The sequence below is a fragment of the Pseudotabrizicola sp. 4114 genome, assembly GCF_031457365.1.
Classification (GTDB): Bacteria; Pseudomonadota; Alphaproteobacteria; order Rhodobacterales; family Rhodobacteraceae; genus Pseudotabrizicola.
Map to the genome: position 1 here is coordinate 387,934 of NZ_JAVDWP010000001.1, position 54,375 is coordinate 442,308.

At 63.7% G+C, this 54,375-nt stretch carries 60 protein-coding genes, 1 pseudogene and 1 riboswitch (2 of these 62 cut by a window edge); of the genes and pseudogenes, 45 read left to right on the forward strand and 16 right to left on the reverse strand.

The annotated features are described in order from the left end of the window. The 11 genes from ffh to J2X53_RS01980 all read left to right on the forward strand — a co-directional run. Positions 1-1,033 carry the 3' portion of a signal recognition particle protein gene (ffh, locus tag J2X53_RS01930; protein WP_349035794.1) on the forward strand. 461 nt of this gene lie to the left of the window's left edge, so only the last 1,033 of its 1,494 coding nucleotides appear in the window; the start codon falls outside the window, past its left edge; the stop codon is at positions 1,031-1,033. Beyond that, positions 1,030-1,536: a GNAT family N-acetyltransferase gene (locus J2X53_RS01935; protein WP_349035795.1), complete on the forward strand. Its 507-nt coding sequence runs from the start codon at positions 1,030-1,032 to the stop codon at positions 1,534-1,536. The genes ffh and J2X53_RS01935 overlap by 4 nt, the downstream gene beginning before the upstream one ends. Next, on the forward strand, positions 1,536-2,084 hold the full coding sequence (locus J2X53_RS01940) for a GNAT family N-acetyltransferase (RefSeq protein WP_349035796.1): 549 nt from the start codon (positions 1,536-1,538) through the stop codon (positions 2,082-2,084). The genes J2X53_RS01935 and J2X53_RS01940 overlap by 1 nt, the downstream gene beginning before the upstream one ends. After that, positions 2,081-2,377, forward strand: a complete 297-nt coding sequence (locus tag J2X53_RS01945; protein ID WP_118150453.1) for a chorismate mutase — start codon at positions 2,081-2,083, stop codon at positions 2,375-2,377. The genes J2X53_RS01940 and J2X53_RS01945 overlap by 4 nt, the downstream gene beginning before the upstream one ends. A gap of 59 nt (positions 2,378-2,436) precedes the next feature. Further along, positions 2,437-2,790, forward strand: coding sequence for a 30S ribosomal protein S16 (gene rpsP, locus J2X53_RS01950; protein ID WP_349035797.1), 354 nt, complete (start codon positions 2,437-2,439; stop codon positions 2,788-2,790). A 51-nt stretch (positions 2,791-2,841) separates the two neighbouring features. Beyond that, positions 2,842-3,354, forward strand: coding sequence for a ribosome maturation factor RimM (gene rimM / locus J2X53_RS01955; RefSeq protein ID WP_349035798.1), 513 nt, complete (start codon positions 2,842-2,844; stop codon positions 3,352-3,354). A gap of 86 nt (positions 3,355-3,440) precedes the next feature. Further along, positions 3,441-4,283: a tRNA (guanosine(37)-N1)-methyltransferase TrmD gene (gene trmD, locus J2X53_RS01960; protein WP_349035799.1), complete on the forward strand. Its 843-nt coding sequence runs from the start codon at positions 3,441-3,443 to the stop codon at positions 4,281-4,283. A 21-nt stretch (positions 4,284-4,304) separates the two neighbouring features. Beyond that, positions 4,305-5,330: a hypothetical protein gene (locus tag J2X53_RS01965; protein WP_349035800.1), complete on the forward strand. Its 1,026-nt coding sequence runs from the start codon at positions 4,305-4,307 to the stop codon at positions 5,328-5,330. A 270-nt stretch (positions 5,331-5,600) separates the two neighbouring features. After that, positions 5,601-5,975, forward strand: a complete 375-nt coding sequence (gene rplS / locus J2X53_RS01970) for a 50S ribosomal protein L19 (RefSeq protein ID WP_118150592.1) — start codon at positions 5,601-5,603, stop codon at positions 5,973-5,975. Between the two features lie 11 nt (positions 5,976-5,986). Then, positions 5,987-6,208, forward strand: coding sequence for a 50S ribosomal protein L31 (gene rpmE / locus J2X53_RS01975; RefSeq protein ID WP_103332505.1), 222 nt, complete (start codon positions 5,987-5,989; stop codon positions 6,206-6,208). 193 nt (positions 6,209-6,401) lie between these two features. Beyond that, positions 6,402-7,211: a division plane positioning ATPase MipZ gene (locus J2X53_RS01980; protein ID WP_349035801.1), complete on the forward strand. Its 810-nt coding sequence runs from the start codon at positions 6,402-6,404 to the stop codon at positions 7,209-7,211. Here J2X53_RS01980 and J2X53_RS01985 read toward each other — a convergent pair. Further along, positions 7,195-7,347, reverse strand: coding sequence for a hypothetical protein (locus J2X53_RS01985; protein ID WP_349035802.1), 153 nt, complete (start codon positions 7,345-7,347; stop codon positions 7,195-7,197). The genes J2X53_RS01980 and J2X53_RS01985 overlap by 17 nt on opposite strands. Positions 7,348-7,504: 157 nt before the next feature. Continuing rightward, on the reverse strand, positions 7,505-7,900 hold the full coding sequence (locus J2X53_RS01990) for a metalloregulator ArsR/SmtB family transcription factor (RefSeq protein WP_349035803.1): 396 nt from the start codon (positions 7,898-7,900) through the stop codon (positions 7,505-7,507). Between the two features lie 261 nt (positions 7,901-8,161). Here J2X53_RS01990 and J2X53_RS01995 point away from each other — a divergent pair, with 261 nt between their 5' ends. From J2X53_RS01995 to J2X53_RS02015, 5 genes are all read left to right on the forward strand, one after another. Continuing rightward, positions 8,162-8,500: an AtpZ/AtpI family protein gene (locus tag J2X53_RS01995; protein WP_349035804.1), complete on the forward strand. Its 339-nt coding sequence runs from the start codon at positions 8,162-8,164 to the stop codon at positions 8,498-8,500. Then, a complete protein-coding gene (locus tag J2X53_RS02000; RefSeq protein ID WP_349035805.1) occupies positions 8,493-9,257 on the forward strand; it encodes a F0F1 ATP synthase subunit A in 765 nt (254 codons plus the stop codon). The genes J2X53_RS01995 and J2X53_RS02000 overlap by 8 nt, the downstream gene beginning before the upstream one ends. 48 nt (positions 9,258-9,305) lie before the next feature. Beyond that, positions 9,306-9,545, forward strand: coding sequence for a F0F1 ATP synthase subunit C (locus J2X53_RS02005; protein WP_118150462.1), 240 nt, complete (start codon positions 9,306-9,308; stop codon positions 9,543-9,545). An 83-nt stretch (positions 9,546-9,628) separates the two neighbouring features. Beyond that, positions 9,629-10,198 carry a F0F1 ATP synthase subunit B' gene (locus J2X53_RS02010; RefSeq protein ID WP_349035806.1) on the forward strand — a complete coding sequence of 190 codons (570 nt, stop codon included), beginning with the start codon at positions 9,629-9,631 and terminating at the stop codon, positions 10,196-10,198. Between the two features lie 4 nt (positions 10,199-10,202). Then, a complete protein-coding gene (locus J2X53_RS02015; protein ID WP_349035807.1) occupies positions 10,203-10,760 on the forward strand; it encodes a F0F1 ATP synthase subunit B in 558 nt (185 codons plus the stop codon). A gap of 51 nt (positions 10,761-10,811) precedes the next feature. Here J2X53_RS02015 and J2X53_RS02020 read toward each other — a convergent pair whose 3' ends face one another. The 3 genes from J2X53_RS02020 to J2X53_RS02030 all read right to left on the reverse strand — a co-directional run bounded on the left by J2X53_RS02020 (position 10,812) and on the right by J2X53_RS02030 (position 13,352). After that, positions 10,812-11,582 (reverse strand): FCD domain-containing protein, encoded by a 771-nt coding sequence (locus J2X53_RS02020; RefSeq protein WP_349035808.1) that lies wholly within the window; start codon positions 11,580-11,582, stop codon positions 10,812-10,814. Between the two features lie 135 nt (positions 11,583-11,717). Beyond that, positions 11,718-12,374 (reverse strand): OmpA family protein, encoded by a 657-nt coding sequence (locus tag J2X53_RS02025; RefSeq protein WP_349035809.1) that lies wholly within the window; start codon positions 12,372-12,374, stop codon positions 11,718-11,720. A 117-nt stretch (positions 12,375-12,491) separates the two neighbouring features. Next, positions 12,492-13,352 (reverse strand): bifunctional helix-turn-helix domain-containing protein/methylated-DNA--[protein]-cysteine S-methyltransferase, encoded by an 861-nt coding sequence (locus tag J2X53_RS02030; RefSeq protein ID WP_349035810.1) that lies wholly within the window; start codon positions 13,350-13,352, stop codon positions 12,492-12,494. Between the two features lie 108 nt (positions 13,353-13,460). Here J2X53_RS02030 and nth point away from each other — a divergent pair, with 108 nt between their 5' ends. After that, positions 13,461-14,105 (forward strand): endonuclease III, encoded by a 645-nt coding sequence (gene nth / locus J2X53_RS02035; protein WP_349035811.1) that lies wholly within the window; start codon positions 13,461-13,463, stop codon positions 14,103-14,105. Continuing rightward, positions 14,102-15,085 (forward strand): adenosine kinase, encoded by a 984-nt coding sequence (locus tag J2X53_RS02040; RefSeq protein ID WP_349035812.1) that lies wholly within the window; start codon positions 14,102-14,104, stop codon positions 15,083-15,085. The genes nth and J2X53_RS02040 overlap by 4 nt, the downstream gene beginning before the upstream one ends. Here J2X53_RS02040 and J2X53_RS02045 read toward each other — a convergent pair. Further along, positions 15,063-15,785 carry a hypothetical protein gene (locus J2X53_RS02045; RefSeq protein WP_349035813.1) on the reverse strand — a complete coding sequence of 241 codons (723 nt, stop codon included), beginning with the start codon at positions 15,783-15,785 and terminating at the stop codon, positions 15,063-15,065. The two genes, J2X53_RS02040 and J2X53_RS02045, sit on opposite strands and share 23 nt — an antisense overlap. A 63-nt stretch (positions 15,786-15,848) precedes the next feature. Further along, the gene (locus J2X53_RS02050) at positions 15,849-16,667 is read right to left on the reverse strand and encodes a sulfotransferase family protein (RefSeq protein ID WP_349036279.1); all 819 of its coding nucleotides are present in this window, start codon (positions 16,665-16,667) and stop codon (positions 15,849-15,851) included. 141 nt (positions 16,668-16,808) lie between these two features. Between J2X53_RS02050 and J2X53_RS02055 the strand changes: the two genes are divergently transcribed. Beyond that, a complete protein-coding gene (locus tag J2X53_RS02055; protein WP_349035814.1) occupies positions 16,809-18,386 on the forward strand; it encodes a DUF5928 domain-containing protein in 1,578 nt (525 codons plus the stop codon). A 21-nt stretch (positions 18,387-18,407) separates the two neighbouring features. Further along, positions 18,408-18,779, forward strand: coding sequence for an HIT domain-containing protein (locus tag J2X53_RS02060; RefSeq protein ID WP_349035815.1), 372 nt, complete (start codon positions 18,408-18,410; stop codon positions 18,777-18,779). A 17-nt stretch (positions 18,780-18,796) separates the two neighbouring features. Here J2X53_RS02060 and J2X53_RS02065 read toward each other — a convergent pair whose 3' ends face one another. After that, complete coding sequence (locus tag J2X53_RS02065) at positions 18,797-19,666, reverse strand: hypothetical protein (protein ID WP_349035816.1); 870 nt, start codon at positions 19,664-19,666, stop codon at positions 18,797-18,799. Positions 19,667-19,840: 174 nt separating this feature from the next. Between J2X53_RS02065 and miaB the strand changes: the two genes are divergently transcribed. The 10 genes from miaB to trmB all read left to right on the forward strand — a co-directional run bounded on the left by miaB (position 19,841) and on the right by trmB (position 29,628). Next, positions 19,841-21,151: a tRNA (N6-isopentenyl adenosine(37)-C2)-methylthiotransferase MiaB gene (gene miaB, locus J2X53_RS02070; RefSeq protein WP_349035817.1), complete on the forward strand. Its 1,311-nt coding sequence runs from the start codon at positions 19,841-19,843 to the stop codon at positions 21,149-21,151. 209 nt (positions 21,152-21,360) lie between these two features. Next, the gene (locus J2X53_RS02075) at positions 21,361-21,930 is read left to right on the forward strand and encodes an OmpA family protein (RefSeq protein WP_349035818.1); all 570 of its coding nucleotides are present in this window, start codon (positions 21,361-21,363) and stop codon (positions 21,928-21,930) included. 5 nt (positions 21,931-21,935) lie between these two features. Further along, on the forward strand, positions 21,936-22,313 hold the full coding sequence (locus J2X53_RS02080; RefSeq protein ID WP_349035819.1) for a hypothetical protein: 378 nt from the start codon (positions 21,936-21,938) through the stop codon (positions 22,311-22,313). Between the two features lie 243 nt (positions 22,314-22,556). After that, complete coding sequence (locus J2X53_RS02085) at positions 22,557-23,522, forward strand: PhoH family protein (RefSeq protein ID WP_349036280.1); 966 nt, start codon at positions 22,557-22,559, stop codon at positions 23,520-23,522. A 135-nt stretch (positions 23,523-23,657) separates the two neighbouring features. Then, positions 23,658-24,161, forward strand: coding sequence for an rRNA maturation RNase YbeY (ybeY, locus tag J2X53_RS02090; RefSeq protein WP_349035820.1), 504 nt, complete (start codon positions 23,658-23,660; stop codon positions 24,159-24,161). A gap of 40 nt (positions 24,162-24,201) precedes the next feature. Further along, positions 24,202-25,152, forward strand: coding sequence for a transporter associated domain-containing protein (locus J2X53_RS02095; protein WP_349036281.1), 951 nt, complete (start codon positions 24,202-24,204; stop codon positions 25,150-25,152). Positions 25,153-25,154: 2 nt separating this feature from the next. Next, positions 25,155-26,645 (forward strand): apolipoprotein N-acyltransferase, encoded by a 1,491-nt coding sequence (gene lnt / locus J2X53_RS02100; RefSeq protein ID WP_349035821.1) that lies wholly within the window; start codon positions 25,155-25,157, stop codon positions 26,643-26,645. Between the two features lie 32 nt (positions 26,646-26,677). Continuing rightward, positions 26,678-26,727, forward strand: a riboswitch (SAM-SAH riboswitch). Between the two features lie 7 nt (positions 26,728-26,734). After that, positions 26,735-27,901: a methionine adenosyltransferase gene (gene metK / locus J2X53_RS02105; protein WP_349035822.1), complete on the forward strand. Its 1,167-nt coding sequence runs from the start codon at positions 26,735-26,737 to the stop codon at positions 27,899-27,901. Positions 27,902-27,979: 78 nt separating this feature from the next. Continuing rightward, positions 27,980-28,828 (forward strand): DUF1353 domain-containing protein, encoded by an 849-nt coding sequence (locus J2X53_RS02110; RefSeq protein WP_349035823.1) that lies wholly within the window; start codon positions 27,980-27,982, stop codon positions 28,826-28,828. 101 nt (positions 28,829-28,929) lie between these two features. Further along, positions 28,930-29,628, forward strand: a complete 699-nt coding sequence (trmB, locus tag J2X53_RS02115; protein WP_349035824.1) for a tRNA (guanosine(46)-N7)-methyltransferase TrmB — start codon at positions 28,930-28,932, stop codon at positions 29,626-29,628. 181 nt (positions 29,629-29,809) lie between these two features. Here the strand turns inward: trmB and J2X53_RS02120 are convergent, their stop codons facing one another. Beyond that, positions 29,810-30,874: an MBL fold metallo-hydrolase gene (locus J2X53_RS02120; RefSeq protein WP_349035825.1), complete on the reverse strand. Its 1,065-nt coding sequence runs from the start codon at positions 30,872-30,874 to the stop codon at positions 29,810-29,812. 99 nt (positions 30,875-30,973) lie between these two features. Here J2X53_RS02120 and aroA point away from each other — a divergent pair, with 99 nt between their 5' ends. From aroA to J2X53_RS02155, 7 genes and pseudogenes are all read left to right on the forward strand, one after another. Continuing rightward, on the forward strand, positions 30,974-32,320 hold the full coding sequence (gene aroA, locus J2X53_RS02125; RefSeq protein ID WP_349035826.1) for a 3-phosphoshikimate 1-carboxyvinyltransferase: 1,347 nt from the start codon (positions 30,974-30,976) through the stop codon (positions 32,318-32,320). Between the two features lie 171 nt (positions 32,321-32,491). Then, positions 32,492-33,103 (forward strand): d(CMP) kinase, encoded by a 612-nt coding sequence (locus J2X53_RS02130; protein WP_349035827.1) that lies wholly within the window; start codon positions 32,492-32,494, stop codon positions 33,101-33,103. Between the two features lie 123 nt (positions 33,104-33,226). Then, positions 33,227-33,859 (forward strand): NAD(P)H-dependent oxidoreductase, encoded by a 633-nt coding sequence (locus J2X53_RS02135; RefSeq protein ID WP_349035828.1) that lies wholly within the window; start codon positions 33,227-33,229, stop codon positions 33,857-33,859. A 266-nt stretch (positions 33,860-34,125) separates the two neighbouring features. Beyond that, a pseudogene (gene rpsA, locus J2X53_RS02140) lies at positions 34,126-35,817 on the forward strand (30S ribosomal protein S1); the annotation flags it as partial. A gap of 187 nt (positions 35,818-36,004) precedes the next feature. Next, positions 36,005-36,289, forward strand: a complete 285-nt coding sequence (ihfB, locus tag J2X53_RS02145; RefSeq protein ID WP_135429377.1) for an integration host factor subunit beta — start codon at positions 36,005-36,007, stop codon at positions 36,287-36,289. Positions 36,290-36,400: 111 nt separating this feature from the next. Beyond that, entirely contained in the window at positions 36,401-36,760 is a 360-nt protein-coding gene (locus J2X53_RS02150) for a LapA family protein (protein WP_349035829.1), read from the forward strand. A gap of 6 nt (positions 36,761-36,766) precedes the next feature. Then, a complete protein-coding gene (locus tag J2X53_RS02155) occupies positions 36,767-37,429 on the forward strand; it encodes a phosphoribosylanthranilate isomerase (RefSeq protein ID WP_349035830.1) in 663 nt (220 codons plus the stop codon). 138 nt (positions 37,430-37,567) lie between these two features. Here the strand turns inward: J2X53_RS02155 and J2X53_RS02160 are convergent, their stop codons facing one another. Further along, a complete protein-coding gene (locus tag J2X53_RS02160) occupies positions 37,568-38,347 on the reverse strand; it encodes a DUF4394 domain-containing protein (protein ID WP_349035831.1) in 780 nt (259 codons plus the stop codon). A gap of 177 nt (positions 38,348-38,524) precedes the next feature. On the opposite strand from J2X53_RS02160, the gene trpB reads away from it, so the two are divergent. Then, positions 38,525-39,757 (forward strand): tryptophan synthase subunit beta, encoded by a 1,233-nt coding sequence (gene trpB / locus J2X53_RS02165; protein WP_349035832.1) that lies wholly within the window; start codon positions 38,525-38,527, stop codon positions 39,755-39,757. A gap of 65 nt (positions 39,758-39,822) precedes the next feature. Here the strand turns inward: trpB and J2X53_RS02170 are convergent, their stop codons facing one another. Genes J2X53_RS02170 through J2X53_RS02180 form a run of 3 tightly spaced genes read right to left on the reverse strand, consistent with a single transcriptional unit; the run spans position 39,823 to position 41,894 of the window. Then, positions 39,823-40,218 (reverse strand): group III truncated hemoglobin, encoded by a 396-nt coding sequence (locus J2X53_RS02170; protein WP_349035833.1) that lies wholly within the window; start codon positions 40,216-40,218, stop codon positions 39,823-39,825. 55 nt (positions 40,219-40,273) lie between these two features. Further along, positions 40,274-40,651, reverse strand: coding sequence for a DUF2237 domain-containing protein (locus tag J2X53_RS02175; protein ID WP_349035834.1), 378 nt, complete (start codon positions 40,649-40,651; stop codon positions 40,274-40,276). 52 nt (positions 40,652-40,703) lie between these two features. Beyond that, the gene (locus J2X53_RS02180; protein WP_349035835.1) at positions 40,704-41,894 is read right to left on the reverse strand and encodes an NAD(P)/FAD-dependent oxidoreductase; all 1,191 of its coding nucleotides are present in this window, start codon (positions 41,892-41,894) and stop codon (positions 40,704-40,706) included. A 218-nt stretch (positions 41,895-42,112) separates the two neighbouring features. Here J2X53_RS02180 and ileS point away from each other — a divergent pair, with 218 nt between their 5' ends. Next, positions 42,113-45,049, forward strand: a complete 2,937-nt coding sequence (ileS, locus tag J2X53_RS02185; RefSeq protein WP_349035836.1) for an isoleucine--tRNA ligase — start codon at positions 42,113-42,115, stop codon at positions 45,047-45,049. A gap of 153 nt (positions 45,050-45,202) precedes the next feature. Here the strand turns inward: ileS and J2X53_RS02190 are convergent, their stop codons facing one another. Then, positions 45,203-47,428 carry a primosomal protein N' gene (locus J2X53_RS02190; protein WP_349035837.1) on the reverse strand — a complete coding sequence of 742 codons (2,226 nt, stop codon included), beginning with the start codon at positions 47,426-47,428 and terminating at the stop codon, positions 45,203-45,205. Between the two features lie 100 nt (positions 47,429-47,528). On the opposite strand from J2X53_RS02190, the gene fsa reads away from it, so the two are divergent. Continuing rightward, positions 47,529-48,182: a fructose-6-phosphate aldolase gene (fsa, locus tag J2X53_RS02195; protein WP_349035838.1), complete on the forward strand. Its 654-nt coding sequence runs from the start codon at positions 47,529-47,531 to the stop codon at positions 48,180-48,182. Between the two features lie 116 nt (positions 48,183-48,298). On the opposite strand, the gene J2X53_RS02200 is transcribed toward fsa, so the two are convergent. Next, positions 48,299-49,150, reverse strand: coding sequence for an asparaginase domain-containing protein (locus J2X53_RS02200; RefSeq protein ID WP_349035839.1), 852 nt, complete (start codon positions 49,148-49,150; stop codon positions 48,299-48,301). Positions 49,151-49,310: 160 nt separating this feature from the next. On the opposite strand from J2X53_RS02200, the gene J2X53_RS02205 reads away from it, so the two are divergent. From J2X53_RS02205 to J2X53_RS02215, 3 genes are all read left to right on the forward strand, one after another. Then, on the forward strand, positions 49,311-50,003 hold the full coding sequence (locus tag J2X53_RS02205) for a DUF484 family protein (protein WP_349035840.1): 693 nt from the start codon (positions 49,311-49,313) through the stop codon (positions 50,001-50,003). A 10-nt stretch (positions 50,004-50,013) separates the two neighbouring features. Beyond that, positions 50,014-50,934: a tyrosine recombinase XerC gene (locus J2X53_RS02210; RefSeq protein WP_349035841.1), complete on the forward strand. Its 921-nt coding sequence runs from the start codon at positions 50,014-50,016 to the stop codon at positions 50,932-50,934. Between the two features lie 61 nt (positions 50,935-50,995). After that, positions 50,996-51,697, forward strand: a complete 702-nt coding sequence (locus J2X53_RS02215) for a CDP-alcohol phosphatidyltransferase family protein (protein WP_349035842.1) — start codon at positions 50,996-50,998, stop codon at positions 51,695-51,697. On the opposite strand, the gene J2X53_RS02220 is transcribed toward J2X53_RS02215, so the two are convergent. Beyond that, on the reverse strand, positions 51,694-52,530 hold the full coding sequence (locus J2X53_RS02220) for a DMT family transporter (RefSeq protein ID WP_349035843.1): 837 nt from the start codon (positions 52,528-52,530) through the stop codon (positions 51,694-51,696). The genes J2X53_RS02215 and J2X53_RS02220 overlap by 4 nt on opposite strands. A gap of 120 nt (positions 52,531-52,650) precedes the next feature. Here J2X53_RS02220 and J2X53_RS02225 point away from each other — a divergent pair, with 120 nt between their 5' ends. Both J2X53_RS02225 and msrA read left to right on the forward strand, forming a co-directional pair. Beyond that, entirely contained in the window at positions 52,651-53,895 is a 1,245-nt protein-coding gene (locus J2X53_RS02225) for an MFS transporter (RefSeq protein ID WP_349035844.1), read from the forward strand. Between the two features lie 57 nt (positions 53,896-53,952). Further along, positions 53,953-54,375, forward strand: partial view of a peptide-methionine (S)-S-oxide reductase MsrA gene (msrA, locus tag J2X53_RS02230; RefSeq protein ID WP_349035845.1) — the 5' portion only. The gene runs 234 nt beyond the window's last position; only the first 423 of its 657 coding nucleotides appear in the window; it begins with the start codon at positions 53,953-53,955; its stop codon lies beyond the right edge, outside the window.

The window sequence follows — 54,375 nt, forward strand, 5'->3', positions numbered from 1 at the left end:
TCAGGTCGGCGTGGACAGCTTGCCGATCGTCAAGGGTGAGTCGGCGGTGCAGATTGCGCGGCGCGCGAAGACTCAGGCTGCGATGGGCGGCTATGATGTGCTGTTCCTCGATACCGCAGGCCGGTTGCACATCGACGAAGTGCTGATGGATGAAGTGCAGGCTGTACGCGACATCGCCCAGCCGCGCGAGACGCTGCTGGTGGTCGATGGTCTGACCGGGCAGGATGCGGTGAACGTCGCGGCCGAGTTTGACGGCAAGGTCGGCATTTCCGGTGTGGTCCTGACGCGGATGGACGGCGATGGGCGCGGCGGTGCGGCGCTGTCGATGCGGGCGGTGACCGGCAAGCCGATCCGCTTCGTCGGCCTTGGCGAAAAGATGGATGCGCTGGAGACGTTCGAGGCCGAGCGGGTCGCGGGCCGTATCCTTGGCATGGGCGACATTGTCGCGCTGGTCGAGCGCGCGCAGGAGACGTTCGAGGCCGAACAGGCCGAGCGCATGGCGCGTCGGTTCTCCAAAGGCTTGTTCAACATGAACGACCTCAAGGGCCAGCTGGAGCAGATGCAGAAAATGGGCGGCATGCAGGGCCTGATGGGCATGCTGCCGGGCATGGGCAAGATGGCAAAGCAGGCGGAAGAGGCCGGCTTTGACGACCGCATGATGCGGCGTCAGGTCGCGCTGATCAATTCGATGACCAAAAAGGAACGGGCCAACCCCGATCTGCTGGCCGCCAGCCGCAAGAAGCGGATCGCGGCGGGTGCGGGGCTTGAGGTGTCGGAACTGAACCGTCTGCTGAAACAGCACAAGCAGATGGCCGAAATGATGAAGAAGATGGGCAAGGGTGGCGGCATGAAGCAGGCCATCAAGCAGATGATGGGCAAGGGCGGCATGCCTGATCCGTCCAAGATGTCGCCTGCCGAGCTGGAAGCGGCGGCAAAGGGCATGAAAGAGTCGATGGGGCAGGGCGGATTTCCCGGCATGCCACGCGGTATGAGCCTGCCATCGGGCCTGTCGGGGCTGATGAAAAAGAAATGACCGCGCCGGTTCTGCATACCCAGCGGCTGACGCTGCGCGCCCCCGTCATGGCCGATTTCCCGGCCTATGCGGCGTTCTGGGCGTCAGATCGCGTTGCCTATATGGGCGGGCCGCGGGATGCTGCGGGCGCGTGGTTCTGGTTTTGCCATGATGTCGCGCAATGGGCACTGCTGGGGCATGGCGCGCTGATGGTGGACCACACCGCCAGCGGGCAAACCGTGGGGCAGGTCGGCCTGAACGGCGGGCCGAAATTCCCCGAGGTTGAGCTGGGCTGGCTGGTGTATCAGGGCCATGCCGGTCAGGGTTATGCCGCCGAGGCTGCAGGCGCTTTGCGCGACTGGGCCTTTGCCAGCCTGCCGGTGCCATCGCTGGTAAGCTATATCGACGCTGACAACGCCGCCTCGATCCGGGTGGCGCAGCGGCTGGGGGCGGTGCTGGATACAAAGGCGCCACGACCGGACCCGGAAGATCTGGTCTGGCGGCATGCGAGGGGTGGCGCCTGATGCCGTGGTCCGCCCCTTTGACGCCGCAGATGCAGGCCGAAGCTGCCCGGCATGGCGCAGTGCTGCCGGTGCTGCACACCGCGCGGCTGACGTTGCGCGCGCCGCGTCTGTCGGATTTCGACGCATATCGGGCGATTGCCTGCTCCGATCGCGGCCAGTACTTCGGCGGGCCGATGCCGGTGGCTGATGCCTGGGATGATTTTGCCCGGATGACTGCCATCTGGCTGCTGCGAGGGCATGGGGTCTGGACGGTCGAGGCGAAACCTGCCGTGGTCGCGGGTTTTGTGCTGATCGGCTTTGAACCCGGTGATCTGGAGCCAGAGCTTGGATTCATGTTCCTGCCTGGCTTTGAGGGCAAGGGGTTGGCTTTTGAAGCGGCCTCGGCGGCGCGTGACCATGCGTTTGCCGCTTTGGGCCTGACCACGTTGGTCAGCTATATTGATCCGGCCAATCTGCGGGCGCAATCGCTGGCCGCACGTATGGGGGCCGTATCGGAGGGCGAGATTGATGGCTCGCAGGTATGGCGACATGTCAGGAGATCTGAATGACCGATACTGCCACACGCGCGGCCGAGGTGCTGAAAGAGCATCGCCAGTCGATTGACCGGCTGGATGCGATCCTTGTGTATACGCTGGCCGAGCGGTTCAAGCATACGCAGGCGGTGGGGCGGCTGAAGGCCGAACACGACCTGCCCCCCAGCGACCCCTCGCGTGAGGCGCGGCAGATCGCACGGCTGGAACAGCTGTCGCAGGACGCCGACCTCGACCCCGGATTTGCCAAGAAATTCCTGACCTTCATCATCTCTGAAGTCATCAGGCATCACGAGAAACTGCAAAAGTGACCCTATCGGCGGGGTGAACCCCGCCCTACCCAAGTCAAGAAACCTCAAGGAGACTACCCATGGCTGTTAAAATTCGTCTTGCCCGTGGCGGCTCGAAAAAGCGCCCGCACTATTCGATCGTTCTGACCGACTCGCGCAACCCGCGCGATGGCCGTTTTCTGGAAAAGCTGGGCGTATATGACCCGATGCTGAACAAGGACGACGAAAAGCGCGTTGTGATGAACCTTGACCGGATCAAGGAACTGCTGGCAACCGGCGCACAACCGACTGACCGTGTGGCCCGGTTCCTGGAATCGGCTGGCGTGCTGGACAAGAAAGCCCGCAACAACCCGAAATCGGCAGTTCCCGGCAAGCAGATGGCAGAACGCGCTGCGAAAAAAGCCGCTCGCGCTGAAGCGCCTGCTGAAGAGTGATCAGTGTTTGCGTGGCCCCTTTTGGGGGCCACGACCCCTATGGGATCAGTCATGACCACACATCCTGAACGTATCTGTGTCGGCTCCATCGCGGGCGCTTTTGGCGTGCAGGGCGAGGTGCGGCTGAAATCCTTTTGCGCGGACCCGGAGGCGATTGCCGACTATGGCCCGCTGTATACGGCTGATGGCAGCCGCTCATTCAGCATCAAGCTGACCCGCCCGGTGGCGGGGGGGCTTGGCGCGCGCATTGCCGGGGTGGCGACCAAGGATCAGGCCGATGCCTTGCGCGGGACCGATCTGTATGTCGACCGCGCGCGTCTGCCGTCGTTGCCCGACGATGAATTCTATCACTCCGACCTGATCGGGCTGGAGATTTATGACACTGGCGGTGTGCTTTTGGGCACCCTGCGCGCGGTACACAATCACGGCGCGGGCGATCTGCTGGAGGTCTATGCGCCGACCCGCAAGCAGCCCTTGCTGATCCCGTTTACCAAAGCGGCGGTGCCGACCGTAGATCTGGCAGCGCGGCGCATTGTGGCGGACCTGCCCGAGGGGCTGGAGTAGCCCCAGCGCTTTGCGCGCTGTCCTGCCTTGGCTGTTCTGACCGGATTTTCTTTGCACGCCTGCGGGCCGTTGGGTAAGAGCAGCTTATGTCTGATGAAATTCCCGATGATGCGTCGCTGGCCAAAGCTCCCTCCCGTTCGCACGGGCGGCTGTCGGCCAGGCCGGTGTTGCGCCCGCGTGATTTGTTCGACGATGCGCGCGCCGTGCGCGGGGCATGGGCGGCGCGGGTGATCACGCTGTTTCCGCAGGCCTTTCCGGGCGTGCTGGAGCAGTCGCTGACCGGCAAGGCGATGGATCTGGGGCTGTGGCGGCTGGAAAGCTATGACCTGCGCCAGTTCGGCATCGGCAAGCACCGCAATGTCGACGACACGCCCGCCGGCGGCGGCGCGGGCATGGTGCTGCGTGCCGATGTGGTGGATGCGGCGTTTAACGCAGCCAGTGTCGGGGCCAACCCCGACCGGGCGCGCTGGCCGGTGGTGTACCTGTCGCCGCGCGGCAAACCGTTTGATCAGGCGATGGCCCGGCGCTTTGCGGCATGCGAGGGGCTGACGCTGCTGTGTGGCCGGTTTGAAGGCGTGGACCAGCGGGTGCTGGATCACCACGCGGTCGAAGAGGTCTCGCTGGGGGATTTCGTGCTGACCGGCGGCGAGATCGCGGCGCAGGCGATTCTGGATGCGACGGTGCGGCTGTTGCCCGGCGTGCTGGGCAATGCCGAGAGCATCGAAGAGGAAAGCCATTCCAACGGCTTGCTGGAACATCCGCACTATACCCGCCCGCCCGAATGGGAAGGGCGGGAGATTCCGCCGGTACTGCTGTCGGGGGATCATGGCAAGATCGCCAAATGGCGGCGCACGCAGGCCGAGGCGCTGACGGCAGAGCGGCGGCCCGATCTGTGGGCGCGGCTTTACCCGAATGACGACGACATGTGACGCAATCAAAACGGAGCTGAGATGGTTTTTCTGGGACAAGTCGTTTCGAATGTTCTGACCCTTTGCCTTTTCGCTCTCGCCCTGTTTGTTGTGCTGCGGCACATGTTTCATTCCGCCATGGCCATCGCGGATGTCGCCACCCTTGGTGGCTGGGGCCATACGCCGCCAGAGTGGCTGGTACAGCGTGCAGCGGCCTCGACGGGTGTTGTGCTGGCGATGACAAGCAGCTTTGGATTGCACTGGTGGCTGACCATGGGCGCAGTGCCGGGCACCTTGCCCCGCGTGCCGCATCTGGGCGAGTTTTTCGGCCATTTCCTGCCCGGGTTCGCAACGGGCCTGTTCGGCGAGTGGCCGTGGATATGGTATCGCGGCACCCTTGGCACGCCGGTCTGGGGGATGCGGATTTTCTTGCTTGTCGGGTCAGTGATTTTTGTCGGGCTGATGCTGCGGGCGGCATTGCGCGGACAGATCACGGTGCGGGACCGTTGGCCAGCGGTCTGGGCGGTCGTGCGGAACTTTGCTGAAGGGTTTCTGGGGGTCGCAACGGTGGTGTACTGGTGGCCCGCAGGAATGGGCGACCGGCCTTTCTTTACCGTTGTCATGGTTGTGCTGAGCTTTGCGCTGATCGGCATGTTTTCCGGCGCGGCTTCCGGCGGGTCCGGGTCGTCAGGCGCTTCGTCCGGGGCATCTGGCGGTGGCTGGTCAGGGGCCGGATCTGATCGACCCGGGCGTGACACGGGCGAAGAAGATGTCATCGCCAAGATTTACGAGCGCAACACCAAGGCCGCCAAGGAGGCCGAGGAAAAGTGGCGCAAGGGGGAGCGCGAGATCTGGGAAAAGCGCGACAAGGACGAGCAAAAGCGCCGCGCCGATGAGGAAGAACGCCGCCGCAAGCAGCAAGAGCAGGAAAGGTCTGCGCAACGCGCCGCCCAGAAGGCGGCAGAAGACCTGGCCTATGAACTTCGCGAAGCTGCAAAGAAAGCGGAGTTCGATGCGCGGGAACAGCTCAAGGCAGAAGAGCATCGCCGCAAGAACCCCCCTTGGTAACCTGACCGCAGCTTTGCCCCCTTGACCACTCGCCCGGCTTGCCCTTATACGCGCCTGTCCGGGATCAACATGATCCGTCGGACCCGATTCCTGTTGGCTCTTTCGCCGGGTTTCTTCCCCGGTGCGCAGGCTGGCAGGGCGGCTGTTATGGAAAAGCTGGCCTGATCTCTGGCGGGCTCATCGCGTGCGATGGGGACCCGGTGAAGACCGAGAGCTCTGAGGCATGGCATCACCTCTGCGGACCCACCGCAGGTTGCGAAAGGACCAGGCATGAACCTGATCGCCCAACTCGAAGCCGAGCAGATTGCTGCGCTCGGCAAGACCATCCCGGATTTCAAGGCCGGGGATACCGTCCGCGTCGGTTACAAAGTGACCGAAGGCACCCGGTCGCGTATTCAGAACTACGAAGGCGTCTGCATTGCCCGTCAGGGTGGCATGACGATCTCTGCGTCGTTCACCGTGCGCAAGATCTCGTTCGGCGAAGGCGTGGAACGTGTGTTCCCGCTGTATTCGACCAACATCGACTCGATTGATGTGGTGCGTCGCGGCAAAGTCCGTCGCGCCAAGCTGTATTACCTGCGCACCCGTCGCGGGAAATCGGCACGTATCTCGGAAGATACGACCTATAAACCGAAATCTGAATAAGGATCGGACCGATGAAAGAAGGCATTCACCCCGACTATCACTTCATCACCGTGAAGATGACCGACGGTTCGACCTATCAGACCCGTTCGACCTATGGCAAAGACGGCGACAGCCTCGCGCTGGACATCGATCCGCTGGCACACCCGGCATGGACCGGCGGCAATGCCAAGCTGATGGACACCGGCGGCCGTGTGTCGAAGTTCAAGAACAAATACGCCGGTCTGGGTTTCTGATCCAAACGATCTGGTGTTATGGAACAGCCCCGCTTTTGCGGGGCTTTTTCTTGGCCCGCACCGGTCTGGCAGAACTGGCTGACGCGTGGCTGACACAATGGCCCTGTCGTGCGGGGCCAAGCGCGCCTTCGCGCTTTCCCTTGCGCGGGAACCTGCCTAAAAGGGCGCACAGACCGGAATAAAGGGGCAGGGCGTGGCGCATATCATCGTCGTGGGCAATGAAAAGGGCGGGTCGGGCAAATCGACCACCTGCATGCATGTGGCCACAGCGCTGGTGCGGCAAGGGCACCGGGTCGGCGGGCTGGACCTTGACCTGCGGCAGAAATCCTTTGGCCGCTATGTGGAAAACCGCCGCGCGTACCTCGCACGTACCGGGTTGGACCTGGCCACGCCCGATTATCGTGACCTGCCCGATGTGGATGAGGCAAGCCTTGCGCCGGGGGAAAACCCGTTTGACGCGCGGCTGTCGGCGGCAGTGGCGGCGCTGGACCCGGTGTCGGATTTCATCATCATCGACTGCCCCGGCAGCCATACCCGGCTATCACAGGTGGCGCATTCTCTGGCCGACACGCTGATTACGCCGCTGAATGACAGTTTTGTGGATTTCGACCTGCTGGCGCGGACCGATCCGGAAACCGGCAAGGTCAAAGGCCCGTCGATCTATTCGGAAATGGTCTGGAATGCGCGGCAGTTGCGGGCGCAGGCGGGCCTCAAGCCGATCGACTGGATCGTGCTGCGCAACCGTCTGGGTGCGCAACAGATGCACAACAAGAAAAAGGTCGGCGCCGCGCTGGAGGAGTTGTCGAAACGCATCGGCTTTCGCGTCTCGCCCGGGTTTTCCGAGCGTGTGATTTTTCGCGAGCTGTTCCCGCGCGGCATCACGCTGCTGGATCTGAAAGATACCGGTGTCGATCAGCTGAACATCTCGAACATCGCGGCGCGACAGGAAGTGCGCGACCTGATGCGCGAGCTGCGCCTGCCGGGTGTTACGCCGGAGTTCTGAAGAACACGGCGGCCCGCACCTCACGCCGTGCGTCGCGGGAGCCGATCCGGGCCAGCCGGTTGCCAAAGGCCTCGGTCGTGTCAACTTTCGGGGCAAACAGCCCGAGTTTCTGAAGCAGTGTGCGTACAAAGGTCATGTCCGCCTCCCGTGGCTGTCGTTTCCGGTGCGTTCAGGATCACCGGCGGTTACGGCGAAATCGCGGCAGGCTGTGGCCGGAGACATGGCATTTTGAGACGGTGCAACGCTGCGCCAGATCCGGACCGCCACCCTTTTATGCCTCCAGCTATGCCGGGTCAGCCATCGGTTCGGGAAACCGATGGGCTTGGGGGCAGGGCGCCGTCTGCTTCTTCGCCCTCATCCGTCAGATCCTCCGCCAATTCCCCCACCAGAAACCGCTCGAACGCATCCAGATCGACGGGTTCGAACTGGCCGAAGCCCTGCATCCAGACACTGGCGGCGCGCAGGGCGTCGGGTTCCAGTTTGCACCAGATCACCCGCCCGCGTTTCTCGCGGCTGATCAGGCCGGCATCGGTCAGCACGGTCAGGTGTTTGGAGATTGCGGCGAGGCTCATCTGAAACGGTTCGGCCACGTCGGTCACCGCCATGTCGTCTTCAAGCAACATCGCCAGGATCGCCCGGCGCGTCGGGTCGGCGAGAGCGGCAAAGACGGGGGACAAGCGATCGGTCATGGCGCAAACCATGGGCATTGTTTGGCAAAAAGGTCAACCACGCGGTTAAGGGTTTGGTGGGGTGGCCGGGCCCGGATGGTAAATCAACTGATAGGTTGAATATGAAAATGCGGCCTGTCCGGGGTTCCTGAGCTGAAAAGTGTGTTGAGGGTAAGGGTCAAATCATTGATTATAAACAGCAATTATAAAAACCACGCCTGCTTGACTCGGAGCCGCTGTGCCATTAGCACCGCCTCAACCATCTTTATGGGGGCAAGACTGGTGTCCGACCCGCACGATCCGTCCGATGACGCCCGGTTAAAGGTGTTGGAGGCCCGGATCGCAGCGGCAAAGGCAGCCACCGAACCGGTGCCCCATATGAAGAAAGACTATTCTCAGGCTCAGGTGGCCTGGCGGATGGTCATCGAGCTTGTGGCCGGTCTGGTGATCGGCTTTGGCATCGGGTACGGGCTGGATACCCTGCTGGGGACCATGCCGATATTCCTGGTGCTGTTTATCGGGTTCGGTCTGGCCGCGGGGGTGAAAACCATGCTGCGGTCGGCGAACGAGTTGCAGGAACGCCGGCTGGCCAAAGACGCAGCCGATCAGAGGGATGACTGAGGTGGAAGAAGACATACACACCAAGGATGGTGATCTGGTGTTCCATCCGATGGACCAGTTCATCGTAAAGCCGCTGTTCGGCGACGGTCCGGTGATGTGGTACACGCCGACCAACGCGACCCTGTGGATGATGCTGGCTGTGCTGTGCGTCGTGGCGCTGTTCGTGCTGGGCACCCGTGGCCGCGCGGTCATCCCGACCCGGCTGCAGTCGGTCGCCGAAGTGTTTTACGGCTTTATCTACAAGATGGTCGAAGATGTGACCGGCCATGACGGGGTGAAATACTTCCCCTGGGTCATGACGCTGTTCCTGTTCATCTTTTTCTCGAACATGCTGGCGCTGATCCCGATGTCGTTCTCGCCCACGTCGCAGATTGCGGTGACGGCGGTTCTGGGCTTTGGCGTGTTCTTTGCGGTGACCATCATCGGTTTCGTCAAGAACGGCGCGCATTTCCTCGGGCTGTTCTGGATGAAGGACGCGCCGCTGTTCCTGCGCCCGATCATCGCGGTGATCGAAGTGATCTCGTACTTTGTGCGCCCGGTCAGCCATTCCATTCGTCTTGCAGGCAACATCACTGCCGGTCACGCCGTGATCAAGGTGTTTGCCGCTTTTGCCGGGATCGCGCTGATCGCGCCGGCCTCTATCCTCGCGATTACCGCCATCTATGCGCTTGAAGTGCTGGTGGCTGTGATTCAGGCCTACGTCTTTACCATCCTGACCTGTGTTTACCTCAAGGATGCACTGCATCCGGGGCACTGATCCGGTTCCCTCTCTCAGAAATCCAAATTCCATCGTAAGGAGCATCACATGGAACTCGCAGCAGCAGCCGCACTTGGCAAATTCATCGGCGCCGGCATTGCAGCCATCGGTGCGGGCATCGCCGCCGTCGGCGTGGGCAATGTGGCCGCCAACTACCTGGCAGGCGCACTGCGCAACCCGTCGGCAGCCGCCGGTCAGACCGCGACCCTGTTCATCGGTCTGGCGTTCGCCGAAGCTCTGGGCATCTTTGCCTTCCTCGTCGCCCTCCTGCTGATGTTCGCAGCCTGATCACCCTTTGACGTCTTGCGAAACAGGGGTGCAGCGCGCATGCGTTGCCCCCTTGAGTTTCAAAGGGTCCGATGGAGGACATGATGGCTACTGAAACACTCGCAGAAGGTGTTGCGCATGGCGGGGCTGCTGTCAGCTCTTGCCTTGGGCTGAACGGCAGTGCCATCGGCATGCCGCAGCTGTGCACCGACTGGATGCCGAACCAGATCTTCTGGCTTCTGGTTGCACTGATCGCGATTTACTTCTTTCTGTCGCGGATCGGTCTGCCGCGCATTGGCGCGGTTCTGGCCGAACGTCAGGGCACGATCAGCAATGACATTGCTGCCGCCGAAGAGATGAAGCTGCAGGCGGTTGCCGCTGAACGCGCCTATACCGACGCGCTGGCGCAGGCGCGGACCGATGCCAACAAGATCGTGGCAGAGGCCAAGGCCGAGATCCAGAAAGATCTGGATGTTGCTCTGGCCCGAGCCGATGCCGAGATTTCGGCAAAATCTGCCGAGTCCGAAGGCCGGATCGCGGAAATCCGCGCCGGTGCAATGGCGGCTGTGTCCGAGGTTGCCAAGGATACTGCGCAGGAACTGGTTGCGGCTCTGGGCGGATCGCGCGATGCCCGTGCTGTCACTGCGGCGGTTTCCGCCCGCATGAAGGGGTGATGCGATGACCAGACTGACCACCATGTTCCTGGCACTGGCGGCAAGCCCTGCGTTTGCGGCAACCGGCCCGTTCTTCAGCCTGCGCAACTCTGATTTCGTGGTGACGATCGCCTTTATCGTCTTCATCGGAATTCTGGTCTACTTCAAGGTTCCGTCCAAGATCACCGGCATGCTTGATGCACGCGCGGTTCAGATCAAGGCCGATCTGGAAGAGGCCCGCGCCCTGCGCGAAGAGGCCAAGGCCCTGCTGGCGTCGTATGAGCGCAAGCAGAAAGAGGTCAAGGAACAGTCGGAGCGGATCGTTGCAGCGGCGAAGGCCGAAGCAGAGGGCGCTGCGGCGCAGGCCAAGGCGGATATGCATCAGGCGATCGCCCGCCGGATGGCAGCGGCAGAAGAGCAGATTCAGGCCGCCGAAAATTCGGCTGTGCGGGCTGTGCGCGAAGAGGCGATTTCGGTCGCCGTTGCTGCGGCCGGTGCGGTGTTGGCCAAGCAGATGACGGCCGAGGCGGCACAAGCCTCGATCGACGCGGCGATCCAGCAGGTTGACGCCAAACTGCACTGATCTGATCCTGAGCGTGTAACAAATCAAAAACCGGCCCTTGGGCCGGTTTTTTCATGTGCGGGACTGCTCGTGCTGAAAGCGTTGCTGGGCAATCGCCTCATTCCGGTCGGCCCTGAGCTGATCGGAGAGCGATTGTTCCACATAGGTCAGATGCGCCTCGACCGCTGCGCGGGCGGCGGCAGGGTCGCGCGCCTGCAATCCGGTGTTGATGGCGCGGTGCTGGTCCAGCAGCAACTCGCGCGTGGTGCGGTTGCGGAACATCATTTGCCGGTTGTAGAACACCCCCTGCCGCAACAGGTCATACATCGACCGCATCATGTGCAGCATGACCACGTTATGGCTGGATTCGATGATGGCCAGATGGAACTGGGCGTCGAGGGCGGCCTCGTCCGTCGGGTCACGCTTGAGGTGGGCGGCTTCCATCTTCTGAAAAATCACATCGACGACCTTGAGGTCGGTGTCGGACCCAAGCCGCGCGGCGCGCTCGGCAGCCAGCCCCTCCATGTCGCGACGAAAGGCGATGTAATCGAACACCGCCTCGTCATGGGTGGCGAACAGCTGGACCAGCGCACCGGAAAAGGCAGAGCCGAGGACTTCGGCGACATAAATGCCGGCGCCGGCGCGGCTGGACAACAGGCCGCGCGCTTGCAGATCGGCCACCGCGTCACGCAAGGAGGGGCGGGAAACGCCCAGCCGGTCAGAAAGCTCGCGCTCGGACGGCAGCCGTTCACCGGGGCGCAGGATGCCGCGCAGGATCAGCTGCTCAATCTGGCGCACCACGGACTGCGAAAGCTTTTCGGTCTGGATCTTGGTAAAAGGCATGGGCGCGGGCACCTGATTGGATTGGTCAGAATCTATGACCGCAGCGCGCGGCACTCAAGGCCAATCTCTGCCGCTGAAATCCAATAAAAAAGGCCGCCCCGGTCAGGGGCGGCCCGGTCGGTGATCGCCGAGACCTTACGAGGTCGGGCGGATGAGGATTTCCACGCGGCGGTTTTGGGCGCGGCCCTGCGGCGTGGCGTTGGATGCGATCGGCTGGTCAAAGCCGCGACCGACATTGGTGATCCGGTTGAACGGAACGCCATTCTGGGTCAGCACGGATGACACAGCAGATGCACGGCGCTGCGACAGATCGTAGTTATAGGCGGCCGAGCCGGTGTTGTCGGTGTGGCCGATCACTTCGATCCGGCTGTTGGGATAGCGGATCAGGCTTTGTGCCACCGATCCCAGATCCGAGCGCAGGTCAGGCCGCAGCGACGTGCTGTCGACGGCGAAGAGCAGATCCTGAGGCAGGTTCACGGTCAGGTAGTCGCCGTTGTTGGTCACGGTCACGTTCGGATTGTTGATCGAGCTGCGCAGCTCTGACGCCTGACGGTCGAGCGTGGCGCCGATGGCACCGCCCGCCGCTGCGCCGATCACACCGCCGACGACCGCCTTGCGAAAGCTGTCGCTGCCGCCGCCACTGGCGCCGGCTGCGGCGCCGACGAGGCCGCCCATGATCGCGCCTTGCTGGGTGCGGGCGTTCGGATTGTCGGGATAGGCGTTCGGGTCAACACAAGCGGTCAGCGCCAGAAGCGAAGCCGCGGACAAAAGAAGGGGGGTCTTGAAGATCATTTCTGCCGCCTCATGAATACTATGCGTCGCGGGTAACACCCGCCGACTGCTTGCGCTGTATACCAATGCATCGGCCCACCATACAGTTCCCATCTGAATTGCGCAGAATTCCGCGCATCACATTGCGGTGTTGGCGGCATCTGCGCGGGCGGATTCGTGGGCAAGGATGGCGCGCTTGACCGGCAGGCCCCAGTGATAGCCGCCCAAGGCCCCGCTTTTGCGTACGGCGCGGTGGCAGGGGATCAGCAGGCTGATCGGGTTGCGCCCGACGGCGGTGCCGACGGCGCGCACGGCCTTTGGGTGGCCGATGACGGTGGCGATGTCGCTGTAGGTGGTGACATGGCCCGAGGGGATGCGCAAAAGCGCCTCCCAGACCTTGATCTGGAACGGCGCGCCGATCAGGAACAGCGGCGTATCGGCGTTCTGCCCGGGGCGCGCGCCAAAGGCTTGCAGCACCCATGGCCGCAACAGGGCGGGGTCGTGCACGAACTGCGCCTTTGGCCAACGACTGAGCAGGTCTTGCAGGGCCGCGTCTTCGCCGGTCTCAGAGGCAAAGCCGATGCCGCAGATGCCGCGTTCGGTGCCGGTGACGATGGCCCGGCCAAACGGGCTGTCGAACCAGCCGTGCCGGATGGTCAGCCCTTCGCCCGCGCGGGCGAAGTCGCCGGGTGTCATCGCCTCCCATGTCAGGAACAGGTCGTGCAGGCGGCCAGAGCCGGACAGCCCCGCGCCGTCTGCCGCCGCCAGCGTGGTGTGTCGGGTGGCGAGCAGCGATTTGGCGTGGTCGAGCGCCAGATATTGCTGATACCGCTTCGGGCTGACCCCGACCCAGGCCGAAAACAACCGCTGGAAATGCGCCGGGCTCATCCCCATGCGGGCGGCCAGAGCGTCAAGTGTCAGGCCCGGTCCGGCGGCGTCGATCTCGCGGATGGCACGGCCGATGACGTTGTAATGATAGTCGGGTGACAGGTCTGACATTGCGGCTCTCCTTGGCCCTTACCCTAAGGCCGGGACTATCGCTTTGCGACCCGTTTCCTGCGGCTTTTCCCGGCTTGCGATAGGGGGCGGAGTGTGGTGCAAACACCTATGGTCAGACAGCTTGATTACCACGACATGCGCGCCGTCTTTACCCGGTTCCAAGAGGCGGAGCCGGAACCGAAGGGCGAACTGGAGCATGTGAATGCCTTTACCCTTGTGGTCGCGGTCGCGCTGTCGGCGCAGGCGACGGACATAGGGGTGAACAAGGCCACGCGGGCGCTGTTTGCGATTGCCGATACGCCCGCCAGGATGCTCGCCATAGGGGAGGAGCGGCTGATGGACTATATCAAGACCATCGGCCTTTACCGCACCAAGGCCCGGAATGTGATCAAGTTGAGCCAGATTCTGGTGGATCAGTACGGGGGCGAGGTGCCATCAAGCCGGGCGGCGCTGCAGTCTTTGCCGGGCGTCGGGCGCAAGACGGCGAATGTGGTGCTGAACATGTGGTTTCATCAACCGGCGCAGGCGGTGGATACGCATATCTTTCGCGTCGGCAACCGGTCCGGCATCTGCCCCGGCCGCGATGTCGATGTGGTCGAACGCGCGATTGAGGATAACGTGCCTGCGGAATTTCAGCATCACGCGCATCACTGGCTTATTCTGCATGGCCGGTATATCTGCGTCGCGCGCAAACCCAAATGCGGTATCTGCCCGATCCGGGACTGGTGCCTTTACGAGGATAAAACCGAATGAAAACGTATCAGGTCGTCGGCATCGGCAATGCCATCGTTGATGTCTTTGCCCAGTCGGATGACAGCTTTCTGGAGCTGATGGGCATCGAAAAAGGCATCATGCAACTGGTGGAGCGCGAGCGCGGCGAATTGCTCTATGCCGCGATGAAAGACCGCAAGCAGGCGCCGGGCGGATCGGTGGCCAATACGCTGGCGGGTCTGGGCAATCTGGGGCTGAGCACAGGCTTTATCGGGCGGGTGCATGACGATGCGCTGGGGCGGTTCTATGCCAGGGCGATGGATGATAACGGCACCAGCTTTGTGAATGCGCCGGTGCCGGGGGGCGAATTGCCGACCTCGCGTTCGATGATCTTTGTCTCGCCCGATGGCGAGCGGTCGATGAACACCTATCTGGGGATTTCGTCCGAGCTTGGCCCCGAGGATGTGGCGGATGAGGTGGCGGGGCAGGCCGAGATCCTGTTCCTTGAAGGCTATCTTTACGACAAGCCCAAGGGGAAACAGGCGTTTGAGCGGGCGGCGCAGCTGTGCCGGGCCAATGGCGGCAAGGCCGGAATCGCGTTGTCAGACCCGTTCTGCGTGGACCGGCACCGCGACAGTTTCCGCCGTCTGGTCAAGGAGTTGGATTACGTGATCGGCAACGAGCACGAATGGGAATCGCTGTACCAGACCGACCTGAGCTCCGCGCTGGAACAGGCGGCGCAGGATTCGGGGCTGGTGGTCTGCACGCGGTCTGGTCACGATGTCATTCTGGTGCGGGGCGAAGAGCGGGCCGTGGCACCGGTCAAGCGGATCGTGCCGGTGGATGCGACCGGGGCAGGGGACCAGTTTGCCGCCGGGTTCATCTATGGCATGGCGACGGGGCAGAGCCTTGCCACCTCGGGCCGGATGGGCTGCGTGGCGGCGGCAGAGGTGATCAGCCATTTTGGCGCGCGGCCAGAGACGGACCTGAAAGCATTGTTCAGGCGTGAAGGGCTGATCTGACTCCAGCCGCCTGTACCCACATCGCGTCGATGCGGTCGATTTCCGCCGGATCAAAGCGGTCAGCCTCTTTCCAGTATTTGCCCGAGGGCACCAGATAGCCCAGCTCTGCCTCGCGGTGCAGGGCGGCGTCGGTCAGGTGCGCGTCATAGGGCTGCGGCCGCCGGGTGAGCAGGTCCGGGCGATCAGTGCGGGGAAAGATCAGGCGGCTCTCTACCGCGTCAGACAGGTTCACCACCGCACAACCCGCTTGTGCCGCCAGCACCATGAACCGCGCCGATTTCGCCTCCAGCGAGCGCAGCGTGATGTCGGGGCGGAGTGGATCGGCGGTGCCGGTACCGTAGAAATGGGTATGGCCGGTGGTGGGATAGACCATATCGCAGCCGACAAAGCCGATCACATTGGGGCGCAGCGCGCCAAGCGCCCAATAGGCGGCGGTAAAGGCCATGGTGCCGCCGGCATAGACAAAGCCGCCAAAGGTGTTTTGCAGCGGGACATAATCGGCCGAGGTCACGATCCGCTGGCCGGGGGCGGGGGATGCAGGCCGCCGCTCTGGCGGGAAGTCATCGGGGTGGATCAGCACATCCCAGTCAGGCCGCACCTGCCAGGCGTTGTTGATGGCAACCAGAGTGGCGCCATCCTTGGCCCAGCCCTGTGCGGCCAGCACGCCGGGGCCAGAGCCCATGATAATGACTGTGCGCATGTGGCTGCCCCGTTTCTGCTGCGCAGCAATCTAGACCGGCCTGCCCGCAAAGCCACCAGAGATTCAGTCGCCGAGCTTGGCGTGAACCTCATCCAGATCAATCTGGCCGATGGGCAGCTTGTTGCCCGGATTGTCGAAATCATATTTGAACAGCTGGAAGTCGCGTTTGTAGATCTCCCAGACCAGATGGCGCGACAGGTCGTCGAAATAGTCTTCGACCGGGTGCGCGCGCTTTGGCCCGTGGCCTTCGCTTTCGTTGAAGCGGGGGATTTTCTTCAGATCGACCGCGTGTTTGTGCCTGGTCTTGTCCAGCACCTCTTGCATGCCGTCGTTGAACATCTCGGTAAAGAAGATGTGGTCGTACTGCCCGCCATTGACGATAAAGGTCGAGATATGGCCCGACATTGCCGACCAGTGGATGTCAGGCTCCATCGGTTTGCGCCAGCGGATGGTGTCGCGGGCAAAGAGCAGAAAGCGGCGGAAGCTCTTGATCTGGTCAAAGTCGAAATCGGTCTCGGGGCTGCCGACCTCGACCCCGTATTTCTGCGCCAGTTGCGGCACCAGATTGCCGCGATAGCGTTTGCCGTTGCGCTGAATGCCGCAGATCTTGTCAAAGAACGACGACAGAATGCGCTGATAGGGGTTGCGCACACAGGTAAAGGCAAAGGATTTATGCGCCTTTACATTGCGTTCTATCAGCGGCTGGCTGTCGTCTTGCGCCCATTTGTGCAGGCCGTTTTTCGAATCGTGAATGTCACCATCAAAAAAACTGCCATGGTCGGAGTAGTACATGATCTGCCCGATGGTCGAACAGGCGCATTTCGGAACCACCCGATACACCATGCTTTCGCTTTCCGTCATCCAGGTGCCGGGAAAACCCATATCAAACTGCTCCATTCCTGCCGGGCTTGGGCACCCGATGCATTCTTGCGGTCAGATTCGCAAATAAACTCTGTCGTTTCAACGTGTGATAAAGCTATTTAGAGAAACAGTGACTCTGCCGCCTCGGGGACCGTCGCCACTATGGCAAGAATAGCCTACATCCTGCTGACCCACAAAGACCCTGATGGCATCATCGCGCAGGCAGAGCGGTTGACGGCTGCGGGCGATTTCGTGTCGATCCATTTTGACGCAAATGCGGTGCAAAAGGATTTTGACCAGATCCGCACGGCTCTGGCCTCCAACACATCGGTGGTGTTTGCCAAGCGCCGGGTCAAATGCGGCTGGGGCGAGTGGAGCCTGGTGGAGGCGTCGCTGCTGGCGGTGCGCGCGGCCGTTGAGGCGTTTCCCAAGGCCACGCATTTCTACATGCTGTCTGGCGATTGCATGCCGATCAAATCAGCGGAATACGCGCATGATTTTCTGGACCGGGACGATGTCGATTACATCGAAAGCGTCGATTTCTTCAACTCTGACTGGATCAAGACCGGCATCCGGGAAGAGCGGCTGATCTTTCGCCACTATTTCAACGAGCGCAGCCAGAAGGTCTGGTTCTATCGCTCGATGGACTGGCAGCGCAAACTGGGCCTGACGCGCAAGGTGCCCGCCGATATCCAGATGCAGATCGGGTCGCAATGGTGGTGCCTGCGCCGCCGCACGATTGAACAGCTGTTGCAGTTCTGCGACCGCCGCCGCGATGTGATGCGGTTTTTCCGCACGACATGGATCCCGGATGAGACGTTCTTTCAGACGCTGGTGCGCCATCTGGTGCCCGAGCATGATATCCGCTGCCGGACCCTGACCTTTCTGATGTTCACCGATTACGGGATGCCGGTGACGTTTTACAACGATCACTACGATCTGCTGCTCAGTCAGGATTACATCTTTGCCCGCAAGATCAGCCCGCAGGCCAAGGATCTGAAAGCCCGGCTTGGCAAGCTGTACACCACCCGGAACGTGCGGTTCCAGATCTCGAACGAGGGGCGGAGCCTGTTCAGGTTTCTGACCGGGCGGGGCCGGATCGGCCGCCGCTTTGCGCCCCGGTTCTGGGAGCGCGAAAGCACGCTGGGCCGCGAACGGCAGCTGATGATGGTGACCTGCAAGAAATGGCATGTCGCCAAACGGCTGGTCGACCGGGTGCGGCAGGTGACCAACATGCCGGCGATTGAATACCTGTTCAACGAAGACAGCACGCCCTTGCCCGATCTGGGCGGCATCCAGACCACGCTGGAAAAGCGTACCCGGCACCGCCGGGCACTGGTGCGGATGCTGTTCGACTATTGGCAGACCGACAAGCTGGTGCTGTGCATCGACCCGGCCAATGTCGATCTGATGCAGGATTTCTACAATGACAAGGCGACGGTCCGCCTGCTGGAAATCGACTGCGATTTTACCGATGATTACCTGATCGGCCATGCCCGGCGGGTCGGGCTGGCCGGCGACCGCACCCCGCAGGAAACCATTGACCGGCTGTTGCCGACCATCCGCTATGATGTAAAGTTTGAATCCGACCGCATCCGCGACGCCGGATTCAAGGATATGCACCGCATCCGCCAATCGGCATCGGTTGATGAAAACACACTGCCGCTGGCCGAGTTTCTTGATATCCCGGTCGAAAAGGCCCGCGAGATTGTGGGCACAGAATATCTGTTTGTGGACTGAATCTGTTTGTGGACTGAGCCAATGACAAAACCCTATGATCCCAATAACATCTTTGCCCGCATCCTGCGCGGCGAAATTCCCAACAAGACGGTGCTGGAAACCCCGCATACGCTGGCGTTTCACGACATTGGCCCGCAGGCACCCGTGCATGTGCTGGTGATCCCCAAGGGCGCTTATGTGGATTTTGCCGAGTTTGCGGCAAAAGCCTCTGCCGAAGAGATGGTCGATTTCCACCGCGCCTGCGCGCAGATCTGCGAAATGCTGGGTCTGACCGGGCCAGAGGGGTATCGCGCCATCACCAATGCCGGTACGCACGGCATGCAAGAGGTGCCGCATTACCATCTGCATATTCTGGGGGGGCGGGTGCTGGGTCGCCTTGTTGCGCCCGACTGATCAGGCAGGCGGGGGCGTCAGAACCATTGCCCCGGTTCCATCAGGCCAAGATCCATCAGTTGCTGGCTGTGCCATTCAAACGGGACAGAATTGTGCCAGCGGAAATCATGGATATCAAAACGTGACCCCGGATTGCTGCGCAAGGCCTTGGCGGTGCGGAACGACACCAGCGCGGTGGTGATGTTGTTGTGCCAGGGGCAGGCGTAGGTGTTCATCTCTTCGTCGGACAGGGTGAAATTCCTGCTCAGGGTCAGGCCGGGTCTGGTCTTGAACAGGCAGATCCGGTCGATCTTGCGGCGCTGGGGCGAGATATGTTCCTCGAACCTCCACCGCAGACCGCCAAAGAAATCCAGCTGACGTTCCTTGGGGTAATTGTGATTGGCGGGATCGGGGCGGCCAAGGGCGTAATAGCCTGACTTGTCCAGATGGGCGTCGGCCAGCGACACCGCATTGGGAAAGCGTTGCAGATCGCCGGCATAAAGGTCGATCATGTAGGTCAGAATGGCGTCACGCCGCTCTTCGCTTTGAAAGGTCAGCAGTTCCGGTATGTTGCGCGACTCGCAAAACGGGTGGAACAGGTATTCGGCGTTGTAGCAGTAGAACAGCCAGATGCCGGGGGCCGCTTCGATGATCTGGTTGACCGCCTCGACCAGTGCGCCTTCGGCATGCACATCGTGATCGACGCGGTGAACGCTGTCTTCGATCCCGGCGGGCAGGCTGATTTCGGGCGGGGCCAGCAGCACGACCACCGGAAAGCCTGCGGTCTGGTGGTGGCGCAGGGTGGTATCCACCTCGACCTCATCTTCGGCCATGATCACGGCGACCGGGCCTTTGCCAATGATCTCTTTGGCGACGGTCAGAAAGGCGGTCAGCCCGGTGTGGCGCATGTGTCCTCCGCTGGGGATGGCGATCCCGCTTGGTTGACGGCAGAATCGGCGATGGGGGCGCGTATTGCAAGGGGCTGGTTCTCTGGCACTGCGGGATTCGTGGCCGTGCGGCCCTGCGTTGCGCGCGGACGCAGTTCGCGGTAGAAGGCGCGCTGATCCACGGCGGGGTAAGCCATGTCTGATGCCAAGAAGCTGTTCATCAAGACCTACGGCTGTCAGATGAACGTCTATGACAGCGAGCGCATGGCCGAGGCCATGGGCGCGGACGGCTATACGCTGACCGAGGTGGTGGAAGATGCCGACATGGTGCTTTTGAACACCTGCCATATCCGCGAAAAGGCCAGCGAAAAGCTGTTTTCCGATCTGGGCCGGTTGCGGCCGTTGAAGGACGCAAAGCCCGGTCTGAAGATCGGGGTGGCGGGCTGTGTGGCGCAGGCCGAAGGGGCAGAAATTCAGCGGCGGATGCCCTTGGTCGATATTGTGGTCGGGCCGCAGGCCTATCATCGCTTGCCCGCGCTGGCGCGGGCGACGGGTCCGCAGGTCGATACCGAATTCCCCGCCGAGGACAAGTTTGACCATCTGCCGGAGCGCAAGGCGCTGCGGGGGCCGACGGCGTTTCTGACGGTGCAGGAAGGCTGCGACAAGTTCTGCGCCTTTTGCGTGGTGCCCTATACCCGTGGGGCCGAGGTCAGCCGCCCGGTCGACCGCATCCTGCGTGAGACGCGCGATCTGGTGTCGCGCGGGGTGCGCGAGGTCACGCTGCTGGGGCAGAATGTGAATGGTTATCATGGCGTTGGTGAGGGCGGCGACTGGACGCTGGGCCGGCTGATCCGCGCCCTGGCCGAGGTCGACGGGCTGGAGCGGATCCGCTATATGACCAGCCATCCCAATGACATGGATGATGACCTGATTGCCGCCCATGGCGATGTGCCGCAACTGATGCCCTATCTGCATCTGCCGGTGCAGTCCGGGTCTGACCGGATTCTGAAGGCGATGAACCGCAAGCACACCCGCGACGATTACTTCCGGGTGATCGACCGGATCCGGGCGGCGCGGCCCGATACGCTGTTCTCGTCTGATTTCATTGTCGGCTTTCCCGGTGAAACCGATGCCGATTTCGAGGCGACGCTGGATCTGGTGCGTCGGGTCGGCTTTGGTCAGTCGTATTCCTTCAAGTATTCCGCCCGCCCCGGCACCCCGGCTGCGGAAAAGCCCCCGGTGGAGGCTGCCGTGGCTGACCGGCGCTTGCAGGAACTGCAGGCGTTGATCCTGGAGCAGCAGCGCGCGGGCCAGGAGTCGATGGTCGGGCGTGAGGTGACGGTGCTTTATGAAAAGCCCGGACGCCAACCCGGTCAGATGGTTGGCAAATCTGACCACCTGCATGCCGTTCACGTGAATGACGCGACGGGGCGGGTGGGAGAGCTGGCGCGTGTGCGTGTCTTAGCTTCGTCTGCCAACTCTCTGTCGGCAGTCAGAATTTCGTAAACCTGCCCAATTGCCCGCCTGGGGGCAGGTTGTTTTGCCTTCGGAAACAGTCTCGGAAAATATTTGGGCGCGCGGGGCGGTATTGCCAAGCCTCTGCCACATAAATGCCCTGAATTGTTCAGATTTCGCTTTACTTCACTTTTCCTCGACGGCAATTCTGGTCTGATAAGTCTGCTCGTAAATAGTCACAATTGAAGGGGGCTGCTGCTGTGGAACGTTTTTCCAAAGCGTTGCGGATGATCCTGGGGGGAGCGGCGCTCGCGGTCGGTATGTCGGGTGCGACATCCGCCATGGCGCAGGGCGCTCCTCAGGTCACCGGCAAAATCGAATGGGGTGTGTGGATCGACGATGACGGTTGCATGCACTGGTGGGCCGATGGCGGTCTTGAAGGGTATATGGTTCCGCGCCGCAACCCGAAAGACGGCAAGCCGGTCTGTCTGAAGCGCAACACCTGTCTGGTGGAAAACACCGATCAGCTGTTTGCAACCGACTCGGCGCAGCTGACCTCGCATGGTCGGTCGCGGTTGCAGTCGTTCTTCCAGTCCGCAGGCGCATTCGGCTATGCCGTCTATGGCCATACCGACAGCCGCGCGTCGGATGAATACAACATGGGTCTGTCCAAGCGTCGTGCTGCTGCCGTGGCCAATGTCGCCCGTTCGGTCGGTGCCCATGTGGAACGCGAAATCGGCTTTGGCGAACGTCAGCCTGTCGCCTCGAACAATTCGGCTGCAGGCATGCAGAAGAATCGTCGGGTCGAAGTCGTCTGCTACCGGTGGTGATCAGCATGAACAATACATTCAAAATCGGTGCAATGTTTGCCGCCATGGCCCTGAGCGGCTGCGTGGCCGGCGATGGGCTGTCGCCCTATCGCGGCCCGGATTCGGTCATCGCGACCGGGGTGGACAAGGGGCGCGACACGGGCGTTCTGCGCAATGGCCAGGCGGCCATTGCCTATGACCCGGACGGCTGCCAGAACTGGATCATGGATGACGGCGTGGAAGGCTATTCCAGCCCGCGCTACGACCCGGTGTCGGGTCTGCCGGTCTGCAACAACCACTTCCCGCCGGGAACCGTGATCCGCAACTATCAGACCGGAACCGAAGGCATCCGGGACTATGTGCCCGGTCCGGGTATCCGTACCGTGGTGCGGCGCGGCAACTGACGCACGCAGTCTGCAAAATTCTGAGGGGCCACGGGGAACCGTGGCCCTTTTTGTCAGTTGGAGCCTTTGCCTGTCATTTGGGCAGCTGTCACATTTCCGTGCGGGTGCTGGACATAAAGTCAAAGCGACACGAAATCGGTGCTTGCCAGATCATGTGACGCGGCGCACGATACATACAGGCCCTAGCTAAAGGAGACCTCATTGGGCATCAGCGCGCTGACCCCCCCGACCAAACCCGAGGACATGATCGAGTCAGTTCTCGAATTTCCGGACAACCGTTTGCTGATAGATCTGTGCGGCGAGTTTGACCGCAATCTTGCACAGGTTGAACATCAGATTGGCGTTCACATTCTGCGGCGCGGCAACCGCCTTGCGGTGATCGGGGACAAGGGCGCGCGGGAGCAGGCGGCAGCCGTGCTGCGCAGCCTGTATGCCCGGCTCGAGTCCGGCCGCACGGTGGCGGCTGGCGATATTGACGGGGCGATGCGCCTTGGTCAGTCCACGCTGGGGGCCGAGGGCGAACAGATCGAGCTGTTCAATCCCGGCATGGAAATCCGCACCCGCAAAAAGCCGGTCGAGCCGCGGACAGAGGCGCAGAAGGCCTATGTCGCCAACCTGTTCAGCCATGAGCTTGGCTTTGGCATCGGGCCTGCGGGCACCGGCAAGACCTATCTGGCGGTGGCGGTCGGCGTGACCATGCTGGTGTCGGGCGCGGTCGAAAAGATCATCCTGTCCCGCCCGGCGGTTGAGGCGGGGGAGCGGTTGGGCTTTCTTCCCGGCGACATGAAGGAAAAAGTCGATCCCTACATGCAGCCGCTCTATGACGCGCTGAACGATTTCCTGCCCGCCAAGCAGGTTCAGAAGCTGCTGGAGGAAAAACGGATCGAGATCGCCCCGCTGGCCTTTATGCGCGGGCGGACACTGTCGAATGCCTTTGTGGTGCTGGATGAGGCACAGAACGCAACGACCATGCAGATGAAGATGTTCCTGACCCGGCTGGGGCAAGGGTCGCGCATGGTGATCACCGGCGACCGCACGCAAGTAGACCTGCCGCGCGGCATGCCGTCGGGGCTGGCCGATGCCGAGCGCATCCTGAAGGGGGTTCGCGGGGTAACGTTCAACTACTTCACTTCCAAAGATGTGGTGCGGCACCCGCTGGTGGCGCGGATCATCGAGGCTTACGAGTCGGATGAGGCGCCACAGGCCTGAGGGTCGGGACTGCTGAAAACGCCGGGGGGGGCTGTCTGCCCCCCCCGGACCCCCCCCGAGGATATTTTTACCAAGATAAAGGGGCTGGTCGTAGATTGGCTTGTCTGGCCACGTGGTCTGGAGTAGGGCGCGGGCATGGAACCGCTGGTCGATTGCGTGATTGAGGATGCCCGCTGGGAGGGTCTGGGGCTGGAGCCCCTTGCCTTGCGCGCGGCGTCGGCGGTGCTGACGGGGCTGGGATTGCCGGAACAGGGGTTCACCCTGTGCGTCATGGGCTGCGATGATGCGCGGATTTCGGTGCTGAATGCCGAGTTCCGGGACAAGCCTGCGCCGACCAATGTGCTGAGCTGGCCGTCGGAAGATCTGTCCGAAGGCGTGCCGGGTGTGGCCCCCGCGCTGCCGCTGGCAGGCGACGTGGCAGAGCCATGGTCGCTGGGCGACATTGCGATTTCCTATGACACCTGCGCGCGTGAGGCCGCAGCGGCGGACAAGCCGCTGGCGGACCATGTGACGCATCTGGTGGTTCATGGTGTGTTACATTTGCTGGGGTATGATCACATTGACGATGCAGATGCAGCACTGATGGAAAAACATGAGGTGGCGATACTTGCCACGCTTGGGGTTGATGACCCATATTGAACCGGCACCCGAACGGCGGGTGTTTTTAGGAAAAGGACCGATGGGCAGTAGTAACGACGGGTCTACGGCGGCGCAGGGCGCGCCGTCTGATGTGCAGGCCGAAGAAGATCAACCTCCGAGTAGAAGTCTTTTCGGGCGGTTGATGGGGGTGTTTTCCGGGGCCGACAGCCCGTCTGGTGGCAAATCCGACGATACCCTGGCTGCGATGCCTGCGGGCGGGCCCTCGGTGCCGGGCCTCAGCAATCTGCGGCGGCTGCGGGTCGATGATGTGGCGATCCCCAAGGTCGATATTGCCGCCGTTCCCATTGACATTGGCCGTGATGAGCTGGTCGAGGTGTTCCGCGAACAGGGATTTTCCCGGTTGCCGGTCTACAAGGGCACGCTGGACCATCCGCAGGGGCTGGTTTTGCTGAAAGATCTGGCGTTGCAGCATGGGTTCGGCTCGTCAGGCCGGTTTTCCCTGCGCAAGTTGTTGCGGCCCCTGTTGTTTGCCCCGCCGTCGATGCCGATTGGCGTCTTGCTGCAAAAGATGCAGCGTGAACGGGTCCATATGGCGCTGGTGATTGACGAGTATGGTGGCGTTGACGGGCTGGTGACCATCGAAGACCTGATCGAAACCGTCATCGGCGAGATCGAGGATGAGCATGACGAAGACGAAGGTCTGCTCTGGAAAGAGGAAAAGCCGGGGGTGTTTCTGGCGCAATCCACCGCTCCGCTGGAGGAGTTTGAGGCCCTGATCGGGTTCAAGCTGCGCAATGGCGAGGATGACGAAGAGATCGACACGCTGGGCGGGCTGGTCTTTGTGCGCACCGGCCGCGTACCGGTCCGCGGAGAGATCGTGCCGCACGAGTCGGGCGCCGAGTTTGAGGTGGTCGAGGCTGATCCGCGCCGGATCAAGCGGCTGAGGGTGCGGTTGCCGGGCAGTCTGCCCGATGCTGTGACCGAAACGGCGGCTCCGGTTCCGAAACTGGTGGAGCAGGCCGTCTCTTGACGATGCGCCAACGGATCTTTGGCGCGATGCCCGCTCGTCGGGCGGCGGCGCTGGATGTGCTGGCGGGGGCGGCGGTTGCCTTGGGGCAGGCGCCGCTTTCGGCGTGGTATCTGGCGTTTCCGGCGCTGGTCTGGGCGATGGCGCGCATGCTGCGACCTGCTTCGGTGGCGGGTTCGGGATGGGCCGGGCTGTTGGTGGGGGCGGGGTATTTCGGGGCCTCGCTCACCTGGATCGTGTCACCGTTTTTCATTGACCCTTGGGTCTATGGCTGGATGGCGCCGTTTGCGGTTGTCCTGATGGCCTTTGGCTTTGGGTTGTTTTGGGCGGCGGCGAATGCTGCGGCCTGCCGCTTTCCGCTGCGGCCCCTGGCGCTGGCCGCCGGGCTGGGCGCGGTGGAGCTGCTGCGCGGCTATATCCTGACCGGGTTTCCCTGGGCGCTGGTCGGGCACATGTGGCACGCGATGCCGCTGGTGCAGGTCACCGCGCTGGTCGGGGCAACCGGGCTGACGGTGCTGACGCTGGCGCTGGCCGCTTTGCCGCTGATGCACCGCTGGTGGGGGGCAGGGATGGCCGCTGCGGCGGTGGTTGCGGGAACCGGTTTTGGCCTGTGGCAGCTGGATCAGCCCGAGCCGCCGGCGCGGCCGGCGTCTTTGCGGCTGGTGCAGCCGAATGCCGAGCAGCATCTGAAATGGGATCCCGATCAGGCGCGAATCCTTTTCCACCGCCAGCTGGCGTTTACCCGTGACGGCACCCCCGCCGATCTGACGATCTGGCCGGAAACGGCGGTGCCCTATCTGCTGGAATATTCGCCGGAAGTGGCCCCGATCATCACGGATGCCTCGGGCGGGAACAAGGTGGCAATCGGCATTCAGCGGGTCGAGGGGGACCGGGGCTGGAATTCCTTGCGCGTGCTGGAGGGCGACGGGGCGCTGGTTGCGAGCTATGACAAGTTTCATCTGGTGCCGTTCGGCGAATACATGCCGATGGGCGATCTGTTGCAGAACTGGTTCGGGATCGGGGCGTTTGCGGCGCAGGTCGGCAATGGCTATTTGGCGGGAACCGGGCCGCAGGTGCTGGATCTGGGGCCAGAGCTTGGCCGTGTACTGCCATTGATCTGCTATGAAGCGGTGTTTCCGCAAATCCCGCGCGGCGCGCCAGAGCGCCCGGACTGGATGCTGCAGATCACCAATGATGCGTGGTTTGGCACGCTGACCGGGCCATTTCAGCATTTCGAGCAGGCGCGGCTGCGGGCAATCGAGCAGGGGCTGCCGCTGATCCGGGTGGCCAATACCGGGGTGACGGCGGTGATAGATGCCCGGGGCCGGGTGCTGCAGGCACTGGTCTTTGGTACGGCGGGCTATCTGGATGTGGCTTCGGTGCCCGGGGCGCTGGCGGCGACGCCTTATGCCAGATGGGGCGAGATCCCGGCAATTCTGCTGCTGTTGAGTCTTATTGCGCTTGCTTTGCGCCGGGGCAGGGCCGCCTTTGCTTGACGCTTTGTAACATAGGCTCTACGCACCATGCTGAACTGTCACAACGGCTTCCTGACGTGGCAGGGATCATTCAATTGGAGCACGACCCCATGAGCCGCAAGAATTACGTTTTTACCTCGGAATCCGTTTCCGAGGGGCATCCCGACAAGGTCTGTGACCGCGTTTCTGATGCCATTCTCGATGCATTTCTGACCGAAGAACCCAACGCCCGTGTCGCCTGTGAGACCTTTGCGACAACGAACCGCGTGGTTGTCGGCGGCGAGGTGGGGTTGTCAAGCAAAGCTGCCACCGATGCCATGCTGGAGCGTGTCGAAGGCATTGTCCGCGACTGCGTCAAGGACATCGGTTATGAGCAGGACGCGTTTCACTGGAAAACCCTGACAGTGCAGAATTACCTGCACGGCCAGTCGGCCCATATCGCACAGGGCGTTGACAAGGATGGTGCCGGTGATCAGGGCATCATGTTTGGCTACGCTTGCCGAGAAACCCCCGAGCTGATGCCCGCGCCGTTGCAATACGCGCAGGCGATCCTGCGCCGTCTGGCCGAGGTGCGCAAATCGGGCGAGCAGCCGACGCTGGGGCCGGACGCCAAATCGCAGCTGTCGCTGCGCTATGAGGATGGCAAGCCGGTTGAGGTCACCTCGATCGTGCTGTCGACCCAGCATGCGCTGGAAACCCAGACCTCGGATGATATCCGCGCGATTGTGGAGCCCTATATCCGCGAAGTGCTGCCCGAGGGCTGGCTGACCGACGCGACCAAATGGCACGTGAACCCAACGGGGATTTTCGTGATCGGCGGGCCGGATGGCGATGCCGGGCTGACCGGGCGCAAGATCATCGTGGACACTTACGGCGGTGCCGCCCCGCATGGCGGCGGCGCGTTTTCGGGCAAAGACCCGACCAAGGTGGACCGCTCGGCCGCCTATGCCGCGCGCTATCTGGCCAAGAATGTGGTGGCGGCCGGGCTGGCCGACCGCTGCACCTTGCAGGTGTCCTATGCAATCGGCGTGGCCGAGCCGCTGTCGATCTATGTCGATACCCACGGCACCGGTCAGGTGGAGGCGGCGCAGATCGAACGCGCTGTCGCCCTTTGCATGGACCTGACGCCGCGTGGCATCCGCACCCATCTGAACCTGAGCCGCCCGATCTATGCCCGCACCAGCGCCTATGGTCATTTTGGCCGCATGCCGGATGCGGATGGCGGTTTCAGCTGGGAAAAGACCGATCTGGTCGAGGCGCTGAAGAAAGCCGTCTGACATTTTTGCGCGCGCCCGGCTATTATCGGGCGCGCGTGTCTTGTTTTTGCTTCCCTTCCTTTTTTCAGGATGGACATCATGCTTTTTTCAGCAATTGCAGGTTTTACCCGCCCGGCCTTGATCAGCCTTGTCGCCGGGGGCGTGCTTTTGGCCTGTGTCCCGACACAGACTCAGCTGTCCGCCACGCGGATCAGCGCATCGACGCGCGAGTGTCGCGATCTTGCCGACAGTTCTGCCGCCTGCTTTTTCCGCAACTCTCCGGTGCGTCTGGAACAGCGTGTCATCCGTCTGCCGGGGCGGGCGCTGGAGTTTCGCCCCATCGCCGAGCCGCTGGAATTTGTCGATGGCAGCGGGCGCGACTGGGTGGCCCCTAAGGCCACACTGACCGATGGCGCGTCGATCCCCAAGGTGTTCATCCCCATCGTCGGTGACCCGCGCGCGCGGGAGTTCATCAATGCCGCCGCCGTGCATGACGCGTTTTGCGGGGTCGGCAACGAGGAGGGGGCGGCGTATCATTCGCGGACCTGGCAGGAGACTCACCGGGTGTTTTACGACTCGCTGATTGTGGGCGGCACCGAACCTGTCCGCGCCAAGGTGATGTTTGCGGCGGTCTGGCTGGGCGGGCCACGCTGGGAGGTGCATGACCGGCGTGAGACGCGGGCAGAGTCGCCGTTGCCGGGCGCGGTTCTGCAATCAGGTATGCGCGAGGCGCGCGACTACATCGAACGCTCTGACCCGACGATGCCGCAGCTGATCGGCTATCTGAGCTGGCTGGAATGGGATATGGGGCGGCGGGGCACGCGCGGGCGTGGTCCACAGGCGGCGGTCGTGACCGAGGCGTTGCCCGAACCGCCCCCGGCACCCGAGGTGCCCGCAGTGCCGGAGGCGCCGGTCGTCAACGGGCAAGGGCCTGCAGACATGCTGTAGTGCCTGTCAGACGGGGCAGAGGGTGCGGGCGGGCCCGGTCTTGACCCGCGCTGTTCATCCTGACACTAGGCGCGGCAGATAAGGGAACAGGATCACACCGCATGGCCGAGCCAACGGAACGTCGCAACTTTTATGGCCGGGTGCATGGCAAGACGCTGCGCGCCAGTCAAAAGGACTATCTGGCCAACGATCTGGAAAGCCTGCGCCTGCAGGGGGTGGCGCCGTCGGAGAACCCGGAGCGGACCCCGCTGGATCTGGCAGCGGTTTTTGAGACCCCGCGCCCGGTCTGGGTGGAGGTGGGCTTTGGCGGCGGTGAGCATCTGGTGCATATGGCGGCGCGCTACCCGCAGGTCGGGCTGATCGGCTGCGAGCCGTTTGTGAACGGCATTGCCATGCTCTTGGGCAAGATCCGGGCGGCGGGGGTCACCAATCTGGCGATCCACCCCGGCGATGCGCGCGATCTGTTCGACGTGCTGCCACCCGCCTCGGTCGACAAGGTGTTTCTGAACTATCCCGACCCCTGGCCCAAGGCCCGCCACCACCGCCGCCGCTTTGTGACGCCGGGCTATCTGGCGCTGCTGGCGCGGGTGATGAAGCCGGGGGCAGAGTTCCGGGTCGCAACCGACATTCCTGATTACGTGCGCCAGACGCTGGAAGAGCTGCCAAAGGCCAGTTTTGTGCTGGACCGCCAGACCGGCGTGGGCGAAGCTTGGGAGGACTGGATCTCGACCCGCTATGAGCAAAAAGCCCTGCGCGAGGGGCGCGCGCCGCACTACCTGACCTTTCACCGCGCGGCCTGACGCGGCCCCCCCACCCCGGCCCTCCCCCACGAGGGGGGAGGGAGGCGCATCAGCGGTCAGCAGGTGCGCCTGTGGCCGATGCAGAAGGGGGGCAGTGGGGTTTGGAGTGCCTCCCCTCCCCCTTGTGGGGAGGGACTGGGGGAGGGGGGAGACGCGCAGTCGGATCAGACGCGCAGGCCGATCAGCCTTGCGGGATCGCCCAGACCTCGCCGGGGGCGAGCGGCCGGAAGCGTTCGGAGGGGATCGCTTTGGCCGCGAGGGCGGTTTCCAATGCCGCCAAAGGCGCATCGCGCGCCTCGTCGGTCAGCTGGAAGGTGCCCCAGTGGTGGCCGATGGCATGGGCTGCGCCGGACAAAAGGAAGCCTTCGACCGCCTCTGCCGGGTTCTGGTGCTGACCTTGCATGAACCAGCGCGGCTCGTAGGCTCCGATTGGCAGGATCGCGGCGCGGATGACCCCGTGTTTCTCGCTCAATGCCCGGTAGGGCCGCCCCTGATCAAAGCCGGTGTCGCCAATGTGCAGCACCTTGCCGGCAGGCCCGGCGATCACGAAGGCCGCCCAGAGCGCCATCGAGCGGTCGGCCATCCCGCGTGCGGACCAGTGATGGCAGGGCTCGAAATGCACGGTCAGCGGGCCGAAATCCACGGCCTGCCCCCAGTCGGCCACGGTGATCCGCGCCTCGGGCACCGCGCTGCGGATGATCGCATCATTGCCCAAAGGCGTGAATATCTGCGGCGCGTGGGCCGCGTGCAGGCTGGCCAGCGTGGTCAGGTCAAGGTGGTCGTAGTGATTGTGGCTGAGCAGGATCGCGTCGATCCTTGGAAGATCGGCAAAGGCGATGCCGGGGGCCGCCACCCGCTTTGGCCCGGCAAAGGCCAGCGGGCTGGCGCGGTCGGACCAGACCGGATCGGTCAACAGGTTCACCCCCGCCGTCTGGATCAGCAATGTGGCATGGCCGACCATGGTGATGGTCAGATCATCCACCTGCGCGGCGGGCCGGGTGGCGGCCACCGGCACCTGAGCGGGCCATTTCGCGCGGTTGCCGCCGAATTGCCATTTCAGCACATCGGACAGCCCGCTGACTGGGGTGCCGCCCGGATTGAAGAACCGCGTGCCGTCAAAATGGTCCGAAGGCGGCCCGGCGTAATAGCGGTTGCGTGATGAGGATATGGCCATGGCTCCTGCGCCGCCGCCCAGCCCGAGGGTGGCGAGAAGGGCGGTCCCTTTGAGAAAATTGCGACGTTTCATGCCCTGTCGATATGCGGCTTGCCTGCCCCGCATCAACCCCCCATGGACCGCCGCCGCTGCTTGCGCTATCACCCGCTCGTTCACATTCGGGAGAAGATGATGTCCGGCCATGGCGAAGCGCAACCGATGACCTCCGCCAAATGCGGACCGCTGACGGGGACCGCTGCCGTTCCCGGTGACAAGTCGATCTCGCACCGGGCGCTGATCTTCGGCGCGATGGCGGTGGGAGAGACAAAGATCACTGGGCTGCTGGAAGGGCAGGATGTGCTGGACACCGCACGGGCGATGCGGGCTTTTGGCGCCGAGCTGGTGCAGCACGGGGCGGGCGCGTGGTCGGTGCATGGCGTGGGGGTCGGCGGGTTTTCGGAACCGGCTGATGTGATCGACTGCGGCAATTCCGGCACCGGCGTGCGGCTGATCATGGGCTGCATGGCGACCACGGCAATGACCGCGACCTTTACCGGTGATGCGTCGTTGCGCAAGCGGCCGATGGGGCGGGTCACCGACCCGCTGTCGCTGTTCGGGACCCAAGCCTACGGTCGCAAGGGCGGGCGCCTGCCGATGACGGTGGTTGGGGCGGCGAACCCGGTCCCGGTACGCTACGCGCTGCCGGTGGCTTCGGCGCAGGTGAAATCGGCGGTGCTGCTGGCCGGGCTGAACGCCCCCGGCGAGACCGTGGTGATCGAACGCGAGCCGACCCGCGACCATTCGGAGCGCATGCTGCTGGGCTTTGGCGCGCAATTGTCGGTCGAGAAAACCGCAGAGGGCCATGTCATCACCCTGACCGGCCGCCCCGAACTGCGCCCGCAGACTGTGGCAGTGCCGCGTGACCCGTCCTCGGCGGCGTTCCCGACCTGCGCGGCGCTGATTGTCGAGGGCTCCGATATTCTGGTGCCCGGTGTCAGCCAGAACCTGACCCGCAACGGGCTCTATATCACCCTGTCTGAGATGGGCGCAGAGATCGAATTCCGGAACCCGCGGGAAGAGGGCGGCGAGCCGGTCGCCGATCTGCGGGTGCGGTTTTCCGACAACATGCAGGGCATTGAAGTGCCGCCGGAGCGCGCGCCGTCGATGATCGACGAATACCCGATCCTGTCGGTTGTGGCGGCGTTCGCGCACGGCCGCACGGTGATGCGCGGCGTCAAGGAACTGCGGGTCAAGGAATCCGATCGCATCGACGCGATGGCGCGCGGGCTGGAGGCCTGCGGCGTGACCATCGAGGAAGACGAGGATACGCTGATCGTGCACGGCATGGGTCCGGGCGGCATGCCGGGGGGCGCAATCTGCGCCACCCATCTGGACCACCGGATTGCGATGTCTTTTCTCGTCGCCGGGATGGCATCGAAGGCCGCCGTGGCCGTCGATGACGCCTCGCCCATCGTCACCTCGTTTCCGATCTTCGAGGGGCTGATGAACGGTCTTGGGGCCGCGATCCGGCGGGGGTAGGCGCGAGATGATCTGAGGGTGCGCCGGGCTGCGCCGTCGGATGCCTCCGGCGGGAGTATTTGGAAAAGCTGCAATGCAAGACGGGTGCTGTGGATTGCACCTTTCTGAAATACTCCCGCCGGAGGCGTTCCGGCAGTGCGGGCAGGGGCTGACAGGACAGAAAGGCAGAGCATGATCTTTACAGTCGCCATCGACGGCCCGGCAGCTGCGGGCAAGGGCACCATCAGCCGCGCGGTGGCCGAAGCGTTCGGCTTTGCCCATCTGGACACCGGGGCGCTGTATCGGGCGGTCGGGGTCAAGGGCGGCGATCCTGTTCTGGCCGCCCAGACCCTGGGCCCCGAAGATCTGGCCCGCGACGATCTGCGCACGCTGGAGGCGGGGCAGGCGGCCAGCCGGGTGGCGGTGATCCCCGAGGTGCGCGCGGCCCTGCTGGCGTTTCAGCGCCGCTTTGCCCGGCGGGACGGCGGCGCGGTGCTGGACGGGCGCGACATCGGCACCGTGATCTGCCCCGAGGCGGAGGTGAAGCTGTTTGTGACGGCGAGCGCCTTGGTGCGGGCGCGCAGGCGCTGGCTGGAACTGGGCGGCGACGCGGCGTCGCGGTCGCTGGATGACGTGCTGGCCGAGGTGCAGGAGCGCGATGCCCGCGACATGAACCGCACGGATGCGCCGCTGAAACCGGCGGCGGATGCGTTGATGCTGGATACCTCCGAGCTGTCGGTCGAAGCGGCCACCGCGCGCGCAGTCGCGCAGGTGCGGGCACGGCTGGCGCAGACCCAGGGCTGACGCCCATTCCGAACAGGCGCTGTGCGCCGATGCACTTTGGTTTCGCCCTTTCGTGTCTTACATCATGCAGCGAAACAACAGAGGCGATCCAGCCCCGGATCGGCCAGCACAAGGCGCGACATCATGCTGCACGAAAAACTCAACTGGCGTTATGCTACCAAGAAAATGGACCCGTCCAAGCCAGTGGCGCAGGACAAGGTTGACCGCATTCTGGAGGCGATCCAGCTGGCCCCGACCTCCAGCGGCCTGCAGCCGTTTGAAGTGATCGTGGTCACCAACCCCGAGGTCAAGGCCAAGCTGCGCGAAGTCGGCTATGGTCAGGCGCAGATCACAGATGCGAGCCATGTGCTGGTGTTTGCCGCCTGGGACAATTACACCGCAGAGCGTATCGACGCCGTGGTCGATCAGCTGGTTGCAGAGCGTGGCCTGCCGCGCGAAGCCCTGTCCGAATACTACGACAATCTGAAGTCGATGCTGCTGCCGCGCGCGGCCGAGGCGAACTTTGAGCATGCCGCCCGTCAGGCCTATATCGCCTTTGGCATCGGCCTGACCGCTGCTGCGTTCGAATCGGTGGACTCGACCCCGATGGAAGGCTTTGATCCGGCCGCCGTCGACGAGATCCTTGGCCTGCGCGCCCGTGGCCTGCGGTCGGTGACGCTGCTGCCGCTGGGTTACCGCGCGGCCGAGGGGGACTGGCTGGAAGGCATGAAGAAAGTGCGCAAGCCTTTGGCCGAACTGGTGTCGGAAGTCGTCTGACCCGGCCAGCCGCCTCTGAGCTTGCCCCGTTCATCTTGGCAAAAATACTCCCGCCGGAGGCGATCCCGGATTTTCAGCAGGCGCGGCATCGCAGGATGTCGCGCCTTTCTGGTGCAAAGCCTTGCCACATTGGCCCGGACGGGCTATAGGCCCCCCAATCCTGACAGGTCTCTCTGTCCCGGTTTGCCGGGCAATGGTTTTGATCTGATGGCCCATCCAAAGACCGGCGGAGCCAACCGCATGGCCAGAAAACCACGAAAAAGGACAAACTGCATATGTGCGCTAAAGCTACCATGGAAGACTTTGAAGCCCTGTTGAAGGAAAGCTTCGAAATTGACACCCCCGAAGAGGGTTCGGTTGTCAAAGGCAAGGTTATCGCCATTGAGGCGGGCCAGGCCATCATCGACGTCGGCTACAAGATGGAAGGCCGCATCGATCTTAAAGAATTCGCAAACCCCGGCGAACAGCCAGACATCAATGTCGGCGACGAAGTCGAGGTCTATCTGGACCGCGTGGAAAACTCGCGCGGCGAAGCCCAGATCAGCCGTGAGAAAGCCAAGCGCGAAGAAGCCTGGGATCGTCTGGAAAAAGCCTATGCATCCGAGACCCGCGTCGATGGCGCGATCTTTGGCCGTGTCAAAGGTGGCTTTACCGTCGATCTGGGCGGCGCTGTTGCCTTCCTTCCCGGCTCTCAGGTTGACGTGCGCCCGGTGCGTGACGCCGGCCCGCTGATGGGTCTGAAGCAGCCGTTCCAGATTCTGAAAATGGACCGTCGCCGTGGCAACATCGTTGTGTCGCGCCGCGCCATCCTGGAAGAATCGCGTGCCGAACAGCGCGCCGAAGTCATCGGCAACCTGACCGAAGGTCAGACTGTCGATGGTGTGGTCAAGAACATCACCGAATACGGTGCGTTCGTTGATCTGGGCGGCGTTGATGGTCTGCTGCACGTCACCGACATGGCCTGGCGCCGCGTCAACCACCCGTCGGAAATCCTTGCCATTGGTGAGACTGTCAAAGTGCAGGTCATCAAGATCAACAAGGAAACTCACCGTATCTCCCTCGGCATGAAGCAGCTGCAGGAAGATCCGTGGGATGCGGTGGAGCGTGCGTATCCGCTGCAGTCGGTCCACAAGGGCCGCGTGACCAACATCACCGACTACGGCGCATTCGTCGAGCTGGAAGCTGGTGTCGAAGGTCTGGTTCACGTCTCGGAAATGTCCTGGACCAAAAAGAACGTGCACCCCGGCAAGATCGTGTCGACCTCGCAGGAAGTCGACGTCATGGTTCTGGAAATCGACAGCGCCAAGCGTCGCGTTTCGCTTGGCCTCAAGCAGACCCAGCGCAACCCGTGGGAAGTGTTCGCCGAGAACAACCCGGTCGGTTCGACCATCGAGGGTGAAGTCAAGAACATCACCGAATTCGGTCTGTTCATCGGTCTGGAAAACGACATCGACGGCATGGTTCACCTGTCCGACCTGTCGTGGGACCAGCGCGGCGAAGACGCCATTGCCAACTACCGCAAGGGCGACACCGTCAAGGCGGCTGTCTCGGAAGTCGACGTCGAGAAAGAGCGTATCTCGCTCTCGGTCAAGGCTCTGGGCGAAGACACCTTTACCGATGCGGTTGATGGTGTGAAGCGCGGCTCGGTGATCACGGTCGAAGTGACCGCGATCGAAGAGGGTGGCGTCGAGGTGGATTACAACGGCGCCAAGTCGTTCATCCGCCGCAGCGACCTGAGCCGTGACCGTGGCGACCAGCGCCCCGAGCGGTTCCAGGTCGGTGACAAGGTTGACGTTCGCGTCACCAACATCGACCCGAAAACCCGCCGCATGGGCCTGTCGATCAAGGCCCGCGAGATCGCCGAAGAGAAAGAAGCGGTTGAGCAGTATGGCTCGTCCGATTCGGGTGCATCGCTGGGCGACATCCTCGGCGCGGCGCTGAAAGGCGACAAGAACTGAGGTTTACCCTCAAATGTTGACGAAAGGCCCCGCCGAAAGGTGGGGCCTTTTCGTATCTAACGGGGATTCCAGCCTTTTCGTTTGTGTGGCACCGATTTTTTTGCCTATAGTCGGGTCACAATAATCACGGTGGCGGCAGCATTTGCGTGTTCAGATCGCGAACCGGCCACAGGGGGGGACACTTCGGATGATCCGTTCGGAACTGATCCAGAAAATCGCGGACGAGAACCCGCATCTGACACAGCGCCATGTCGAGCGTATTGTGAACACCGTCTTTGAAGAGATCATCGAGGCGCTGGCCAAGGGCGACCGGGTGGAGCTGCGGGGCTTTGGCGCGTTCTCGGTCAAGGCGCGGGATGCCCGCGTCGGCCGCAACCCCCGCACCGGCGAAGCGGTGGAGGTCGAGGACAAGAAGGTGCCGTTCTTCAAGACCGGCAAACTGTTGCGCGACCGGCTGAACGGCAAGGGCTGACCGCCTGCGATCTGGCGGCTTGCGGTCTGACCGCTTGTGCCCCGTGGCCCTTGCACCCGGCGGCCTCAGCGCCGATACTCGGGATCTGACCTGTCACCGGGGAGTGCGTCCATGATCCGTTATCTGCGCTATGTGCTGCTGGCCTTGCTGGCGATTGTTCTGCTGACGGTGGCGCTGGCCAACCGTGCGGCCGTGACACTCAAGGCGCTGCCGGGTGATCTGGCGGGGTTTGCCGGCGTGGGCTGGCAGATCGACCTGCCGCTCTACGCCGTGATCTTTGCCAGCATTCTGGCGGGGGTGCTGATCGGCTTTGTCTGGGAATGGTTCCGCGAGCACAAGCACCGGGTGGTCGCCAGCACCAAATCGCGCGAGGTGTCAAAGCTGGAGCGTGAGCTGGCGGTGATGCGCGACACCAAGCCGGGGCAGCAGGATGATGTGCTGGCGCTCTTGGATCAGCGCAAGGCGGGCTGAGGGGTCATGGTCGATATCAGGGTCAAGATCTGCGGTCTGCGGACCGTGGCGGATGTTGCTGCCGTGGCCGCGTCGGGCGCGGCCTATGCCGGATTTGTGTTCTTTCCCAAAAGCCCCCGCCATCTGACCATTGAGCAGGCGCGCGAATTGACTCTGGCCGCCCCGGTGGGGTTGGCCAAAGTGGCGCTGGTGGTGGACGCCGATGACGCCACGCTGGACGCGATCACCGAGGCGATGCCGCTGGATATGCTGCAGCTGCATGGCCATGAAAGCCCCGACCGAGTGGCCGAAATCCGCGCGCGCTATGGTCTGCCGGTGATGAAGGCGGTGGGTGTGGCGGATGAGGGCGATCTGGCGGCGGTGTTGGAGTATTCGCTGGCGGCCGATCAGATTCTGGTCGATGCCAAACCACCGAAGAATGCCGATCTGCCGGGCGGAAACGGGCTGTCATTCGACTGGCGGCTGGTGGCGCAACGGCGCTGGCTGCGGCCCTGGATGCTTGCCGGGGGCCTGACGCCGGAAAATGTGGCCGAAGCGATTCGCCTGACCAACGCCCGGCAGGTGGATGTCTCGTCGGGGGTGGAAATGTCACCCGGTGTCAAGGATGCGGCAAAGATCGCGGCGTTTGTTGCGGCCACCCGAGCGCCTGCGGTGCCACGGTTGCGCTGAGGTTTCCGCGGTGGCGCTGGCTGAGGCTGGGGGAGCGCGCCGCGCGGGAGTATTTTTGCCAAGATGAATGCGGCAGGTCAGATATGAAAAGGGGGGCAAGTCATGCCCCCCTTTGTCTCTCAGTCCTGAGCCGCAGGATTACATCGCGGGCAGGATGGTCAGGTCGCGCAGCACTTCATCGGTGCCGGTGATGGCCCAGGACTGGGTCACCGCGCCGGTGGCGAGATCGACCGTATGCAGGGCGCCGTTGGCGGCAAGCCATGCGGTGTTGGTGCCGTCTTCGGTGGTGGCGATGTCAAAGCCGACCGGGCCTTCGAGCGTGGCGCCCAGCATGCCGATGCTGGCGTTGGTGCCGTCATTCGGGGCGGTTTGCTGCAGCAGGGCCGACAGGCCGGTGTCGATGTTATACATCGCGGTGGCTTCGGGCTTGCCAAAGCTGTTGCTGTAGCCGGTTGCGGCGACCATCAGACCGGCGCTTGCGTTGGCGTCGCCCGCTTCCCATGCCAGACCGCCATCAACCGTGACTTCGCCGGTGTCCATGTTGATGCGGTGGTTGGTGCTGCCCGACATGAAGCGCAGACGGTCAGCCGCCGGGTTCACATCGACGATCACCGGCGCGCCGTCTGCGATTTCCATCATGGTGTTCATGGTCGACAGCGGCGTGGTCTCCCCCGTCGCAGGATCAATGGTGACGATGGCCTGCTCGTCGGTGACGCCGATCACGGTCAAGGTGCCGGGGCGGTAGTCGATGCCGTGCAGGCGGGTGACGCCCTGCACTTCGACCGTGCCGGTCACAGCGGCGGTGGCGGTGTCGATCATCACCAGCGTGCGGTCGCCGGTCAGGCCGAGGGCGGTGTCGGCATAGGCCGGGGCGGTCAGGGCGGCGGTTGCCAGAAGGGCGGCGAGGGTACGTGTCATGGGGTCACTCCGTTTTGGTTGGGTGGCCTTTCGGCCCGTTGCCCCATGGATACGGAAGGATTGGCGGCCAAGTTTCAGGCGGTGTGATAACGAAAGCGTTATCCGGATCGTGTGGCGTGGCTTTACCGCGTGGCATGGGCGCGCTAGGTAACACCCAAGAGATATGGGAGGCGGGCCATGGCCGAGGACGGAATCAACAGCTTTATGACCGGGCCGGATGAGGCCGGGCGCTTTGGCATCTTTGGCGGGCGCTTTGTGTCGGAAACGCTGATGCCGCTGATCCTGGAACTGGAAGAGCGCTATGAGTTCGCCAAGACCGACCCGGCGTTCTGGGCCGAGATGGAGGATCTGTGGACCCATTACGTGGGCCGTCCGTCGCCGCTGTATTATGCTGAACGGCTCACCCAGCATCTGGGTGGCGCGAAGATCTACATGAAGCGCGATGAGCTGAATCACACCGGGGCGCACAAGATCAACAATGTGCTGGGGCAGATCATTCTGGCGCGGCGTATGGGCAAGACCCGGATCATTGCCGAAACCGGCGCGGGCCAGCATGGCGTGGCGACCGCAACGGTCTGCGCCAAGTTCGGGTTGAAGTGCGTGGTCTATATGGGCGCGCATGATGTGGAACGGCAGGCGCCGAACGTGTTCCGGATGCGGCTCTTGGGGGCCGAGGTGGTGCCGGTGACCTCCGGTCGCGGCACGCTCAAGGATGCGATGAACGATGCGCTGCGCGACTGGGTGACCAATGTGCGCGATACGTTTTACTGCATCGGCACGGTGGCGGGGCCGCATCCGTACCCCGCGATGGTGCGCGATTTCCAGAGCATCATCGGCAAGGAAGTGCGCTGGCAGCTGGCCGAGCAAGAGGGCGAGGGGCGGTTGCCCGACACGCTGATCGCGGCGATTGGTGGCGGCTCGAACGCCATGGGGCTGTTTTATCCGTTCCTTGATGATCCCTCGGTCGGAATCATCGGCGTGGAAGCGGGCGGCAAGGGTGTCGATGACCGGATGGAGCATTGCGCCAGCCTGACCGGCGGGCGGCCCGGCGTGCTGCATGGCAACCGGACTTACCTTTTGCAGGATGAAGACGGGCAGATCCTGGAGGGGTTCAGCATCAGCGCGGGTCTGGATTATCCCGGCATCGGGCCGGAGCACGCCTGGCTGCATGATGTGGGCCGCGCGCAATATGTCAGCATCACCGATGTCGAGGCGCTGGAGGCGTTTCAGCTGTCGTGCAAGCTGGAAGGCATCATTCCTGCGCTGGAGCCAAGCCATGCGCTGGCCCATGTGATGAAGATCGCGCCGACGCTGCCGAAAGACCATATCATCGTGATGAACATGTGTGGCCGAGGCGACAAGGATATCTTTACCGTGGCCAAGCATCTGGGCTTTGACATGAAGATCTGATTTTTTCAGGTCTGTCCCATGAAAGACCCCGCAGGCCACGCCTTGCGGGGTTTTTCTTTGCCGCGTCAGAGCAGCTTTGGCGGACCTGCGCCATCGCGGTCCTGCACCGCCATCTGCATGCCGCGCCCGATGCGATGCGCCAGCGCCGACCACGCGGCGGCGGTGTCGGCGGGCAGGGTGCGCCGCAGCACCGAGTCGAACAGCCCGAGCCAGACCGCGAACATCGGCGCGCGCACGTCGCCTGCGGCCATGTGAACGGCCATCGGGTTGCCGTCATAGGCGCGCTCGAACAGGATGGCATTGCGCCAGAACCGGGCGATTTTCGCTTCATGCGCGGGCCAGTCGGTGACATGGCGGTGAAACACCGGGCCAAGACCGGGGTGTTCGCGGACGCAACGGTAGAACTCGGCCAATGTGGCGTCGATCTGCTGAGGCGTGATGGGAAAGCGCGGCGGAATCATGGGCCGGGGATGCGCCTTTGCGCGCCGGATCGCAAGCGGGCGCGGTGTCGTGGGGTCAGGATGCGTCAGGTTCGGCGTATTGCGCCAGGATCTCCAGCGGCACCACCTGCAGGGTGATCTGATGCGTGGCGGTCAGGTTGACCTGCGGCGCGGCACCTTCCTCATGCGCTTGCAGAAAGCGTCCGGCGCACAGGCACCAGCGGTCGCCGGGGCGCAGGCCGGCAAAGCCGTATTCGGGGCGCGGCGTCGACAGATCGTTGCCAAGGTATTTGGAAAACGCGAGGAACTCCGCCGTCATCACCGCGCAGACCGTGTGCAGCCCCCGGTCCATCGGGCCGGTGTCGCAGCAGCCGTTGCGGAAAAACCCGGTGACCGGGTCGGTGGAGCAAGGCTCCAGCCGGCCGCCAAGGACGTTTACGGATGGTTCTTTCATGGCAGTCCCCTCGCTTGCCCCGATGATAGGCGAGGCGGCGGGAGGGGTCCAGTCACGCTTTGGGAAAGCTTTGGTCTGGAAAGGCTTGGCCGGCCAGCGGTGGCAACATGTCGCCCGCAACCAGTCGGGTCAGCAGATGGCGGATGCCCGGCAAGGGGGCAAAGGGCGCGAGCAGGTGGTCACGCAGCAGGGGCAGGCTGCGGCTGCCCGACTGATACATCGGGGTAAAGACCGCGCTCATCGCCTGATAGCTCCGCACATGCCAGCGGCGCATGGCGGCATAGGCGGGCAGGGGGTCTTCCAGACCAAGCGCGGTGACCAGCGCCATGGCGTCGAGCAGCGCCATATTCGCGCCCTGACCCAGCTGCGGACTGGCGCGATGCGCCGAATCGCCGACAAAGGCGAGGGCGGGGGCAAAGGGGCGGCGCAGCGTGCCGTGGGTATAGCGCGCCGGGGTCAGGTCGGCGGCGGTGGTCAGGGGCGTGAGGAACGGCGCGATTTCGGGCCAGAGCGTGGCGGCCTCTGCCCGCCATGCGGTCATATCGGTGCTGGCCCAATGGTCCAGCGCCGCCGTTGGCAGCGACCAGAAGATCGCCGCATGGCGGCCGGGCAGGCCGGGGCGTTGGCCCAGCGGCAGCACGCCCACCATATTGCGCGCGGCGCGGTAGCGCTGGCGCAGCTGGTCGGGGGCAAAACCGGTGCCCTCGGGCCAGGGCACCGTGCCCCAGACCGCGCCAAACGGCAGGGCGCGGGCCCGCAGCGGCGACAGGCGCGATGCCGCACCGCTGGTATCAACCACCAGATCAAACTGGCCAAAGCGGCGGCCATCGGTCAGGGTCAGCTCGCGCTTGCCCGCGTGCAGCGGCGCGGCTTCGACCGTGGCCGAGGTGACCACCGTGATCCCGCGGGACACGCACTGATCCCACAGCGCCTGAAACAGGCTCGCGCGGTGCAGCGCCAGACCGGGCGCGGTGGCGCGGTAGCCGACATTCAGCACCTCACGCCCCGACACCTCATGCCCCAGCATCCGGGTGATCGGCTGGCCCATGTGGCGCGCCGCCGCGCCCGCGCCGATCGCGTCGAGCACCGCCAGACCCACCGGCTGGATCACCAGACCGGACCCCAGAGGGCGTGGCGCGTCAAACCGCTCAAACAGCGTGACCGCATGCCCCGCATCATGGGCAAGGGCGGCGGTGGCCAGACCGCCAATTCCGGCCCCGACGATGGCAAGGGTGCTGCGCATGTCGCAGGCATGCCGCGATGATCCATCAAGTGCAAGCGGTGATCTGGACCGCCGCCGATCTGCCGCGTATAAGGCGCGGCATGTGGATGATCCGGATCATAGCGCGAATTAGCCGCCCGGCGTTTTGACGGCCTCGTTGAAACGTCCGGGACGCCCTTTGCCTTGCGCGCGGCCAGCTCTGGCCGCAGTCGCCACACCCCCTTCCAAGGATTCCGCCGATGTGCGCCGATACGCCTGAAACCGCAGTGCCTGAAACCGCAGTGTCTGAAACTGCTGTGCCCGATTACCGCGACACTGTGTTCCTGCCCGAAACCAGCTTTGCCATGCGGGCGGGCCTGCCCGCGCGGGAACCCGAGTGGCTGGCAAGGTGGGAGCGTCTGGGGGTCTATGACCGCCTGCGCGAGACGGGCAAAGGCCGCGCGCCGTTTGTGCTGCACGATGGCCCGCCCTACGCCAACGGCCATCTGCACATCGGCCACGCCCTGAACAAGGTGCTCAAGGACATGGTGGCACGCAGCCAGCAGATGATGGGCAAAGACGCCCGCTACGTGCCGGGCTGGGATTGCCACGGTCTGCCGATCGAGTGGAAGATCGAGGAACAGTACCGCGCCAAGGGGCTGGACAAGGACGATGTGGATATCGTCGATTTCCGTCAGGAATGCCGCCGCTTTGCCGAGGGCTGGATCGACATCCAGCGCGCCGAATTCAAACGGCTGGGCATCACCGGAAAATGGGACCGCCCGTATCTGACGATGGACTACCACGCCGAAGCGGTGATCGCTGATGAGTTCATGAAATTCGTCATGAACGGCAGCCTGTATCAAGGCTCCAAGCCGGTGATGTGGTCGCCGGTGGAGAAGACGGCACTGGCCGAGGCGGAGGTGGAGTATCATGATCATACCAGCCATACGATCTGGGTGCGGTTTGCCCCGCAGGATGGGGCGCTGGACGGTGCATCGGTTGTGATCTGGACCACAACCCCTTGGACAATCCCCCAAAACCGGGCTGTCGCCTATAACCCCAGCATCGCCTATGGCCTCTATTCGGTCGATGCGGTGGTCGAGGGTGCGACGGCGAAGACAGGTGAAAAAATCCTCCTTGCCGACGCTCTGGCCGATGGCGTGATGAAATCGGCCAAGGTCGAGGGCTTTACCCGTCTGCGCGATGTGACGGCGGCAGAGATGGAGGGCGTGTTCCTCGCCCACCCCTACCGTGGCATCCCCGATGGCAACGGCGAGTGGGACTATGACGTTCCGCTCCTGCCCGGCGACCATGTCACCGATGACGCGGGCACCGGGTTTGTCCACACCGCGCCCAGCCATGGCGATGATGACTATCAGATGGGGCTCAGGTTCCAGCTGCCGATGACCTATAACGTCGAGGCCGATGGCAGCTATCGCACCGATCTGCCGGTGTTTGGCGGTCAGGCGATCCTGACGCCCGAGGGTAAGGAAGGCCCGGCCAACGTCAGCAATATCAAGGCGCTGCATGCACAAGGCGCGCTGCTGGCCAAGGGCAAGCTGAAACACAGCTACCCGCATTCCTGGCGGTCCAAAGCGCCGGTGATCTTCCGCAACACGCCGCAGTGGTTTGTCGCCATCGACAAGCCGCTGGACGATGGCATGAGCACCTATGGCGAGACCATCCGCACCCGGGCGCTGAACTCGATCAACCAACTGGTCACCTGGACCCCGCAGACCGGCCGCAACCGCCTGCATTCGATGATCCAGGCCCGGCCCGACTGGGTGCTGTCGCGCCAGCGCGCCTGGGGCGTGCCGCTGACCTGTTTCGTCAAATCCGCCGCCCGCCCCGATGCGCCCGACTTTCTGCTGCGCAACGCCGAGGTCAACGCCCGCATCAAGGCCGCGTTCGAGGCCGAAGGCGCGGATGTCTGGTATGTGCAAGGATTCAAGGAACGGATGCTCGATGGCATCGTCGATCCGTCGCACTATGACCAGGTGTTTGACGTGCTGGACGTGTGGTTCGATTCCGGCTCGACCCATGCTTTCGTGCTACGCGACCGCGAGGATGGCGCAAGCGACGGCATCGCTGATCTGTACCTCGAAGGCACCGACCAGCACCGGGGATGGTTCCATTCGTCGATGCTGCAAGCCTGCGGCACCAAGGGCCGCGCGCCCTATCGCGGCGTGCTGACCCACGGCTTCACGCTGGATGAAAAGGGCATGAAAATGTCCAAGTCATTGGGCAACACGGTCGCCCCGGAAGCGGTGATCAAGGAATACGGCGCCGATATCCTGCGGCTCTGGGTGGCGCAGTCGGATTACACCGTCGATCTGCGGATCGGCAAAGAGATCCTGAAAGGTGTGGCCGACAGCTACCGCCGTCTGCGCAACACCATGCGCTACATGCTGGGCGCGCTGCACGGCTTTACCGAGGCCGAACGGCTGCCGGTCGATCAGATGCCGGAGCTGGACCGTTGGGTGCTGCACCGTCTGGCCGAGCTGGATGCCGAGGTGCGCGATGGCTACGCGCGCTATGATTTCCAGGGGGTGTTCCAGAAGGTGTTCACCTTTGCCACCACCGACCTGTCGGCCTTCTACTTCGACGTGATCAAGGACACGCTCTATTGCGATGCCCCCGATGCGGTCACCCGCCGCGCTGCGCGCACCGTGCTGGATCTGCTCTACCACCGTCTGACCACCTGGCTCGCCCCGATCCTGGTGTTCACGATGGAAGAGGTCTGGCTGGAACGGTTCCCGGGCGAGGACTCATCGGTCCACCTGACCGATATCCCCGAAACCCCTGTCAACTGGCGCGACGACGCACTGGGCGCAAAATGGGCGCAGGTGCGGCAGGTCCGCCGCGTGGTCACCGCCGCGCTGGAGGTGCAGCGCACCGCCAAGGTGATCGGCTCGTCGCTGGAAGCGGCTCCGGCCGTGTATGTCGACGCCCCTGCGGTGCAGGCGGCGCTTGACAAGGTGGATATGACGAACGTCGCCATCACCTCGGCTCTGTCGCTGATCGCGGGCGCGGCCCCGGCGGGCGCGTTCTCTTTGCCGGACGTGCCCGGTGTCGGCGTAGTCTTTGCCGCCGCTGCCGGTCAGAAATGCCACCGTTGCTGGCAGATCCTGCCCGATGTCGGCACGCACAGCCACCCCGGCGTCTGCAAGCGCTGCAACGAGGTTCTGGGCTGATCCTTCGGGGTCAGCGCCCGGCCTGACGGACAGTTGCCTCCGGCGGGAGTATTTGGAAAGCAGCAAGTCATCAGGGGCGCGCTTTGTGGGATTGCTGCTTTGAAAATACTCCCGCCGGAGGCATCCGCAGACAGCCGCGGGCGCGGCGTCGGGTCAGTAGAAACTCTGCGGGTCGATGTCGATGGCCAGCCGCAGGTTGGCGGGCAGCTTCACCTGCGCCACCCATTCCGACAGCGCGGTTTGCAGGGCCGTGCCCTTGTCGGCCTTGACCAGCAACCGAACCCGGTGGCGGCCGCGCACGCGGGCGATCGGGGCGGGGGCGGGGCCAAAGACCTGCGCGCCGATCCGGCGCAGCGGGCCGTCGCGGCGGGCGAGTTCGGCGCCAAGGTCGAAGACCTGCGCCACGTCGGGGCCGGACAGGATGATGCCGGCCATGCGGCCATAGGGCGGCACACCTGCCGATTGCCGCTCGGCGGCTTCGGCTTTCCAGAACGCTTCTTCATCGCCGCCCAGGATGGCGCGGATCACCGGGTGGTCGGGCTGGTGGGTTTGCAGCAAGGCGGTGCCGCGCAATTCGGCCCGGCCCGCGCGGCCCGCGACCTGACGCATCAGCTGAAAGGTGCGCTCGGCGGCCCGCAGGTCAGAGCCCTGCAACCCGAGGTCGGCGTCTATGACGCCGACGAGGGTCAGGAGGGGGAAGTTATGGCCCTTGGCGACGATCTGGGTTCCGATGATGATATCGGCCCCCCCGGCGGCAATCGTCTCGATCTGGGCCTTCAGCGCGCGCGCCGATCCGAACAGGTCGGAGGACAGCACCGCTACCCGGGCGTCGGGAAAGCGGGCGGTGACCTCTTCGGCCAGCCGCTCTACCCCCGGGCCGACGGCGGCCATCTTGCCCTCAACCTTGCAGGCGGGGCAGGTGGTGGGCACCGGTTTGGTGGCCCCGCATTGATGGCAGACCAGCCGTTTGAGAAAGCGGTGTTCCACCATCCGCGCGTCGCAGTGGTCGCAGCCGACCTGATGGCCGCAGGCGCGGCAGAGCGTGATCGGTGCATAGCCGCGCCGGTTGAGGAACAACAGCGACTGTTCGCCGCGTGCCACCCGGGCGGTGACGGCGGCGGCGAGGCTGGGGCTGATGAAGCGGTCGTGCGACAGCGTTTCCGCCCGCATGTCAATGGCCCGCATCTCGGGCATCTCTGCCGCGCCGTACCGTGCGCCAAGGTTCAGCCGCAGGTATTTGCCGGCATCGGCGTTGGCCCAGCTTTCCAGCGACGGCGTGGCCGAGGCCAGCACCACCGGGCAGCCGACGATGGCCCCGCGCAGCACCGCCATGTCACGCGCGTTGTAAAGGACGCCTTCCTCTTGTTTGTAGGAGGTGTCGTGTTCTTCATCCACCACGATCAGGCCCAGATCCTGAAACGGCAGGAACAGCGCCGAGCGTGCACCGACGACAAAGGATGCACCGCCCTCGGCCACCATGCGCCAAAGGCGGCGGCGTTCGGTCATCGTCACGCCAGAGTGCCATTCGGCGGGGCGCGCGCCAAAGCGCGCCTGCACGCGGGTCAGGAAATCGGCGGTCAGGGCGATTTCGGGGAGCAGGACCAGCGCTTGCCGCCCGTTGCGCAGACATTCGGCAACGGCTTCAAGGTAAACCTCGGTCTTGCCCGATCCGGTCACGCCTTTGAGCAAGGTGCAGGAATATTCCCCCCGGTCTACCGCCGCCACCAGCGCGTCGCCCGCGGCGATCTGATCTCCCGCCAGCCGTCCGTCGGCACGGGCATTCAGGGGCGGGTAGGGGGTATCCTTGGGCGCGTCCTCTTCACTCAGCACGCCTTTGGCGACGAGGCCCTTCACCACGGAGGCGGTGCAGCCCGCGGCTTCGGTCAGTTCGGCCAGTGTCACGGCGGCCCCGCCGTAGTCGCGCAACGCCTCGATCACGCGAAAGCGGGCATCCGTCAGCTGGTTCGGGACCGGACCGGACAGGCGGTACACCCGGCGGGTGGCAGTGCCCGACATCAGCCCCGGCGCGCGGGTGGCGAGGCGCAGCATGGCGGGCAGGGGAGTCAGGGTGTAGTCGGCGGCGCGGGTCAGGAACGACCGCAGTTCCGCCCGCATCGGGCGGGCATCAAGCACGCGGGCGATGCTGCGCAGTTTGGCCGGGTCAAAGGTGCCTTCCCCTGCGCCCCAGACCACGCCCAGCACCTTGCGCGGGCCCAGCGGCACCTCGACCAGATCACCATCGCCGCAGCCGCCCTCTGGCGCGCGGTAATCCAGCACACCCAGACCCGACCGCCCAAGGGCTTCGGTAGTCAGCACGCCCACGGTCTGGCCCGGCGTGTAGGTCCGGTCTGCGGTCCGGTCTGTGACTGTTAGCGCCATCACCCGTCTTTCGTTCTTGGTGCTGATGGGGTAAACCCGCAGGGAACCCGTCGCAACCCCCGTCGCGACCCCCCATCGCAACCATCGAAGGACGCGCCCCATGAGATTTTTCGTTGATACCGCCGATGTCGCGGCGATTGCCGAGCTGAATGACCTTGGCATGGTGGATGGTGTCACCACCAACCCGTCGCTGATCCTGAAATCTGGCCGGAACATTCTGGAAGTCACCAAAGAGATCTGTTCGATCGTCTCTGGCCCGGTCTCGGCCGAAGTGGTCGCGCTCAAGTCCGAGGACATGATCGCCGAGGGCCGCAAGCTGGCCGCGATTGCCGAGAATATCGCGGTCAAGGTGCCGCTGACCTGGGACGGGCTGAAGACCTGTAAAGTGCTGTCGGACGAAGGCTTTATGGTCAATGTCACCTTGTGCTTCTCGGCCAATCAGGCGCTCTTGGCGGCCAAGGCCGGGGCCACGTTCATCTCGCCCTTTATCGGGCGGCTGGATGACATCAACCTGGACGGGCTGGAGCTGATCAGCGACATCCGCCAGATCTATGACAACTACGGCTTTGACACGCAGATCCTGGCGGCGTCGATCCGCACGGCGAACCATGTCACGCAATGCGCGCTGATCGGGGCCGATGTGATGACCGCACCGCCATCGGTGATCAAGGCTTTGGCCACGCATGTGCTGACCGACAAGGGGCTGGATCAGTTCACCAAAGACTGGGCGCAGACCGGTCAGAAGATTCTGTGATTTCGGGCTAGCCCCCCCCGGCAGTCGGGGGCATGCCCCGACCCCACAAGGGGGGAGGGAGGCGCTTGCCAGTACAGGTGGCGCAAAGCGGTTCTCGGCCCCTTGTGGGGGGCGGATCAGGACAGCGACAGCCAGAGGCGGGCGAGCGCCAGCTCTGCCGTCTCGGTGCCGCCGTTTTCCACTCCGGCAGACCACAGCGCGGCCCCGGCCGCATAAGCGGCGGGCGTGAGTCCGCCGTTTTCGCATTGGCTGACCGCGCGGAGGCGGCAGCCAGTTCGGGTGGCCGTTTGCAACGCGTCAATAATGGCGGGGTCCTGCATCATCGTGCCCGCGCCGTAGACCCGCAGCACAGCGCCGTCGAGTTCGGCCAAAGCGGCGCGCAACGCGGCGGCGGGCAGGCCGGGGGAGAGTGACAGAATCGCCAGTTTGCGATCGGCAAAGCGGCGGGCGGTTGCCGGACCGGCGGTCTGCGGTTTGCTGCGAAAGGCGTCGGCGGCATGGCTGTCTTGCTTGACCAGACCGGCGGCGGGCAACAGCTGGCCGGCAAAGGCCAGCCAGACGCCGGGCGGCGCGGTCTGCGCGGCGGTGAGGGCCAGCGCCAGATTGCCCTCGGCATCGCCGCCGGTGTTCAGCGGGGCCATGGACCCACACAGAACCACGGGGCAGCGCGGATCGGGCAGGGCCGCCGACAGCGCGGCCCCGGTATAGGCCATGGTATCGGTGCCGTGGACGATGATCACCGCGTCGCCCTGCCACGCCTCGATGCGGTCGAGCATGTGGTTCCAGTCGGCGGGGCGGATATTGGCGCTGTCGATCAGGGGGCTGAACTGCTCGACCGTTGTGATGACCCCGGCGGGCGTCAGGGCGGCAAGCGCGGTTTCCAGCACGCCCGCGCCGGGCCGCAGGCCACCCGGGCCGGGGACCATGCCGATGGTGCCGCCGGTGTAAAGGATCAGAAGTCTGGCCATGGTGTTGCCCCCGTGCATGTCACCAGCGCGACATATCAGATACAGGGCTGTGGCGGAATGCGGCTGCGGGCCGGGCGGGCGTGTGGAAAAACTTCCCCATGCTTGCCGCTTTCCGCTATATTCAGCCTCAAACCACCAAGAAGAACCGGGCAGAGTTACCATGATCGAACAAGACCTGCGTGACCGCATCATCGCGGAACCCGAGACGATTCTCGAAGACCGCGATCTGATGGCCGCGCTGATCGGGGCCAATGAGCGGGCGATGGGCAGCAATATCGTCGATCTGCGCGGCATCGCGATGGAGCGGCTGGAAAACCGGCTGGACCGTCTGGAAGACACCCATCGCACGGTGATTGCGGCGGCCTATGAAAATCTGGCCGGGACCAATCAGGTGCATCGCGCGATTTTGCAGATGCTGGACCCGCTGAGCTTTGAGGACTTCCTGAAAAACCTCTCGACCGATGTGGCCGCCACCTTGCGGGTGGATTGCATCCGGCTGGTGCTGGAATCGGTGCAGGATGCCGAAGACCCGGCGCTGCGCAAACTGGGCGAAGTGCTATTTGTGGCCGAGCCGGGCTTTGTCGGTGAATACCTGTCGGGCGGGCGCAATGTGCCGCTGCGGCCGGTCACCCTGCGCCAGACGATCCCGACATCCGACATGATCTATGGCGACAGCGCGGGCTGGATCCGCTCGGAAGCGCTGTTGAAGCTGGATTTCGGCAAGGGCCGTCTGCCGGGGATGCTGGTGCTGGGGGCCGAAGACCCGCATCAGTTCAAACCGACCCATGGGACCGATCTGCTGGCATTTTTCGCGGGCGTTTTCGAACGGACCATGCGCCGCTGGCTGTCATGAGGCCGGGGGCATGACCGCGATTTCGTCTCAGGTCCGGGACGCGTTGGCCACCTGGGCGCAGCAGCTTTCGGCACTCAAGGGGGCGTCGCAGAACACGGTGACGGCCTATCTGCGCGATGTGACCGGGTACTTGCATTTTCTGGCGATCCATCGCGGCGGGACCGAGGGGCTGGCGGGGCTTGCCAGTCTGCCGCAGGGCGATCTGCGGGCCTGGATGGCGCATGAACGCGACCGGGGCCTGTCGGCGCGGTCGCTGGCGCGGGCGCTGAGTTCGGTCAAGAGTTTCACCGCCTGGGTCGCCGACCGGGCCGGGGCGGATGCGACCACGGTGCTGTCGGCCCGTGCGCCACGCTTCAAGCGCAAACTGCCGCGTCCGCTGACTGTGCAGGGCGCGCAGGACATGATCGACACGGTGGCCGATCAGGGCCGCGAAGACTGGGTCGGCGCGCGCGACCGCGCGGTGGTGACGCTGCTCTATGGCTGCGGTTTGCGGATTTCCGAAGCGCTTGGCCTGACCGGGGCGGCGCATCCGCTGCCCGAGGTGCTGCGGATCACCGGCAAGGGCAACAAGACCCGGCTGGTGCCGGTGCTGCCGGTGGCGCGGGCGGCGGTGGCCGACTATGTGCGGCTGTGCCCCTATGATCTGGCCGCCGATGCGCCGCTGTTTCGCGGGGTCCGGGGGGGCGCGCTGAATGCGCGGCTGATCTCGGCGGTGATGGAACAGGCCCGGATGCAGTTGGGGCTGCCCGCGACGGCAACGCCGCATGCCATGCGGCACAGCTTTGCCACACACCTGTTGTCGGCGGGCGGCGATCTGCGCGCGATTCAGGAATTGCTGGGCCATGCCTCGCTGTCCACCACGCAGATTTACACGGCGGTGGATGCCGCGCGGCTGATGGACGTGTATGAAAAGGCGCATCCGCGCGCCTGAACTTTGTGCGAGCAGCGCCTGAGCGGTTGCGCCCGGCGGCAGTTTGCGCCATCAAAACCGGATGGATCTTCGATACAAAGCCCTCTCCGTCCACCTTTTGACCGCCAGCGGCGCGGTTTTGTCGATGTTTGCCATGTTGGCAGCGGTCGAGGAAAAGTGGAGCCTGATGTTCCTGTGGCTGGTGTTCGCCCTGCTTGTCGATGGCATCGACGGGCCTTTGGCGCGGCGCTATGAGGTCGACAAGAACTGGCCGAACTATGACGGCGTGCTGCTGGACCTGATCATCGACTTTCTGACCTATGTGTTCATTCCGGCCTATGCGCTGTTCAAATCCGGGCTGCTGCCGGGCTGGACCGGGTGGATTGCGATCATTGTGATCGTCTATGGCTCGGTGATCTATTTCGCCGATACCCGGATGAAAACAAAGGATAAGTCGTTTTCCGGCTTTCCGGCCTGCTGGAATATGGTGGTGCTGGTGTTGTTTGCTGTTGCCCCCGGTACGGCGCTTATTCTGGCAATCGTGATTGCGTTGACAGTGGCGATGTTCTGCAACCTGAAGTTCATTCACCCGACCCGCACCAAGCGCTGGCGCACCATTTCTTTGCCGGTGTCGATGCTGTGGGTGGTGTTTGCCGGATGGGCCGCGTTCGTGGACTTTCACCCGGCGTCATGGGCGCATTGGGGGCTGATCCTGACCTCGCTTTACCTGACCTTTGCCGGGATCGTGCAGCAGATCATCCCGGAGCGGCTGGGGCAGCGCTAGAGCCGGGTCAGCAGCACGCCCGCCACGATGACCCCGGCGGCAAGCGCCTTTTCGCCGCTCATCTTCTCGCCAAAGGCGATCCAGCCGATCAGCACCGCAAACAGGATCGAGGTTTCGCGCAACGCCGCGACCACGGCGATGGGGGCAATGGTCATCGCCCAGATCGACACCGCATAGGCCCCGTAGCTGGCGACAGAGGCGACGGACCCAAGACCCCAGGCCCGGCGGTCGCGCGGCAAGACCGAGGTGCCGCGCAGGGCGAGCATGCCGAGGGTAAAGATCAGGCCATCGGCGACAAAGACCCAGGCCACATAGGCGGCCGGTGCGCCCGAGATGCGGGCACCCATGCCGTCGATCATCGTATAGGTGGCGGTGGCGGCGGCAGAGCCGAGGGCAAAGGGCAGCAGGCGGCGGTCCTCGCCACTGGAAAACACCCCCCGCGCCATCATCAGGATGCCAAGGCCGAGGACGGCAATGGCGATATACTGCCGCGCGCTGACCGCATCGGGCAGCATCATCGCGCCCGCAAGGGCCACCACCATCGGCGCGGCCCCGCGCGCGATCGGGTAGACGCGGGACAGATCGCCGCGCTCATAGGCGTAGGTGAGGAAGAACTTGTAGGCGAAATGGGTGCAGCCTGCGGCAATGACCCATGGAATTGCGGCGGCGTCGATGGGCGGTGACACCGCGACGACGGCAAGGCCGATGGGAATCTCGATGACCGACAGAATGACCATGGTGCCGACCTTGGACGTGCCAAGCTTGATCAGCGCGTTCCACAATGCGTGCAAAAAGGCGGCCCCGAGGACGGCCAGAAAGACAGCCAAGCTCACATCCAGCCCCCTGTTGTCAGAATCTGGTTAGGACGCGGGTCGCAAAGGTGCAAGCCTGCGCTCTGTATCGGTGACAATCCTTTGCTGGTCGGGCGCGCGTGGGGGGTGTAGGGAATTGCCATGTTCGAGCGCATGTCCCTTGACGATGCCCACCGTCTGCCGCGTTGGCGCAGACCCGAGACGCTGCTGTATGTGATGGCGGCGGCGATGCCGCTGGCCTTTGCCACATGGTCGGCGGTGCTGAACAATTTCGTCATCGAAATGGCAGGATTTACCGGGGTCGAGATCGGCTGGCTGCATACGGTACGCGAGATTCCGGGGCTGCTGGCGGTGGGGGTGATTGCGCTGTTGCTGGTCTTTCGCGAACAGATGCTGGCGTTGTCCAGCCTGCTGCTTCTGGGGCTGGCCACGATCGTTACGGCGTGGTTCCCCAGCTTTGGCGGTTTGCTGATCGTGACGCTGCTGTCGTCGATCGGGTTTCACTATTTCGAGACGGTGAACCAGTCGTTGCAGCTGCAATGGGTGGAAAAATCCCGCGCACCGCAGGTGCTGGGGCGGATCGTGGCGGTGGGGTCGGGGGCATCCTTGCTGGCCTACGGGCTGCTGATGCTGCTGTGGGACAGGTATGAGCTGACCTATGACACGGTGTATATGGTGTCGGGCGGGGCGACGATTGCGCTGACGCTGTTTGCAGCCCTTGCCTATCCGCAGTTTGTGAACCCGATCAAGCAGCGCAACAGCATCGTGCTGCGCCGCCGGTACTGGCTGTTTTATGCGCTTCAGTTCATGGCCGGATCGCGGCGGCAGATCTTTGTGGTGTTTGCCGGATTCATGATGGTGGAACGCTTTGGCATGCGGGTGTCAGAGATGACGGCGCTCTTGCTGATCAACTATGTGCTGCAGATGGTCGCCGCCCCTGCCATGGGCCGGGCCCTTGGCCGGTTTGGCGAGCGGTCGGTGATGGCGTTTGAATACACCGGCCTGACGCTGGTGTTCCTGTTCTACGGCGGGATCTACTGGTTCGGCTGGGGGCTGGTGATCGCGGGGGCTCTGTATATCGCGGACCAGATGTTCTTTGCCCTGTCGTTTGCGTTGCGCACCTATTTCCAGAAAATTGCCGATCCGGCAGACATTGCCCCGACAGCGGCGGTGTCTTTCACCATCAACCATATCGCGGCAGTATTCTTGCCAGCCGGGATGGGCTATCTTTGGGCAACCTCGCCGGATTACGTGTTCCTGCTGGGGGCCGGGATGGCGCTGGTAGCACTTGGGCTGGTGCTGCTGATCCCGCGCCATCCGGAGCCGGGGTATGAGACGATTTTTGGCCGGGGCCTGCCGCAACCGGCCCAAGAACCGGCTGAGTGAGTGGTGATTGGCGCGTTTGATCCTATATATCCCTTCTGACTTCAGGAGAGTTTCAAGATGTTCTTCATGAACCGCACCAAATCGCAGATGGTTGACCCGAAAGACGCGCTGCCGGGCCGGGCCGAGCCGCTGGCCACCGCCGAGACGCATTTCATATCCGGCCTGCCGCTGAAATCGCCGGTGCCCGAGGGCATGGCCGAGGCGATGTTCGGCATGGGCTGTTTCTGGGGGGTGGAGCGCAAGTTCTGGCAGACCCCCGGGGTCTGGCTGACCATGGTGGGCTATGCCGCAGGCTACACGCCGAACCCGACCTACAAGGAAACCTGCACCCAACTGACCGGCCATAACGAGGTGGTGCGGGTGATCTATGACCCGTCGGTGGTCAGCTATGACCAGCTGCTGAAGCTGTTCTGGGAAGGCCACGACCCGACGCAAGGCATGCGGCAGGGCAATGACATGGGCTCGACCTATCGCTCGGGG

Coding starts and splice junctions, on each gene's coding strand:
- J2X53_RS01935 (WP_349035795.1), top strand. CDS start 1,030: ATGACCGCGCCGGTTCTGCATACCCAGCGGCTGACGCTGCGCGCCCCC.
- J2X53_RS01940 (WP_349035796.1), top strand. CDS start 1,536: ATGCCGTGGTCCGCCCCTTTGACGCCGCAGATGCAGGCCGAAGCTGCC.
- J2X53_RS01945 (WP_118150453.1), top strand. CDS start 2,081: ATGACCGATACTGCCACACGCGCGGCCGAGGTGCTGAAAGAGCATCGC.
- rpsP (WP_349035797.1), top strand. CDS start 2,437: ATGGCTGTTAAAATTCGTCTTGCCCGTGGCGGCTCGAAAAAGCGCCCG.
- rimM (WP_349035798.1), top strand. CDS start 2,842: ATGACCACACATCCTGAACGTATCTGTGTCGGCTCCATCGCGGGCGCT.
- trmD (WP_349035799.1), top strand. CDS start 3,441: ATGTCTGATGAAATTCCCGATGATGCGTCGCTGGCCAAAGCTCCCTCC.
- J2X53_RS01965 (WP_349035800.1), top strand. CDS start 4,305: ATGGTTTTTCTGGGACAAGTCGTTTCGAATGTTCTGACCCTTTGCCTT.
- rplS (WP_118150592.1), top strand. CDS start 5,601: ATGAACCTGATCGCCCAACTCGAAGCCGAGCAGATTGCTGCGCTCGGC.
- rpmE (WP_103332505.1), top strand. CDS start 5,987: ATGAAAGAAGGCATTCACCCCGACTATCACTTCATCACCGTGAAGATG.
- J2X53_RS01985 (WP_349035802.1), bottom strand. CDS start 7,347: ATGACCTTTGTACGCACACTGCTTCAGAAACTCGGGCTGTTTGCCCCG.
- J2X53_RS01990 (WP_349035803.1), bottom strand. CDS start 7,900: ATGACCGATCGCTTGTCCCCCGTCTTTGCCGCTCTCGCCGACCCGACG.
- J2X53_RS02000 (WP_349035805.1), top strand. CDS start 8,493: ATGACTGAGGTGGAAGAAGACATACACACCAAGGATGGTGATCTGGTG.
- J2X53_RS02005 (WP_118150462.1), top strand. CDS start 9,306: ATGGAACTCGCAGCAGCAGCCGCACTTGGCAAATTCATCGGCGCCGGC.
- J2X53_RS02010 (WP_349035806.1), top strand. CDS start 9,629: ATGGCTACTGAAACACTCGCAGAAGGTGTTGCGCATGGCGGGGCTGCT.
- J2X53_RS02015 (WP_349035807.1), top strand. CDS start 10,203: ATGACCAGACTGACCACCATGTTCCTGGCACTGGCGGCAAGCCCTGCG.
- J2X53_RS02020 (WP_349035808.1), bottom strand. CDS start 11,582: ATGCCTTTTACCAAGATCCAGACCGAAAAGCTTTCGCAGTCCGTGGTG.
- J2X53_RS02025 (WP_349035809.1), bottom strand. CDS start 12,374: ATGATCTTCAAGACCCCCCTTCTTTTGTCCGCGGCTTCGCTTCTGGCG.
- J2X53_RS02030 (WP_349035810.1), bottom strand. CDS start 13,352: ATGTCAGACCTGTCACCCGACTATCATTACAACGTCATCGGCCGTGCC.
- nth (WP_349035811.1), top strand. CDS start 13,461: ATGGTCAGACAGCTTGATTACCACGACATGCGCGCCGTCTTTACCCGG.
- J2X53_RS02040 (WP_349035812.1), top strand. CDS start 14,102: ATGAAAACGTATCAGGTCGTCGGCATCGGCAATGCCATCGTTGATGTC.
- J2X53_RS02045 (WP_349035813.1), bottom strand. CDS start 15,785: ATGCGCACAGTCATTATCATGGGCTCTGGCCCCGGCGTGCTGGCCGCA.
- J2X53_RS02050 (WP_349036279.1), bottom strand. CDS start 16,667: ATGGGTTTTCCCGGCACCTGGATGACGGAAAGCGAAAGCATGGTGTAT.
- J2X53_RS02055 (WP_349035814.1), top strand. CDS start 16,809: ATGGCAAGAATAGCCTACATCCTGCTGACCCACAAAGACCCTGATGGC.
- J2X53_RS02060 (WP_349035815.1), top strand. CDS start 18,408: ATGACAAAACCCTATGATCCCAATAACATCTTTGCCCGCATCCTGCGC.
- J2X53_RS02065 (WP_349035816.1), bottom strand. CDS start 19,666: ATGCGCCACACCGGGCTGACCGCCTTTCTGACCGTCGCCAAAGAGATC.
- miaB (WP_349035817.1), top strand. CDS start 19,841: ATGTCTGATGCCAAGAAGCTGTTCATCAAGACCTACGGCTGTCAGATG.
- J2X53_RS02080 (WP_349035819.1), top strand. CDS start 21,936: ATGAACAATACATTCAAAATCGGTGCAATGTTTGCCGCCATGGCCCTG.
- J2X53_RS02085 (WP_349036280.1), top strand. CDS start 22,557: ATGATCGAGTCAGTTCTCGAATTTCCGGACAACCGTTTGCTGATAGAT.
- ybeY (WP_349035820.1), top strand. CDS start 23,658: ATGGAACCGCTGGTCGATTGCGTGATTGAGGATGCCCGCTGGGAGGGT.
- J2X53_RS02095 (WP_349036281.1), top strand. CDS start 24,202: ATGGGCAGTAGTAACGACGGGTCTACGGCGGCGCAGGGCGCGCCGTCT.
- lnt (WP_349035821.1), top strand. CDS start 25,155: ATGCGCCAACGGATCTTTGGCGCGATGCCCGCTCGTCGGGCGGCGGCG.
- metK (WP_349035822.1), top strand. CDS start 26,735: ATGAGCCGCAAGAATTACGTTTTTACCTCGGAATCCGTTTCCGAGGGG.
- J2X53_RS02110 (WP_349035823.1), top strand. CDS start 27,980: ATGCTTTTTTCAGCAATTGCAGGTTTTACCCGCCCGGCCTTGATCAGC.
- trmB (WP_349035824.1), top strand. CDS start 28,930: ATGGCCGAGCCAACGGAACGTCGCAACTTTTATGGCCGGGTGCATGGC.
- J2X53_RS02120 (WP_349035825.1), bottom strand. CDS start 30,874: ATGAAACGTCGCAATTTTCTCAAAGGGACCGCCCTTCTCGCCACCCTC.
- aroA (WP_349035826.1), top strand. CDS start 30,974: ATGTCCGGCCATGGCGAAGCGCAACCGATGACCTCCGCCAAATGCGGA.
- J2X53_RS02130 (WP_349035827.1), top strand. CDS start 32,492: ATGATCTTTACAGTCGCCATCGACGGCCCGGCAGCTGCGGGCAAGGGC.
- J2X53_RS02135 (WP_349035828.1), top strand. CDS start 33,227: ATGCTGCACGAAAAACTCAACTGGCGTTATGCTACCAAGAAAATGGAC.
- ihfB (WP_135429377.1), top strand. CDS start 36,005: ATGATCCGTTCGGAACTGATCCAGAAAATCGCGGACGAGAACCCGCAT.
- J2X53_RS02150 (WP_349035829.1), top strand. CDS start 36,401: ATGATCCGTTATCTGCGCTATGTGCTGCTGGCCTTGCTGGCGATTGTT.
- J2X53_RS02155 (WP_349035830.1), top strand. CDS start 36,767: ATGGTCGATATCAGGGTCAAGATCTGCGGTCTGCGGACCGTGGCGGAT.
- J2X53_RS02160 (WP_349035831.1), bottom strand. CDS start 38,347: ATGACACGTACCCTCGCCGCCCTTCTGGCAACCGCCGCCCTGACCGCC.
- trpB (WP_349035832.1), top strand. CDS start 38,525: ATGGCCGAGGACGGAATCAACAGCTTTATGACCGGGCCGGATGAGGCC.
- J2X53_RS02170 (WP_349035833.1), bottom strand. CDS start 40,218: ATGATTCCGCCGCGCTTTCCCATCACGCCTCAGCAGATCGACGCCACA.
- J2X53_RS02175 (WP_349035834.1), bottom strand. CDS start 40,651: ATGAAAGAACCATCCGTAAACGTCCTTGGCGGCCGGCTGGAGCCTTGC.
- J2X53_RS02180 (WP_349035835.1), bottom strand. CDS start 41,894: ATGCGCAGCACCCTTGCCATCGTCGGGGCCGGAATTGGCGGTCTGGCC.
- ileS (WP_349035836.1), top strand. CDS start 42,113: ATGTGCGCCGATACGCCTGAAACCGCAGTGCCTGAAACCGCAGTGTCT.
- J2X53_RS02190 (WP_349035837.1), bottom strand. CDS start 47,428: ATGGCGCTAACAGTCACAGACCGGACCGCAGACCGGACCTACACGCCG.
- fsa (WP_349035838.1), top strand. CDS start 47,529: ATGAGATTTTTCGTTGATACCGCCGATGTCGCGGCGATTGCCGAGCTG.
- J2X53_RS02200 (WP_349035839.1), bottom strand. CDS start 49,150: ATGGCCAGACTTCTGATCCTTTACACCGGCGGCACCATCGGCATGGTC.
- J2X53_RS02205 (WP_349035840.1), top strand. CDS start 49,311: ATGATCGAACAAGACCTGCGTGACCGCATCATCGCGGAACCCGAGACG.
- J2X53_RS02210 (WP_349035841.1), top strand. CDS start 50,014: ATGACCGCGATTTCGTCTCAGGTCCGGGACGCGTTGGCCACCTGGGCG.
- J2X53_RS02215 (WP_349035842.1), top strand. CDS start 50,996: ATGGATCTTCGATACAAAGCCCTCTCCGTCCACCTTTTGACCGCCAGC.
- J2X53_RS02225 (WP_349035844.1), top strand. CDS start 52,651: ATGTTCGAGCGCATGTCCCTTGACGATGCCCACCGTCTGCCGCGTTGG.